Origin of the sequence: Micromonospora sp. FIMYZ51, assembly GCF_038246755.1 — a bacterium.
Classification (GTDB): Bacteria; Actinomycetota; Actinomycetes; order Mycobacteriales; family Micromonosporaceae; genus Micromonospora.
Genome location: NZ_CP134706.1, coordinates 2,378,156 through 2,435,826 on the forward strand (window position 1 = coordinate 2,378,156; position 57,671 = coordinate 2,435,826).

A 57,671-nucleotide genomic window follows, 5' to 3' on the forward strand; every position below is an offset into this window, starting at 1 on the left:
ACCGCGGAGACGAGGATCTCCACGATCCGGGTCTGCTTCTCCTCGATGATGCTCTGCGCGATCTGCACGCCGAAGGTCTGTGAGGTGATGAAGAAGACGAAGGCGAAGGCGAACGGCACGAGGAAGGCAAGCGCCGGGTCCACCGCGTCGGGATCCAGCAGCTGGACCGGCGGCGCACTGCTCAGCGCGGAGACCACCTCGCGGGGAGCCTCGGTCATGGCGAGCACGGCCGGGCCGGTGACGACCGCGGCGTCCACGTCGCCGTCGCGGACCGACTGCTCCGCGGCGGCGTCGTCGGGCACCGTACGCACCTCCAGACCCGCCTCGCGCAGCGGACCGGCCATCGCCTCGGTCGCCGCCACGCTTGGCGGCCCGCCGGCCAGCAGCGGCGGCAGGATGGTCGCCGCCGCAGCGATCAGCAGGAAGACCAGGGTGCTGATCAGGAAGGTACGGTCGCGCAACTTGACCCGGATCTCCCGGGCGGCGACCAGGCGGGTGGCCTCGAAGGTGTTCACTGGGTGACCTCTCGGAAGATCTCGGCGAGGGAGGGGCGGACCGGGCGGAACGCGCGCACCGGGCCGCGTTCCAGTGCCGCCCGCAGCACCGGCTGCTCGTCGGCGCCGGGGGCCAGATCGAACACGGCGCGGGCGCCGTCGAGGTCGACCAGACTCACCCCGGGCTGGTCCCGCAGCCAGCCGGCGTCGGTCTCCACGACCAGTTCGAACCGGGGCGTGGTGTACGCGGCGCGCAACTCCTCGCGGCTGCCGGCGGCGCGGATCGCGCCGTCCGCGATGATCACGAGGTCGTCGCAGAGCCGCTCGACGACGTCCAGCTGGTGGCTGGAGAAGAGCACCGGGGCACCGGCGGCGGCCCGCTCGCGCAGCACCGTGACGATCGTGTCCACGGCCAGCGGGTCCAGGCCGGAGAAGGGTTCGTCGAGCACCAGCACCTCGGGGTCGTGCACCAGCGCGGCGGCGATCTGGGCGCGCTGCTGGTTGCCCAGCGACAGCGTCTCCAGCAGGTCGCCGCCCCGTTCGGCCAGCCCGACCCGCTCCAGCAGCGCGTCGGTGGCACGTTGGGCGTGCCCAGCGGCCATCCCGTGCAGCCGGCCGAGGTAGGTCACCTGGTCGCGTACGGTCATTTTGGGGTAGAGGCCGCGTTCCTCGGGCATGTAGCCGAACCGCTGCCGAACCTCCCGGCTCAGCGGCGTTCCGCGCCACGTCACCTGGCCCGCGTCCGGTGCGAGCACACCGAGGACGATGCGCATGGTGGTGGTCTTGCCGGCGCCGTTGCCGCCGACGAAGCCGGTCATCCGTCCGGCAGTGACGTCGAAGGTGACGTCTTTGAGTACCTGACGGTCGCCGAAGCTGCGGTCGACGCCGTCGAGGCGGAGCACGCTGGTCATGGTGAGAACGCTAGGGCGTCGATGGCCGACTGCCGTCCGCCCGCCGACGGAGATCGTCATTCCGCCGCTGGGCGGAGGTCGCTCACCCGCCGGGCCGGACCACCCCGTGTTCGTACGCGAAGACCACCGCCTGCACCCGGTCCCGCAGGCCCAGCTTGGCCAGTACCCGGCTGACGTGTGATTTGACGGTCGCCTCGCCGAGGTGCAGCGCGCCGGCGATCTCGGCGTTGCTGGCACCCCCGGCGACCAGCACCAGCACCTCCCGTTCCCGGGGCGTGAGGTCGCGCAGCGCCGCCTGCGCCGAGGCGCCGACGACACCGGCGTCGCCGGGCCGGGCGAAGGTGGCGATCACCCGCCGGGTGAGTTCCGGGGCGAGCAGGCCGTCACCCCTGGCCAGCACCCGGATCGCCTCGATCAGGGTCTCGGGCGTGCCGTTCTTGAGCAGGAAGCCGCTGGCTCCGGCGCGCAGCGCGGCGAACAGGTAGTCGTCCCGGTCGAAGGTGGTGAGGATCAGCACCGCCGGGCCGCCCGGGGTGTCGGTGTCGGCGCTGATCCGCCGGGTCGCCTCCAGGCCGTTGACTCCGGGCATCTCCACGTCCATCAGCACCACGTCCGGGCGTAGCGCCCGCGCCATGCCGACCGCCCGTTCGCCGTCGGCGGCCTCGCCCACCACCTCGATGTCGTCCTCCACCTCAAGGATGACCCGGAAGCCGGTGCGGACCAGATGCTGGTCGTCGGCGAGCAACACCCGGATCGGCCGGCCGGCGTCGGCAACCGCGTCCGTGCTCATGCCGGCGTTCCCGTCGGAACCGGCAACGGCAAACGGACCCGCACCCGCCAACCACCGCCGGTACGCGGACCGGCCTCGAACTCGCCGCCGTGTGCGGCGACCCGTTCCCGCATCCCGATCAGGCCCAGCCCGTCGGCGTTCGTCGGGCGGGTGGCCCGGCCGTCGTCGGTCACCTCGACCTCCACCTCGTATGCCAGATAGCGGATCCGTACGTCGAGCGTTCTCGCCCCGGTGGCGTGCTTCAGCGCGTTCGTGGTGGCCTCCTGGACCACCCGGTACACCGCCTGGGAGAGCGACCCGGGCAGCGGCCTCGGCTCCCCGTACCTGCCCAGGGTGGCGTGCAGTCCCGCCTCGCGCGCCCGCTCCAGCACGGCGTCGACCTGGTCGACTCCGGCGGCCTGACCGGTGCCCTCACCGGCACCGTCGGTGTCGCGGGCGCGCAGCACGCCGAGCATCCGGCGCAGCTCGTCGACGGCCGTACGGGCGGTCTCCTCGATCGCGGTGAGCGCCATCCGGGCCTTCCCCGGATCCTTGTCGAAGACGCGGCGACAGGCCGACGCCTGCACGCCCATCACCGACACGTGGTGGGCGACCACGTCGTGCAACTCGCGGGCGATCCGGACCCGCTCACCGATCACCGCGTGCTCCCGGATCTGGGCCTGCGACCGCAGCAGCTGCTCCGTGTGCCGGGCCAACTCGTGCTGCCGTTGGGCGGCGATCCAGGCGGTCTCCCCGAAGGCGTACGCGAACCCGAAGAACAGCACGTTTATCAGTACCCCGGTGACGATCGCGGCGAGCATCGGCGGCACCGGCCCGACCGCCTCCGCGAACGCGTCCGCAGGGATCGTGTCGAAGCTTGTCGCGTAGGAGATGCCCAGCCAGACGAACATCGCGCCGATGATGCCGATCCGCAGCCGCCGGGCCAGCCGGCGATCCCGTCCCCAGGCGCCAAGCGTGTAGATGGCGGCGAACAACGCCCACTGGGACAGCTGCCACTCCGGCACGGCGCGGACCTGCGCGCCGATGAACGCGGCGGCGATGACCAGCGCGGTGGCGGCGGGGAAGCGGCGGCGCCAGATCAGCGGCAGCGGCACCGCGACGGTCCAGAGCAGCTGTTCGATGCCGGACGGCGGGGGCCCGAGCAGGAAGCTCCCGGTGCTTCTGGCCAGGGTGAGGCTGAGCAGGGCCAGGGCCGTCGCGGCCAGCCCGGCGTAGAGGTCCAGACGCTGCTGTTCGGGGGTGGGCCCCGGCCGTCGCCAGGCGTCCCCCGTTTCGGTGCTCACCCCGACCAGGATGCCACCATCCGCGGCGTCGACGTGGTCCGCGCTCGGCGGACCGTGGGGACAGACACCCTGGTCAGTCGAGACCGTGGCCGGCCATCGGCGGAAGCGGGCAGTGCAGCAGGCCGCAGATCGTACGCAGCAGTTCGACCTCGGGCACGCTCATCATCCCGTCGTGCCCGATCACCGCGACCACCGCCGCGACCAGCCGTTCCTTGTCGTCCGGCCGCAACCCGTCCAGCACCGGCCAGGCGGTCTCCAGGGCGAGCACACCGTTCTCCGGCGGCGCGTACGGCAGGCTGGTCCCGGGCAGCAGGGCGGCGATCCCGGCCTGGAAGGCCCGTTCGGCCTCGGTGCGGTCGGGGTTCCCGACCTGGGCGAGGATGGCCAGCAGGGCGGCTGCCGCCGACCGGGCGTCGGTGAGTTTGCGCCGGTCGGTGCGCCAGCGGGAGTCCGGCCGCAGCGACTCCTGGATCTCGGCCAGCAACAACCGGGAGAGGCAGTACTCGGTCACGTTTATCGCACCGTCGGCGTGGATCAGCGTGAACACGGCCGCGAGCAGCCCCTCCAACTGCTGACCCGGCCGCTCGCGCAACGCCGGGAAGGTCAGCTCGGCCAGCGGCAGCCGCAACTCGGCGGGCAACTCGGCCAGCTCGTCCGCCGCGCGCAGGGCACCGTCGGCCAGGTCGCGGCCGTGCTGCTGGGCCAGTGCGGCGTACTGGTGCTGCCGGACCTCCGGCTCGGCGCTGAGCAGCAGGCCGAGCAGCAGGGGTACGGCCGTCTCGCGGTTGCGGGCCCGGTCGAGCAGCGGGTCCGGGATGCGGTCGAGGATGGCCGCGGCATGGGTGTAGGCGGTCTCGGTGGGCGCGGCGACCCGGCCCAACACCTCCTCCGGCACCACCCGCACCCGGGCGTCGGGTCCGGGCCGGCCCGACGTGGGCTGGCGTGCCTGGCCCGACGTGGGCTGGTGTGTCTGGCCCGACGTGGGCTGGCGTGCCTGACCTGGCGTGGGCTGGCGTGCCTGACCCGACGTGGGCTGGTGTGTCTGGCCTGGCGCGCCGGCCGCGGGCCGGCCGGTCGGGGCCAGGCCGAGCGCGAGGTCTTCCTGCCGGCCCGAGGGCGGGGCCGCCGCCCACTGCCGCGACAGCCGTTGCAGCTCGGCCGGGTCGAAGGAGGGCTCCAGCACCCTGATCCGGTCGGCAAGCGGCGGATGGGTGGCGAACCAGGAGGTCCGGGCCGCCTCGCCGAAGAGCATGTGTCCGACCTCGTCGCGCTTCGGGGACTTCAGCTCGGAGCCGTCGGTCAGCCCGCCGATCTTCTTCAGCGCCCCGGCGATGCCCCGGGTCTGCCGGGTGTACTGCACGGCCGAGGCGTCGGCGAGGTACTCGCGTTGCCGGGACACCGACGCCTGGATGAGTCGCCCGGCGAGGACCCCGACGTAGCCGGCCACCAGCAGGGCCACCCCGACCAGCGCCAGCGGGTTCACGCCGCCGCCGCTGTTGTTGCGTTGCCGGCCACCGCCGCCGAGGACACCGGCGCGGGCCAGGCCGCGACCGACCACGGTCAGGAAGAGGATGCCGAAGAGCAGGCCCATCAGCCGGATGTTGAGCCGCATGTCGCCGTTCACCACGTGGGCGAACTCGTGGGCGATGACCCCCTGCAACTCGTCGCGGTTGAGCCGCTGCAACGCGCCCCGGGTGACCGCCACCGCCGCGTCGGAGGGGCCCCAACCGGCGGCGAAGGCGTTGATCGCCGCCTCGTTCGGCAGGACGTAGACCTCGGGCACGGGCACACCGGAGGCCAGCGCCATCTCCTCGACCACGTTGCGCAGCCGGCGCAGCTCCGGGTCGGTGGTGTTCGTGGGCACCGGCACGCCGCCCAACTCGCGCGCCACCTTCCCGCCGCCGCCGCGCAGTGCGAGCGTACGCACCAGCGCGGCCAGCCCGATCGCCGCGACCGTGCCCACGCTGACCACCGCGATCAGCCCGAGCAGCTGCTCCGGCGGGCCGGCGGTGGCGTTGAACGCGACGATCGCGGCGAGGTTCACCACCACCACGATGCCGATCACGGCCAGCACGAACAGCAGCACCAACCGGGTCGACAGCCGGCGGACCTGGCGCTGCCGTTCGAAGAAGTTCATCGGCGACTCAGAACGAGACCTGCGGGGCCTGACGCTGCGTCGGGTCGTCCGGCTGGAAGAGCGCCGCCGGCCCGAACGAGAACATCCCCGCGACCAGGCTGGACGGGAAGACCTCGCGCTTGTTGTTGTAGGCCATCACCGAGTCGTTGTACGCCTGGCGGGCGAAGGCGACCCGGTTCTCCGTCGAGGTCAGCTCCTCCGACAGCTGCATCATGTTCTGGTTGGCCTTCAGGTCCGGGTACGCCTCGGAAAGCGCGAAGAGCCGGCCCAGGGTGGCGGTGAGCGCGTTCTCCGCGCCGCTGAGCTGCTGCATCGCCGCCGGGTCACCGGGGGCCGCCGCCGCGCTGGCCTGCGCGTTGACGGCGGCGTTGCGGGCGGAGATCACCGCTTCAAGGGTTTCCCGCTCGTGCTTGAGGTAGCCCTTGGCGGTCTCGACCAGATTGGGGATGAGGTCGTGCCGCCGGATCAGCTGTACGTCGATCTGGGCGAAGGCGTTGCGATAGGCGTTGCGGGCCCGGACCAGCCCGTTGTAGATCGACACGCCGAAGCCGAGCACCGCCACGACGATCAGCACCAGACACAACAATCCGATGATCAGTTCCACGGCCGCTCCCTCGGTACGCGTCGGTCCTACCCCTGATCATCGTACGTTCGACCACCCACCCCCACCCCCACCCACCCGTCCCCCACCCCCTTCAGCGTTGATCATGAGGTTGGCGGCACTCGTTGATCTTCAAACTGCCGCCAACCTCATGATCAACGGGGTGGGGGTGGGGTGGGGGTGGGGGTGGGGTGGGGTGGGGTGGGGGTTAGGGGGTGGGGCGGGGGCTTTTAGGGCGCTGTCGATGATGTCCCAGATGGTGATTGCGACGATCACCACCACGCTGATCCGGGAGACCGTGTCGACGCCGCCGTCGCGCAGCCAGGCGAAGTGGGCCACGAAGTCGGGGTTGAAGAACCGGTCGGTGAGCAGCAGCCAGATCACCGGCACCGCGTACGCCAGGTTGAGTACGACGTTGACCAGGACCAGCCGTCCGGTCCACCGGCGGGCCCGGTACTTGGCGAGTTCCAGGACGATGGTGCCGAGCAGGACCGCGATCAGCACCGGCAGCCAGGAGGTCCAGAGCGCCGGATCGATGATCGGCAGCCGACCGTCGTCACCGACCACCGTCTGGAAGTGCTGCCACGGCAGGAACCCGATGAACAGCAGCAGCATGACGATCGAGGCGCAGGTGTCGGCGAGGTTGGTGTCGCGCCGGGCGGACGAGTCGGGGAGTCGGTCGACGGACCAGCGCGGCAGGTTCAGCGAGGTGCCGAGCCGTTCCAGCAGGGCGAAGACCGCCGTCACCCAGAACGCGATCTGTAGCGCGACGTTGATCGCCGTGGAGATGCCGGCGCCGATGGCGCCCCCCACGTTGTCGCTGGTGGTGGCCTGGACCACCCCGACCACGGTGCCGACGATGGCCGGAATGGTGCTGACCAGCACGATCAGCAGCCGTTGCCAGGCCAGGTAGTACTCCGGGCCGATGAGTTGGAGCCGGCGGTTGGCGTAGCTGGCGGCGAGTTGGGCCGGGTCGCCCAACTCGTTGAGCACGTCACGCTCGGCGGTGGCGGCGTCGACGCCGTCGGCGGTGCGGCCGTCGATCATGTCCGCGATCGAGGCGCGCAGCTCGGTGTCGATCTCGTCGCGTCGGTCGGCCGGTACCGAGCGCAGGGTGGCGGCGAGGTATCGGTCGGTCAGGGTGGTCGTCATCGGGGGGCTCCTTCGATCAGGGTGGCCAGGGAGGACTGGACGGTGGCGAGGTCGGCGAGCAGTCGCCCGAGCAGCTGCTCGCCGGCCTCGCTGGTGCGGTAGAACTTGCGCGGCCGGTTCTCTTCGGTGTTCCACTCGCTGCTCAGGAGCCCTTGCTCCTCCAGTCGCCGCAGCAGGGGATAGAGGGTGTTGGCGTCGACCGGAAAGCCGTGCCCGGTGAGCCGTTGCAGCAGTGCGTAGCCGTAGTCGGGCTGGCGGAGCGCGACCAGGCTGGCCACCACCACCGTTCCCCGGCGTAGCTCCTGAAGGTGTGTCCGCAGCACGTCGTCGCTGACCATGCGTCACACGATAGTGTGTGCCACACACTATCGTCCAGCCCGCAATAATGTCCGCTGGGCAACATGGTGTCGGTCGAGGCGTTTCGCGTCACAAAATAAAACTTTGCAGAGGCTGCATCTTTGGCTCTAGAGTTCGGCCGTGACCTTTGACGAGACGGCGACGCTGGGCCGGCGGGACCGCAAGAAGCGACAGACCCGGGCGGCCCTCGCCACCGCCGCGTTGCGCCTGGTCGCCGAGCGCGGGCTGGACCAGGTGACGGTCGAGGAGATCAGCGAGGCGGCCGACGTTTCCGCGCGGACCTTCTTCAACTACTTCCCGACCAAGGACGACGCTCTGGTGGGCAACGGCGAGGGCGACCGGGACGGCGTACTGCGTGCGCTCGCCGCCGTGCCGGCGGAAGCACCCGCACTGGAGGCGCTCCGGCGCGCCTTCGTCGAATTCGTCGACGAGGCGCAGGGCGACGCGGAGCTGTGGCTGCTCCGAATGCGGGTGGTCGCGCAGCACCCGGTGCTGCTGGCCCGCCTGGTTGCCGGCAACACCACCACCGAACGGGCCCTCGTCGAGGTGATCGCCGCGCGCAGCGGGTTGCCGAGCGACGACCCGTACCCCGCCCTGGTCGTGGCGGTCGCCGGGGCTGCCCTGCGTACCGCGATGATCCGCTGGACGGCCAGCGGCGGCGGCGGCTCCCTGGCCGCGCTGCTCGACGAGGCCTTCGCCGCCATCGCCGCCGGCCTGCCGGACCCGCGCACCCTGCCGGACCCGCGCACCCTGCCGGACCCGCGCACCCTGCCGGACCCGCGCACCGGCTGACGCCGGGCCGGCCCGCGCCGATCGAGCCGGCGCGGCACCCAGACCAGCATCGATTCCCCGCGCGACCGCGCGGGGACAGCGACCACGCGTGAGGAAGTAGCCCCATGACGAGTACGACCGAGCCGATCGCCGCGCCCGGGGCGGACGACGGCCGGATGTCCCGCCGCGAGATCCTTCAGGCCCTCTCGGGGCTGATGGTGGGCATGTTCGTGGCCATCCTCGCCTCGACCGTGGTGGCGAACGCCCTGCCCCGCATCATCGCCGACCTGAACGGCAGCCAGACCGTCTACACCTGGATCGTCACCTCCGAACTGCTGGCCATGACCGCCACCGTGCCGCTCTGGGGCAAGATGGCCGACCTCTACAGCAAGAAGCTGCTGATCCAGCTCTCGCTCGGCCTGTTCGTGCTCGGCTCGTTGATCGCCGGGCTCACCCCGAACGTCGAGGTGCTGCTGGTCAGCCGGGTGGTGCAGGGCATCGGTGCTGGCGGCATGACCGCGCTGGCGATGATCGTGATGGCGGCGATGATCCCGCCCCGCGAACTGGGCCGCTACGCCGGCATCTTCGGCGCCGTGTTCGGCGTCGGCACCATCGCCGGACCGCTGATCGGCGGCGTCCTGGTCGACACCTCGTGGCTGGGCTGGCGCTGGTGCTTCCTGATCGGCGTACCGTTCAGCTTCCTCTCCATCGTGCTGCTCCAGCGCACCCTGCACCTGCCGGTCATCCGCCGCAAGGTACGCATCGACTGGGCCGGTGCGGCACTGATCACCGCCGGTGTCTCCACCCTGCTGATCTGGTCGTCGCTGGCCGGACACAAGTTCGCCTGGGCCTCCGGCTGGACCGCCCTGATGGTCGGCGGCGGCCTGGCGATGCTGCTGGCGGCCATCTGGGTCGAGTCCCGGGCACCCGAGCCGATCATCCCGCTGAAGATCTTCCGTAGCCGCACGGTCACCCTGACCACCCTCGCCAGCATGCTGGTCGGCGTCGCCCTCTTCGGCGGGACGGTCTTCCTGTCCCAGTACTTCCAGACCTCGCTGGGCAAGTCGCCGACCGTCGCCGGCCTGATGAGCCTGCCGATGATCCTCGGCCTGCTGGTCTCCTCCACGGTCGCCGGTCAGCTCATCACGAAGTACGGCCGCTGGAAGGCGTACCTGGTGGCCGGGGCCGCGGTGATGGTGGTCGGGATGCTGCTGCTGTCGACAATCGACGTCGACACCCCGCTGCCGCTGCTGTTCACCTACATGGCGCTGCTCGGCATCGGGGTGGGCATGCTGATGCAGAACCTGGTGCTGGCGGCCCAGAACGACGTGCCCGCCCACGAGTTGGGGGCGGCCACCTCCGTACTCACCTTCTTCCGCAGCATGGGCGGCGCGATCGGCGTCAGCGCCCTCGGCGCGGTGCTCGCCAACCGGGTCACCAGCCTGATGACCGCGCAGCTCGGACCGGCCGCCGGGGCGACCGACGGTGGCACCAGCGAGGTGCCCGACCTCTCCGCCCTGCCCGAGCCGGTGCTGCTGATCGTGCGGGACGCGTACGCCACCGCCACCTCGGAACTGTTCCTGATCGGCGCGCCGATCGCGTTCCTCGCCCTGGTCGCGGTGCTGTTCATCCGGGAGAAGGAGCTGCACACCCTCAGCGGCGACGAGCGTGCCGAGAAGGAGGCGGCGGGCCTGACCGCCATGCACTGACCCATCCGACCGGGGCACCGGCACCGGCGCAGCCTGCGCCGGTGCCGGTGCTCGTTCCGGCGAATGGTCTCCCGCCCGGACGTTGCGGTGTCACGTCCTGACCTGCGGCCGGGCGGTGGGGGCGATCGGGTCGCGGCGGGCCGGGTTCGCGCCGGGCCGCCACATCGGCCGCAGCACGGGAGCACCGTCGGGCAGGGCCAGTGGCCGGCCGTGGTCGTGGAAGCCGTGCCGCAGGTAGAGCCGACGGCTGCGCTCGGTGGAGGCTTCGAGGTACGCCGGCAGCCCGGCGGCGTCCGCCTCGCGGAGGCGGTGACTGAGCATCGCGCCGCCGAGGCCGTGGCCGCGTCGCTCCGGCCGTACGCCCATCGACGCGAGGTAGAGGTGCGGTTCCCGGGGACGGTGGGCGGCGACCGTCTCGGCGACCGTCGCCAGCCGCCGGGCGACCGGGTCGTCGGTGGGGCTGACCTGCGCCGGCTGCGCGGCCGGGTCCGCCCCGGCGGCAGTGGCGCCCGGAGCTATCCACGCCGACACTCCGGCCAGGGTGCCGTCGGGAAGCTCGGCGACGGTGATCTGCTCGTCGCGTACGGCGACGTCCAGCATGGCCTGGAACATCGCCGGGGTGCGTGCGGCCCGCTCCGCCGGGTCGGGCAACACCCAGCAGAGCACCGCCTCGTCGACGAAGGCGGCGGTGCAGGCGGGCCCGAGGGCATCGAGATCAGCAGCTGCGGCGAGCCGTACGCGTACGGCGAGGGTGGGAGACACGATCGCTCCTCGGTCGGTGACTGTCACCTCCGATGCTGGCCAGCCGGCGGGCGGCCGGGGAGTACTTTCGTCACGACAATCGGGGTGACGAAAGGGGCCGGGATGACAGGCTCCCGATGCGTCGAGTGCGACGGCGGACTGCCGTCCGGCCCCGGCCGGGGGCGGCCCCGACGGTACTGCTCACGTGGCTGCCAGGCACGGGCGTACCGCCGCCGCCGGGACCAGGGACGGGCCGCGCCGTCGCGGCGTCCACTCGGCACGCGGGCCGGTGACGGCGTCGCCACCCGCGACGATCTGGTACGCATCGCGGTCCGACTGGCCGACGCCGAGGGTCTCGACGCGGTGTCGGTGCGCACCCTGGCCCACCGCGCCGGGCTCACCCCGGACGCGGTCTACCGTTGGGTACGCAACCGGGACGACCTGCTCGGGGCGATGGTCGAGCAGGTGCTGGACAGCGGCCCGATGCCCGACGGGGAACGTGGGACGCCGCGTGAGCGGCTCGTCCGGCTGGCCCGCGCGGAGTGGTCGTTGTACCGGCGGCACCCGTGGTTGTTGGCCGTCCTCGCGACCACCCGGCCGCCGATCGGCCCGGCGGTGCTGACGCTCATCGACGGCACCATCGCGGCGCTCACCGACGCCGGGTACGACCTGCCGGACGCGCTCGCCGGCTACCTCACGTTGAGTGGCTACGTGCAGGGCATGGCGCTGCTGCACGTGACCGAGCGGGCCGAGCGGGCGGCCGGCGCCACCGCCTGGGACACCTGGTGGGCCGGCACCTTCGCGCTGCTGGAACGCACCGGGCGTACCCGGGAGCGCGGCTGGCTGGCCGCCGCGCGGCCGGTGCCGACGGCCAACCCGGATCCGCAGTTGGCGCAGTGGTTCGAGTTCGGCCTGGCCCGCCTGATCGACGGCCTGCTGCCGCCGTGATGTCCGCCGCGACGGGGGCGGGTTGTTGCGGGGCGGGGGTGGGGGAGGGAGGGTGTGGAGGGTGGGGGTGCCGGCGGAGATCGGGGCGTACCGGGTGCAGCGGCTGCTCGGGGTGGGATCGTTCGCGACGGTCTGGCTGGCCCACGACCCGGTGCTGCGGGCCCACGTGGCGATCAAGGTGCTGGCCGAGAACTGGCACCACGACGTACGGGTGCGGGAACGGTTCCTGGACGAGGCGCGGCTGCTGCGCCGGATCGACGACGACCGGCTGGTCCGGGTGCGCCAGGTGGGCGAGTTGGCCGACGGGCGCCCGTACACGGTGCTGGACTGGGCCGACGGGGGCAGCCTGCGGGAACGGCTGGCCGCCGGAATGCTGCCGGTGGCCACCGCGCTGGACGTGCTCGTCGAGGTCGCCGCCGGGGTGGCCGTGCTGCACCGGCACCGGGTGGTGCACCGTGACCTCACGCCCGGCAACATCCTGTTCGGCTCCGGTCCGGACGGTGACCGGGTACTCATCGCCGATCTCGGCCTGGCCAAGGCGCTCGCCGCCGCCTCGGGGCTCACCATGCGGGCCGGCACCCCCGGCTACATGGCCCCCGAACAGGACGATCCGCTTGCGGTCGTGGATGAGCGTGCCGACGTGTACGCCCTCGGCCGGCTCGGCCTGCGGCTGCTCGGCAGTACCCCGGCCGACCCTGCCCGTGCGGGCGGCGATCCGCCAACAGCAGGGCAGCGTGAGGCGGGGCAGCGTGAGGTGGGGCAGCGGGAGACGGGCCTGCGGACGGGCGTACCGGCGGCGGTGGCTCAGGTGCTGCGCCGGGCCGGCGCCACCGACCCGGCCGACCGTTACCCGGACGCCGCCGCCTTCCGGGCCGCACTGCTCAGCGCCTGCGCACCGGCGGCACCACCCGGCCCCCGCGCCGGGCCGCCGCGTACCGAGCTGCCGGTAGGCCCCGCCGACCGGCGGCGGGCCGGCACTTGGCTACCGGCCGGGTCCGGGCGGCTGCGGTGGTTGCTCGGCGTCGGGTCGGTGCTGGTGCTGGTGCTGACCGGCGGCGTGGTCGCGGCCGACTCGGGGCCGGTGGCCACCATCGCCACGAGCGGCCCGGTGAGCGTGGTGCTGCCGGCCGGCTGGCGGGCGGCCGGCACCGGCTGGGCCGGCCGGTACGACGAAGCCGGCCAGCTCGAACCCGCCCTGGTGATCTCACCGGAGCCGCGGAAATGGGCAAGCGATCCGAGGGTGCCGGGGGCCTTCCTGGGGCTGTCGGCCATCGCCGCGCGTCACACCGGTCCGGCCGGCTTCGTCGCCGAACAGCCGCACGCCGACTGCACGGCGGCCCCGGTACGGCAGGTGCGGCGCGGCGGCCTGGACTGGGTGATCGCCCGCTTCGACTGCCCGCACGACCGTCCGGTGCTGGTCGAGGCCGCCGCCCGGACCCCCGTCGGCCTGCTCTACGCGCAGGTGGTGCCTCCGCCCGACGTCGGTGACGAGTTCGTCGACGCACTGCTCGACGGGGTCCGGGTGCGCTAGCCGAGGGCGTCAGCGCACCACCACCGTGATCACGTGCGTACCGTCCGGCCGCGGGATGAACACGTCCACCGTGCCGGTCCGGACGAACCGCAGGTCGACGACACCCGCCTCGTAGTTGTGGTCGACCAGCTCCGGCCGGTCCACCGTGATCTCGCCCGGCCCGATGCCCTGGATCCGTAGCACCCCGCCGGTGGCGAAACAGAGCGACGACGGCAGCGGCCCGCCGGTGGCCAGCGCCAGGTCGTACCGGATCGCGCCGAAACAGGCGCTGGAGGCCGTGGCGGAGACCCGGGGGATCGTCGGTGGCGGCCGGCCGGTCGTCGCGCTCGGTGCGGGTGGTGGCCGGCTCGTCTCGACCGGCCGAGGGGCCGGGGGTGTGGCGGGCGGCGTGGGCGAGGAGACGGCGGACGGCGACGAGGGCGGTGGCGAGGAGGTCGCGGGCGCAGACGTGGCGAGTGAGGACGGTACGGGTGGGCGTACCGGCAGCGGCGCGACGGGCTCGTCCGCGCAACCGGCGGCGAGCGCGACGACCAGGACCAACGCGGCCCGTTGCCGGCCACCGGCCGCTGACGACCGGCCGGCTTGCCCGCCCCGGCGTGGCCGACGCCCGCGTCGCCGGCCGGACCCACCCGGGTTCGCGGCGAGGTCAGTCATCGCCGTCGGTGAGTCGCCGCCGAACCTGCCGGCGGGCCTCGTGGATCCGGGATTTCACCGTGCCCTCGGGTACGTCGAGCAGGTCGGCGATCTCGCGATAACCCAGGCCGAGCACGTCGCGCAGGGTGAGCGCCTCGGCCGCTTCGGCGCGGATCGCGTCGAGGGCCTCCAGCAGGTCCAGCCGGGTGCCGGCGACCACGCTGGTCCGGCGCGGATCGGGCGGGTCCGGCAGCGGTACGCCACCGGCCTCCACCAGCCACCGGCGGCGCAGCGACCGGTACGTGGAGCGGGCCCGGTTGGCCGTCAACTGGTACAGCCAGGTGTGGAAGGAGGAGCGTGCCTCGAACCGGTGGATGCCGCGCGCCACCGCGAGCAGCGCGTCCTGGCACGCCTCCTCCGCGTCCTGGCGGTTGGGCAGCAACCGGCCGCACAGTCGCAGCACCTCGGGTCGGATCGCCGCCAGCAGCGCGTCCCGGGCGTCGCGGTCGCCGCGCGCCGCAGCGGTAGCCAGGTCCTCGATCCCGTCCGTGAGGGTCATCGCGCCCGTCCCGTGCTCGCCTGGTGTGCGGTGCAGCCCAGGTTACGCCGACCACGCCAGCGACGCCTACCGGTCACTCTGCGTGATTTGGCGGGCGCGCGGCAGTCGATGTCCGCGCGGCGCGCTGAGGCCGGTTCGGCGGCGGGATAGGGTGGGCCGACCGACTCGATCATCCGACCCGGGGGGCCTCCGCATGGGCGATTCGTTCGCGCATCTGCACGTGCACACGGAGTACTCGATGCTCGACGGAGCGGCCCGGCTGAAGGACCTGTTCGCCGAGGTCAAGCGGCAGGGGATGCCGGCGGTCGCGATGACCGACCACGGCAACATGCACGGCGCGAACGATTTCTACAAGCAGGCCATGGCCGCCGGGGTGACGCCGATCCTGGGCATCGAGGCGTACGTGGCGCCGGAGTCGCGGTTCCACAAGTCTCGGGTGCGGTGGGGCCGCCCGGAGCAGAAGAGCGACGACGTCTCCGGTAGCGGCGGTTACACCCACAAGACGATCTGGGCGCGCAACAAGACCGGCCTGCACAACCTCTTCACGCTCACCACGAAGGCGTACACCGAGGGCTACTTCGTGAAGTGGCCCCGGATGGACGCCGAACTCCTCGCCGAGTACGCCGACGGGCTGATGGCCACCACCGGCTGCCCCTCCGGTGAGGTGCAGACCCGGCTGCGGCTCGGCCACGAGGCGCAGGCCCTCGAAGCGGCGGCGAGATACCAGGACATCTTCGGCAAGGAGAACTACTTCCTGGAGTTGATGGACCACGGCCTGGACATCGAGAAGCAGGTCCGCGACGGGCTGCTGGAGATCGGCCGCAAGCTGAACATCCCGCCGGTGGTCACCAACGACTCGCACTACACCCACGAGGCCCAGTCCGAGGCGCACGACGTGCTGCTCTGCGTGCAGACCGGCAGCAACGTCGCCGACCCGAACCGGTTCAAGTTCGGCGGCAGCGGCTACTACATCAAGTCCGCCGACGAGATGCGCGGCGTGGACAACTCGGACGTCTGGCTGGAGGGCTGCCGCAACACGCTGCTGGTCGCCGAGAAGGTCGACCCGGCCGGGATGTTCGAGTTCCACAACCTGATGCCGCGCTTCCCGGTGCCCGAGGGCGAGACCGAGGAATCCTGGTTCCGCAAGGAGACCTTCGCCGGGCTGGCCCGCCGGTTCCCGAACGGGATCCCCGAGGGGCACGTGGTGCAGGTCGAGTACGAGCTGGGCGTCATCATCCAGATGGGGTTCCCGTCGTACTTCCTCGTGGTCGCCGACTTCATCCAGTGGGCCAAGAGCCAGGGCATCGCCGTCGGTCCGGGCCGCGGCTCGGCGGCCGGCTCGCTTGTCGCGTACGCGCTCGGCATCACCGACCTGGACCCGATCCCGCACGGGCTGATCTTCGAGCGGTTCCTCAACCCCGAGCGGGTCTCCATGCCGGATGTCGACATCGACTTCGACGAGCGTCGGCGCGGTGAGGTGATCAAGTACGTCACCGACAAGTGGGGCGAGGACAAGGTCGCGCAGATCGCCACCTTCGGCACCATCAAGGCGAAGGCCGCGATCAAGGACTCGGCCCGGGTGCTCGGCTACCCGTACGCGGTAGGTGACCGGATCACCAAGGCCATGCCGCCGGCCGTGATGGGCAAGGACATCCCCCTCGAAGGCATCTTCGACCCGAAGCACCCCCGCTACGCCGAGGCCGGCGAGATCCGGGGCATGTACGAGTCGGAAGCCGACGTCAAGAAGGTCATCGACACCGCCCGGGGCATCGAGGGGCTGATCCGGCAGACCGGCGTGCACGCCGCCGGGGTGATCATGTCCGCCGAGCCGATCATCGAGCACATCCCGCTGATGCGCCGGGACTCCGACGGGGTGATCATCACCCAGTTCGACTACCCGACGTGCGAGTCGCTCGGGCTGTTGAAGATGGACTTCCTCGGCCTGCGCAACCTGACCATCATCGACGACGCGGTGAAGAACATCGGCCTCAACCACGGCAAGGAACTGGACCTGCTGGGGTTGCCGCTTGACGACAAGGGTGCCTACGAGCTGCTGGCTCGGGGCGACACCCTGGGCGTGTTCCAGCTCGATGGCGGGCCGATGCGTTCGCTGCTGCGGATGATGAAGCCGGACAACTTCGAGGACATCTCCGCCGTGCTGGCGCTGTACCGGCCCGGTCCGATGGGCGTGGATTCGCACACCAACTACGCGCTGCGCAAGAACGGCCTCCAGGAGATCACCCCGATCCACCCGGAGCTGGAAGAGCCGCTGCGCGAGATCCTGGCCCCCACCTACGGCCTGATCGTCTACCAGGAGCAGGTGCAGCGCGCCGCGCAGATCCTCGCCGGGTACACGCTCGGTCAGGCCGACCTGCTGCGCCGGGCGATGGGCAAGAAGAAGAAGGAGATCCTGGACAAGGAGTTCATCCCGTTCCGGGACGGCTGCCGCGAGCGCGGCTACTCCGACGAGGCGATCCAGAAGGTCTGGGACGTCCTGGTCCCGTTCGCCGGGTACGCCTTCAACAAGGCGCACTCCGCCGCGTACGGCCTGGTGTCGTACTGGACGGCGTACCTCAAGGCGCACTACCCGGCCGAGTACATGGCGGCGCTGCTCACCTCCGTCGGCGACGACAAGGACAAGATGGCGCTCTACCTGTCGGAGTGCCGCCGGATGGGCATCCAGGTGCTGCCGCCGGACGTGAACACCTCGGCCGGGCCGTTCACCCCGGTCGGCAAGGAGATCCGCTTCGGTCTCGGCGCGATCCGCAACGTCGGCGCCAACGTGGTGAGCGCGATCATGCGGTGCCGCGAGGAGAAGGGCGAGTACGCCGACTTCTACGACTTCCTGTCCAAGGTGGACGCGGTGGTCTGCAACAAGAAGACCATCGAATCGCTGATCAAGGCCGGTGCGTTCGACGCGCTGGGCCACCCGCGCAAGGGTCTGCTCGCCGTGCACGCCGACGCCATCGACGCGTACGCCGACGTCAAGCGCAAGGAGGCCGTCGGCCAGTACGACCTGTTCGGCGCGGGCTTCGGCGACACCGAGACCGCGACCACCACCACGGTGATGCCGACAATCACCGAGGGGGAGTGGGACAAGCGCGACAAGCTCGCCTTCGAGCGGGAGATGCTCGGCCTGTACGTCTCCGACCATCCGCTGTTCGGCCTGGAACACATCCTCGGCCCGGCGGCCGACTGCACCATCGCCGCCCTCTCCGAGGAGGGCACCGTGCCCGACGGGGCGGTGGTCACCCTCGCCGGCATCCTCTCCGGAGTGCAGCGGCGGGTCACCAAGCAGGGCCGGGCGTGGGCCTCGGCCACCCTGGAGGACCTCGCCGGTGGGGTGGAGACGTTGTTCTTCCCGAACACCTACGAGGTGATCGGCCAGTACATCGCCGAGGACGCCATCGTGGTGGTCAAGGGGCGGGTGGACCGGCGGGACGACATCCCCCGCATCATGGCGATGGACATGTCCATGCCCGACGTCAGCGCCAGCGCGACAAACAAACCGGTCACGCTCACCATCCCGGTGACCCGCTGCACCCCGCCGCTTGTGGAACGGCTCAAGGAGACCCTGGTCCTGCACCCCGGCGACGCCGAGGTGCACGTCAAGCTCCTCAACGGCAGCCGTAGCACCACCTGGCGGCTCGGTCCGGTCCGGGTGGCCGCCACCACCGCGCTGATGGCCGACCTGAAGAGCGTCCTGGGCCCGGCCAACGTCAGCTGACCCGTACTTTCATCGACACGTCCTGGGTGGAGATGGGCCAGGGGGTGGGGATTGGACCTGGGGGGTGCACCGGCGGGAGGTTAGCGTCGCTGGGCATGGAGTGGGAACAGGCACAGAAGCTGTGGCACCCGCAGCCCGGCTGGCTGGACAGTGCCAGCTACGGACTGCCGCCCGACCCGGCCTGGGACGCCGTGCAGACGGCGCTCGCCGACTGGCGCGCGGGCCGGGGAGTGTGGAAGGACTGGAGCGCGGCGGCGGATCGGACGCGGGCCGCCTTCGCCCGGCTGGTCGGCGTACCAACGGCCGACGTGGCGATCGGCTCCACCGTCTCCCAGATGCTGGCGCCGGTGGCCGCCGCGCTGCCGGCCGGTGCCCGGGTCCTCGTCCCTGAGGTCGAGTTCACCTCGAACCTCTTCCCGTGGCTGGTGCAGGAGGCGCGGGGCGTCGAGGTCCGCACCGTACCGCTGGACAAGCTCGTCGACTCGATCGACGCCGACACCGACCTGGTGGCGTTCAGTCTGGTGCAGTCCGCCGACGGCACCCTGGCCGCGTACGACGACATCGTCGCGGCGGCACGGGCGCACGACGCGCTCGTCGCCGTCGATGCCACCCAGGCGTGCGGTTGGCTGCCGTTCGACGCCTCCCGGGCCGACGTCGTGGTGGCCGGCGGCTACAAATGGCTGATGGCGCCCCGGGGCACCGCCTGCGCCTACCTCGACCCCGCGCTGCGCGAGCGGCTACGCCCGGACGCCGCCGGTTGGTGTGCCGGCCAGGACCCGCACGCCTCCTACTACGGGCCACCGCTGCGGCTGGCCGACGACGCCCGCCGGTTCGACATCTCGCCCGCCTGGCTCAACTGGGTCGGCGCGGCCCCGGCCCTGGAACTGCTGCTGGAGATCGGGGTGCCGGCGGTGCACGCGCACGACGTGGCGTTGGCCAACCGGTTCCTGGCCGGGCTGGGGCGACCGCCCGGCAACAGCGCGATCGTCAGCGTGGAGGTGCCCGGCGCGCAGGAGAAGCTCGAACGGGCGGGCGTCCGTGCGGCGGTCCGGGCCGGCCGGGTCCGGGCCTCCTTCCACCTCTACACCACCGAAGCAGACGTCGACCTCGCCCTCAACGCCCTGACCGGATGAAAGGAAGGGGCCCTTGTTAACGCCTCGGGTAGAGGAAGGGCCCCTTCTTAACGCGGTGTAGGCGTAGGCGTACCCGTCACTTGCCGGTGCCGGTGACGATGCCCGGGTTGATGCAGAGCCCCGGCGCGCTGCCGTTCTTCTCGGAGATCTCCAGGCAGCGGGTCACCTTGTCCACCTTGGCGTTGGTCTCGGTGATCTGCTTCTGGATCTCGGCGTTGCGCCGGTCCTGTTCGAGGTTGCGGGTCTGGGCGAGCTTGTCCTGGAATGCCTTGATGTTGCCCTCGGTCTTGTCGTCGTGGTTGACCCGGGTGATGGTGACCGACAGGATGTCCACGTCGTCGGCGAGCCGGCCATCGGCGCTGGTCTTGATGCTCTCCGCGAAGGGCTTGAGGTCGACGTTCAGGTTGCCGGTCTTCGCGTCGATGCGCTCCAGCGGGTTGTAGGAGGAGAAGGCGTCGTTCACCGCGCTGTCGAGCTGTACGCCGACCCGCTGGCCCCGGAAGCTGTCGAAGTCGCCCTTGTAGTCCATGAACTGCTTCGGCGCGTTCTCGGGCCGGACCTGCCACTCGACCAGCACCTCGACACAGGCGTCGGCGAGGGTGCCGGTACGCACCCGTACGCAGTTGTTGTCGCCGATGTGGTCGTACTTCTGCCGTCCGGCGTCCCACTCGCCGACCCGCTGCCAGGGCGCGACCCACTTCAGGCCGGAGCCAGTCACCTCACCGGTGGGCTTACCGAAGCTGGTGACGATCCCGACCGAGCGGATGGGCACCGAATGCGCGCTGGATACGACCGTGAGCAGGAGCGTCGCTGCCACGGCGGCGATCGCCGTGAGGACCGCGCCCTGCCGCACACTGCGTTGCGTACCGAACAGGGTGACGGCGACCGCGACGGCCGCGATGACGGCGGTGGCGATCGCCAGGATGAAGCCGAAGGGCATGGTTGCCGAACCTTCCAGGGGATGACCTGCTGAGTTGATCATCAACATAGTCGCCCCTGACAAGAGCCCCAGCATCAAGAAGACAGCTCGCACCACCCCGGCTCCCCGAAAGTGCAAGATCGCGGGGGGAGGGAATGGGGTGGGGGAGAGGGCTGGCCGGCACCCTTGTCGGGTGCCGGCCAGCGAGTGTTCGTCTGTGGTCAGCTGTTCCAGTGCTCGGCGACCAGGTCAGCGGCCTGCTGCTCCCACTGGGCGTACAGGAACGGGTGCGCCGAGACCTGCACCGTCTGGGCGGCCTCGGTCAGCGGCATCTGCTGCCAGCCGTCGACCTGCTGCAGACCCTTCAGGAACGCGGTGGTCGAGTACTGCGGATCGGTGATCTGCTCGACCGTGCCCCAACCACTGGACGGGCGCTGCTGGAACAGGCCCTGCGAGTCGTGGTCGTTGCGGTCACCGAGGTGACCCAGGTTCTCCAGCTTCGACTCCTGCAACGCGGTCGCGATCGACACCACCGCGGCCCGCTCGTCCATACCGGCCTTCTTCGTCGCGGCGATGATCTCCTTGACGTTGCGGGTCTGCTCGTCGTTCAGCTCGATTCGCGACTGCTCACCCTGCACACCATGCGGGATCAGCTTGCCGGTGTCCGGCTTGCCGGCCTGCACCGCGGCGGCGACCGGACCACCAGTGGTGGTCGGGGTGTCGGTGGTGGCGTGGTTCAGCGGACCGGCGGCCAGACCGCCGGCAACAGCCAGACCAGCAATACCCAGCACGCTCTTACGCAGCATCGTGTTCATGACAAAGCTCCATTCGGGGGTTGGCGCACACACCGACGACATGGGGGCATCGGGCGCACGCAAGCACCGTCCGGCGCTCAAAGGCGAAAAAGGGGGGATCCAGCGCGCGGGGCCAGGGCCACGTCGCGGCGCCGGAGCCAGATACAACGACCGACGGGTGGCGGTGATTCCGGGGGATGGGAGATCACGCCGAGGCCCCGTGGGCCCTGCTCGGTCGGCTACCCGATACAACGCCGCCCGGTGGCCCGGCATTCCATGTGGGCCCGGCCCGGTTGGCGGCGGTGGGCCGACCGGTGAGCGGCGTCACATTCGATACGGAACGGTTCCGTATCGCTAATGGCGAGCCTAGGCTCAGCGGTGATTACGGACGGAACCGTATCGAAAATAGAGGGTGCCGGAAATGTCACCGAATGAGAACACGGGACATCCGAGGAGGTGGGCGATCCTCGGAGTGCTGGTGATCAGCCTGCTCGTGGTCGTCCTGGACAACACGATTCTCAACGTCGCGCTGCGTACCCTCGCCGACCCGGTACGCGGTCTCGGAGCCAGCCAGGGCGAACTGGAGTGGTCCATCAACTCGTACACCCTGGTCTTCGCCGGGCTGCTGTTCACCTTCGGCGTGCTCGGCGACCGGGCCGGGCGGCGCCGGATGCTGCTGATCGGGCTGGTGCTCTTCGGTCTGGCGTCGCTGCTCTCGGCGTACGCGCAGAGCCCGGCCCAGCTGATCGCGGCCCGCGCGTTGATGGGGGTCGGTGGCGCGGCCATCATGCCGGCCACCCTGTCGATCATCTCCAACGTCTTCGACCCGCGCGAACGCGGTCGGGCCATCGGGGTCTGGGCCGGCGCGGTCGGGTTGGCGGTGGCGATCGGCCCCGTCCTCGGCGGCCTGCTGCTGGAGCACTTCTGGTGGGGCTCGGTCTTCCTGATCAACGTGCCGGTCGTCGCGCTCGGCGTGCTCCTGGTGGCGCTGCTGGTGCCCGAGTCGCGGGACCCGGAGCCCGGTCGGGTCGACGTGTTCGGCGTACTGCTCTCGGTGGTCGGCCTGGTCGCCCTGACGTACGGGATCATCGACGGCGGCGAGCACGGCTTCGGCCGGCCGCTGGTCTGGGTGGCCATCCTCGGCGGCGTCGCGGTGCTGACCTGGTTCATCGAGTACGAGCGGCGCAGCAGCCACCCCTCCCTGGACGTACGACTGTTCCGGGTGCCCCGCTTCGCCGCGCCGGTGGCGATGATCGGGCTGGTCTTCTTCGCCGCCATGGGCGTGATGTTCTTCAGCTCGTTCTACCTGCAACTGGTGCGCGGCTACAGCCCGCTGGAGACCGGCCTGGTCTTCCTGCCCTTCGCGGTCGCCCAACTCGCCTTCGCCCCGCGCAGCGCCACCATGGTGCGCAGGTACGGAGCCCGGGCGGTCTCGGTGGTGGGGCTGATCCTGACCGCAGTGTCGCTGGGCGCGTTCGCCCTCGTCGACGCGGCCACACCCATCTGGGTGGTGCTTGTCGTCTTCTTCCTCCAGGGCACCGGGATGGCCAACATCATGCCGCCGGCCACCGAGTCGATCATGTCCGCGCTGCCCCGGGAGAAGGCCGGTGTCGGTTCGGCGGTGAGCAACACCATCCGGCAGGTGGCCGCCGCGCTCGGGGTCGCGGTGATCGGCTCGGTGCTGGCGGCCGGCTACCGGGCCGGCATCGACCCGACCCTGGCGGACCTGCCACCGGCGGCACGCGGGGCGGCCGGCGAGTCGATCTCCGGCGCGTACGCCGCAGCCGGTCAGCTCGGGCCGGCGGCGCCGGAGTTGGTCGCGGCGGCCAACGACGCCTTCGTCTCGGCGATGCACTGGTCGGCGGCGCTGGCCGCGCTGGTCGCGGCGGCCGGCATCCTGGTGGCGCTGCGCTGGCTGCCGGGCCGGTCCGGTGCCGGCGTGCCGGCACCCGCCGGCGAGCCCGAGTTGGCCGGTGCGTCCTGACATCGGCGAGAATGGCGCAATGACTGGCACGACGGATGCTCCGCGGTCGCCCGGCCGGCCGCGGAGCACCCGCGCCGCCGAGGCGATCATCGGGGCCACGCTGGACCTGCTCGCCGAGGGCAGCACGATCGGGGAGATCTCGATCGAGGCGATCGCCGCGCGGGCCGGGGTCGGCAAGGCCACCATCTACCGCCGCTGGCCCGGCAAGGACGCCCTGCTGCACGACGCCCTGCGTACGCTCAAGGGCGATCCACCGCAGCCGGCCGGCCGCTCCGTGCGGGAGGACCTGATCCTGCTGGTCGGTGCGGTCGGGCACCACATCGACCCGCGCGCGGCGAAGATCATGCCGTGCCTGATGCCCGAGGTGCAGCGCAGCCCCGACCACTACGTGCTCTACCAGAACATCATCGAGCCCCGCCGCGCGGCGATGCGGGAGGTGCTGCGCCGAGGCATCCGCACCGGAGAACTCCGGGCCGACCTCGACGTCGAGGTGGCCATGGCGATGCTCACCGGACCGATGCTCATCCAGCGGCTGATGAACTGGAATCCCGACCTCGACGCGGCGAGCCTGCCCGAAAAGGTCGTCGATGGGGTCCTGGCGGGCATCCGCGCCCGCTGACCGGTGGCGCCGCGCTCAAGCCCGGCTTTGCCCGCTCGGCGTCCGGCCGGCCGGCTTTGCCCGCGCGGGTCCGATTCGGCCGTAGACTACGGGCGTCTCGAGCCCTGGGGTGGCTCGCCACACTCACCGGAGGTCCGTCGTGTCGACGCCTGTCACCACCCTGGCTCTCGGACCGGACTGGCTCTCCCCGGAACACCTGATCTCGACGTTCGGCCTGCTCGGCATCCTGGCCATCGTCTTCGCCGAGTCCGGCCTGCTGATCGGCTTCTTCCTGCCGGGTGACTCGCTGCTGTTCACCGCCGGGCTGCTCGTCGCCGACGGACGCTACATCACCTATCCGCTGTGGTTGGTGTGCCTGCTCATCACCATCGCCGCGATCACCGGCGACCAGGTGGGCTACCTGTTCGGCCGCAAGGTCGGCCCGGCGCTGTTCCGCCGCCCGAACTCGCGGCTGTTCAAACAGGAGAACCTGCTCAAGGCGCACGACTTCTTCGAGAAGTACGGCGCCCGCTCGGTCGTGCTGGCCCGGTTCGTGCCGATCGTGCGGACGTTCACCCCGATCGTCGCCGGGGTCAGCCGGATGAACTACCGCACCTTCGTCACCTACAACATCGTCGGCGGCATCCTCTGGGGCACCGGCGTGACGGTCCTCGGCTACTTCCTCGGTCAGGTCCCGTTCGTCAAGACGAACATCGAGTTCATCCTGATCGCCATCGTGGCGATCTCGGTGCTGCCGATCGCCGTGGAGCTGCTCCGGGCGCAGATCGCCGCCAAGCGGGGCGTGACCCCGCAGGAGCGCGCGGCGGCCGAGGCGGCGATCCGCGAGACCCGCGAGCACTACGGCAAGCCCTGAGCGACCCCGCCAGCGCTGAGCGACCCCGCCGGCGCTGAGCGACCCCGCCGGCGCTGAGCGACCCCGCCGGCGCTGAGCGAGCCCGGCAGCGAGCGCGGTCAGGTCAGCTGTCGGCGGTACGGAGCCGGTGCAGGCGCAGCGCGAGCTGTACCTCCAGGGCGCGGTCCGGGCGTTGCCAGTCCGCGCCGAGCAGCTGCCCGACCCGTTCCAGCCGCTGAGTCACCGTGTTCACGTGCACGTGCAGCTGCTCGGCGGCCCGGGCCAGGCTGCCGCCCACCCCGAAGTACGCCTCAAGCGTCCGGACCAGGGCAGTGCCGCGCCGGGCGTCGTACTCGATCACCGGACCCAGGGTGGCGGTGAGGAAGCGGCGTACGTCCGCCTCCCCGCCGTCGGAGACGGTGCCCAACAGCAGCCCGACGAAGCCCAGCTCGGCGCTGCTCGCCCCCTGCCCGGCCCGGCCCAGCGCGCCAAGCGCGGTCAGGCAGCGGTCGGCCTCCCGGAACGCGGCGGCCAGCGACTCGGGCCCGGTGGATGGTCCGCTCGCCCCGGCCGTCACCGGCCGGCCGGTGACCCGCGCCAGGTCCCGGGCCACCGCGCGGGCGCTGGCACCGGCGTCCTGCCCGGGCAGCATCAGCACCACCCGGCCGTCGCGCGCAGCGGCCAGCCCGCCCCGGGCCGAGGCGTACGTGGTGGCCCAGGAGAGCACCCGCTGGCGGGCCGAACCGGTTGCCGCGATGGCGTCCTCGCCGACGGCCACCAGCACGTGCGGGGCGTCCAGGTCGACGCCGAGGCGGCGGGCCCGACCGTGCAGGGCGTCGGTGTCCCGCAGCGGCCGGGCGATGAGGTCGTCGAGCAACTCGCCCCGGACCCGGCCCTCCGCCTCGGCGACGGTCCGCCGGAACAGCAGCAGCAACGCGGTCACCAGGGCAGCCCGTTCCAGGATCCGTTGGTCGGCGTCGGCCAACTCGCCCTCGGGGTGCAACACCAGCACGCCCAGGTTCTCCGCGCCGGCCACCACGGCGGCGTACCAGAGCGGCCCCCGGCGTACGCTGCGCCCCTCGGTCCGGGACGCGGCCACCGCCTCGACGATGTCCGCCCGGTCCGGCTCGTCGATCTCGCCGACCCGGGCCAGTCGCCGGCCCTCGGCATCCAACGCCAGCAGCGACCCGCCCAGCACGTCGGTCACCGCCGCCGTCACGTCCTCCACCCCACCGCCGCGCAGCACCAGCGCGGTCATCCGGTCGTGCGCCGCCGCGGCCCGCTCCACCGAGCTGCTGTGCGCCCGGATGGTGGTGTTTGCGGCGGACAACTCCTCCAGCGCCGCCCGGGTCTCGGCCAGCAGCCGGGCGGTGTCGATCGCCACGGCGGCGTGGGCGGCCAGCGAGAGCAGCAGCGCCACCTCCTCGCGGGCGAACGGCCGGGCCGAACGGTTCGCCGCGTAGAGCACGCCGATGCTCGTGGAACCGAGCCGCAGCGGCACCCCGAGGATGGCCACCAGCCCTTCCTCGCCCACCCCGGCGTCGATCTCCCGGGTGTGGTGGAACCGCTCGTCCTCCGGGTAGTTCGCGGTCACGTACGGCGCGCCCGACTGGGCCACCAGGCCACCGAGCCCGGCACCCATGGGCAGCCGCAGCCGTTGGAACCGGGCCGACACCGAGCCGTCGGTGACCCGCATGTATGTGTCGCCGCGCTCGGCGTCGTTGAGGGTCATGTAGGCGACGTCGGCGCCGAGCAGGTGCCGGGCCCGGTGCACGATCGCCCGCAGCACCTCGTCCAGGTCCCGCAGCCCGGCCAGGTCGCTCACCGTGTCGTACAGGCCGGACAGTTCGCTCTCCCGGCGGCGCCGCCGCTCCAGCAGCGCGCGGACCCGCAGCGCCACGGTCTTGGCCCGCTCCAGCTCGGCGATCCGGTCGGCACTCAGCCCGGCGGAGCGGGCGGCGACCAGCGGACCCTCGAACTCGACCGCAGCGGCCTCCCGGGCGAGCAGTTCCAGGAACTCCACCGGCGAGGACATGACCGACATTGTGCGGGGGGACACTAGTTCGCCGTCCAGCCCCCGTCGAGTGCGATCGAGGCGCCGGTGAGGAACGCGGCGGGCGGCGAGCAGAGGTACGCCACCAGCTCCGCCACCTCCTCGGGCTCGATCAGCCGCTTGATCGCCGCCCGGGCCAGCATGATCTTCTCGATCACCTCGGTCTCCGGGATGCCGTGGGTGGCCGCCTGGTCGGCGATCTGGCTCTCCACCAGCGCGGTACGCACATAGGCCGGGTTGATGCAGTTGGCGGTGACGCCGTGCGCCGCGCCCTCCAGCGCCACCACCTTGGAGAGTCCCTCCAGCGCGTGCTTGGCCGAGACGTACGCGGCCTTGTAGGGCGAGGCGCGCAGCCCGTGCACCGAGGAGATGTTGACGATCCGGCCCCAGCCGCGCGCGTACATGTGCGGCAGCGCCCGCCGGACGAGCAGGAACGGTGCCTCGACCATCACCCGCTGGATGTACTCGAAGCGTTCGACCGGAAACTCCGGCACCGGGGCGACGTGTTGCAGGCCGGCGTTGTTGACCACGATGTCCACGTCGGTGTCGAGTCGCTCGACCGCTGCCGGGTCGGCCAGGTCCACTCCCTCGGCCCGGCCGCCGGCCTCGGCGGCGACCAGCTTGGCCGCCGCCACGTTGCGGTCGACCACAAGCACACTCGCGCCGGCCGCGGCCAGCCGCAGGGCGCAGGCCCGGCCGATGCCGCTGCCGCCGCCGCTGACCAGGGCGGTACGACCGGCGAGGTCGACGTTCACGACGTGGGGGACCGCCACGGGTTCTGCCGTCATGGCGCATGAAACTACGAGCTGTGTGGCCGGGCGCACATGGGGTCGCGGCACATACTCCCACCACACTCTGTGGTCGGTACGGACACCACACGGCTGTGGGCGTGTCCCGGGACGCGGCGGTGTCCTCGGCTCGGTAGGGTGTCGAACACATGTGCTGCCCGGGGCGGCGGGGAGGAGGGGCGCGTGCGGGTGCTCGGCGTCGACCCGGGGCTGACCAGGTGTGGGGTCGGTGTGGTCGAGGGGGTGCCCGGGCGACCGTGCACGCTTGTGGCCTACTACGTGGTGTACACCGATCCGGCCGACGAGTTGCCGGCGCGCCTGCTGCATCTGGACCGCTCCCTCACCGACCTGGTCGCCGAGCACCGGCCGGACAGCGTGGCCGTGGAGCGGGTGTTCAGCCAGCACAACGTGCGTACGGTGATGGGCACCGCGCAGGCCAGCGGGATCGCCGTGCTCGCCGGGGCACGCGCCGGACTGCCGGTGCAGACGTACACCCCGAGTGAGGTGAAGGCGGCGGTGACCGGCTCCGGCCAGGCCGACAAGGCGCAGATGACCGCGATGGTCACCCGGCTGTTGCGGCTGGCCGAGCCGCCCCGCCCGGCCGACGCCGCGGACGCCCTGGCCCTGGCCATCTGCCACGTGTGGCGCGGTGGCACGCGCTCGAAGCTGGCCGCCGCGGCCGACCGGGTACGACGAGGAGGAACGAGATGATCGCCAGTGTGCGTGGCGTGGTGACCGCGACCGGTCCGGACCACGCGGTGATCGAGGTCGGCGGGGTCGGGCTGGCCGTGCAGTGCGCCCCCGGCACCATCGCCGAGCTGCGGGTGGGCCAGTCCGCACGGCTGGCCACCAGCCTCGTCGTCCGGGAGGATTCGCTCACCCTCTACGGCTTCGCCGACGACGACGCCAAGGCGCTCTTCGAGTTGTTGCAGACCGCCAGCGGGGTCGGCCCCCGGCTGGCCCAGGCGGTCCTCGCCGTGCACACCCCGGACGCCGTACGCAAGGCGATCGCCAACGCCGACACCGCGGCGCTGACCCGGGTGCCCGGGATCGGCAAGAAGGGTGCCGAGCGGCTGGTGCTGGAGCTGCGCGACCGGATCGGCCCGGTCCCCGTCGGTGCCGACGGCGCGGCCGGGGTCACCGGCGGCGCCTGGCCCGAGCAGGTCCGCCAGGCGCTGATCGGGCTCGGCTGGACGGCCGGGCAGGCCGACCAGGCGGTGGCCGCCGTGGCGGAGACCGTCGACGGTCCCACCCCGCCGGTGCCGGTGCTGCTCAAGCAGGCCATCCGGCTGCTGGGTCGGACCCGATGACCGCCTCCGAGAGCAACCTGGTCTCGGCGTACGTCAGCGACGCGGAGCGGGACGCGGAGGTAAGCGTCCGGCCGAAGCGACTTGACGAGTTCATCGCCCAGCACCGGGTCCGCGACCAGCTCGACCTGCTGCTGAAGGGTGCGATGCGGCGCGGCTCGCCACCCGACCACATTCTGCTCTCCGGGCCGCCCGGCTTGGGTAAGCCGGTCTCCGTGGATGCCCTGGTGCTGCTGGAGGACGGCACTCGACGGCGTCTCGGTGACATCGTCGTGGGAGATCGTGTCATCAGCCGGACCGGTGCGGGGGCGACTGTCGCCGCCGTGCACGAGCAGGGCGAGCTGGACTGTGTCCGGATCCGGACGGCCAGCGGACGGGAGGTGGTGGCCGCCCCGGATCACCCCTTCTGGACGCCGGAGGGGTGGGTCAAGGCAGGTGATCTGACCGACCGGGATTTCGTCGCGAACGTTCTGACACCGGAACTCGTCGCCGACGGCACCGAGAGCACCGCGGAGTACCGGCTCGCCGGGTACCTCGTCGGCGACGGTTGCACGACCAACCAGGTGACCTTCACCGGTGGTGACGATGACGTGCTGGCCGATTTCCGGTCCACCTGCGATCACCTCGGGTACGGCCACACCACCCGGCCGAACAGTGCCCGGAGCTCGCTGATCCGCATCTCGGGGCTGCTGCCCTGGCTCTCCGAACACGGTCTGCTCGGCAAGAACGCCTGGTCCAAGCGGGTCCCGGCGTTCGTGTTCCGGGGTGACACCTGGCAGGTGTCGGCCTTCCTCGGTGCCTACTTCGCCTGTGACGGCACGGTGAGTCGCCGAGGCAGCGACCGGTACGACGTGGTGGTCGAGTACTACAGCGTGTCCCGGGAACTTCTCGCCGACGTGCAACACCTGCTGCTCCGGCTGGGCGTGCAGTCGCGCTTGAAGCTCAAGCGGGGCCGCTACCAGGGCAGGCCGCACGAGTCGTGGCGGCTCAGCATCACCAGCCAGGACGATGTGGCCAGGTTCGTGCAGCGAGTCACGGTGCTCGGTGAGCGGGGCCGGAGGCTGGCGGAGTGGGCGCCGCGCCGGGATCGGTTCGAGGAACGGCTGGCGGCTGACCGAGTGGTCTCCGTGGAGCCGGTCGGCCTGCACGAGTGCCGGTGTCTGACAGTCAACGGTGACCACACATTCACCGTGAACGACCTGGTCGTGCACAACACCACCCTGGCCAATATCGTCGCCGCCGAGCTGGGCACCGGCATCCGGGTGACAAGTGGCCCGGCCATCGAACGCTCCGGTGACCTGGCCGCGATCCTGACCAGCCTCGCCGAGGGCGACGTGCTCTTCATCGACGAGATCCACCGGATCGCCCGGCCGGCGGAGGAGCTGCTCTACAGCGCGATGGAGGACTTCCGGGTCGACGTGGTGGTCGGCAAGGGGCCGGGTGCCACCGCCATCCCGTTGGATGTCGAGCCGTTCACCCTGGTCGGTGCCACCACCCGCTCCGGCCTGCTGACCGGCCCGATGCGGGACCGCTTCGGGTTCGTCGCCCACCTGGACTTCTACGCCCCCGACGAGTTGGAGGTGCTGCTGCGCCGCTCGGCGGGCATCCTCGGCGTACCGATCACCGATGAGGGGGCGGCGGAGATCGCCGGCCGGTCCCGGGGCACGCCCCGGATCGCCAACCGCCTGCTCCGCCGGGTGCGGGACTTCGCCGAGGTACGCGCCGACGGGGTGGTCACCGTGGAGACCGCCCGCGCGGCGCTGACCGTGTACGACGTGGACGCGCTCGGGCTCGACCGGCTCGACCGGGCGGTGCTGACCGCGCTTGTCGACTCCTTCCGGGGCGGCCCGGTCGGCCTTTCCACTCTGGCGGTGGCGGTGGGGGAGCAGCCGGACACGGTGGAGGAGGTCTGCGAGCCATTCCTGGTGCGGGCCGGTCTGCTGGCCCGTACGCCGCGCGGCCGGGTGGCCATGGAGGCCGGCTGGCGGCACCTGGGGCGTACGCCGCCGAATGGTACATTTGGCACTGAAGCACCTTCCGCGCCCGATCTCTTCTCGATGGACACCGATGAGCCGTGATCTGTTCGTGATCTGTGCGGCGTTCGGCGTTCCCAGATAGAGCGACTAGACTCGCCGCGGTCTGTACAGGATGTGAAAATCCGCCTCCGCTCCGGCGCTCACATGCCGGCGGAGGCCAATGGGAAGGTCGACAACCGTGCTCTACCAGGCAGCAGAAGGCGGCGGAGCGGGGAGCTTCACCCCGATCCTCATGATCGCGCTGCTCTTCGGCGTCATGTACTTCATGATGATCCGTCCGCAGCAGAAGCGCCGCCGCGAGGCCGAGGCGATGCAGTCCGGTCTCTCCGCTGGCGACGAGGTGGTCACCATCGGCGGGCTGTACGGCACGGTCACCGGTGTCGAGGACGACAGCGTCCTGCTCGAGGTCGCCCCCGGAGTGCAGACCCGCTACGCCCGCCCGGCGATCGCCCGGGTGGTCACCAAGGCGGAGCGCCCCGTCGAGCCGGCGGCCGAGGAAACCGACGCCGTCAAGGAGTAAGCCCCACACCCACCCGGTTCGCTCGGACCGGGTGGGATCGCCCGTACGCGTCCCCGGCGGGCGAACGCCGACGCGAGGCGAGCTTCGGATCCCGCGCCGACGTGGTGAGACAACTGGATAGAAGGACCGCCGCGCCCGCGGCGGCGCGACCGTACAGGGAGACAGGACAGCCGTGGCACCACCTCAGGGACAGATGCGCCCGGGACGGCAGTTGGCCGTCCTCGCGGGCATCCTCGTCGTCCTCTATATCTTGGTGTTCTTCTCGGGCGGCGCCAGTGGCGGCTGGAAGGACCGGCTCGAACCCCGTCTCGGTCTCGACCTCGTCGGCGGCACCCGGCTGACGCTGGAGGCGACAAACACCATCGACGGTCGGGCCCCGACGTCGGACAACCTGGAGCGGGCCCGCCAGATCATCGAGAGCCGGGTCAACGCGTACGGTGTGGCCGAGGCCGAGGTGGTCACCGAGGGCGACCGCAACATCGTCGTCTCCCTGCCCGGCGAGAACCGTGACCTCAGCGAGGTGGGCAGCGCCGCTGAGCTGCGGTTCCGTAAGGTCCTGAAGATCGTCGACGGCAGCGGCGCGATCCCGTCGCCGGCGCCGAGCCCGAGCGGCACCGCCGAGCCGACGCCGTCGGGCACCCCGTCCGGCACCGCGAGCCCCGCCCCGGACGCCGAGGCCAGCGCCTCGCCGTCGGCGGGTGGCCAGGGCGGCGGTGCGCCGACGCCCAGCCCGAGCGCGACGCCGAGCGCCGCCCCGTCGCCGACGGCAAGCGAGCAGCCGGTGCCGCAGAGCATCGAGGAGCAGCGCCGGGCCGTCGAGCAGAAGGTCGGCGCGGAGGCCTGGGCCGCCGCGAACGGCTTGCAGGCGCCTGCCGATCTGAGCGCCGACCCGACGCTGGCCGAGAAGCTCAAGCCCTTCGGCGAGCTGACCGGCCGCGAGGTGGCGGTGCTGCCGGCGCAGATGCAGTTCAACGTGCCGACCATCAGCTGTGTGCAGCTCGACGACCGGCCCCCGGCCTCCATCTCCAACCCGGAGGAGCAGGTCGTCGCCTGCGAGGGCGGGTACGCGAAGAACCTGCTGGACCAGGCGAAGGTGCTCGGCACCGACGTCTCGGACGCCAACGCGGTGCGCGACCAGACCAGCCAGTGGGTGGTGAGCCTCAACTTCACCAGCTCCGGCCAGGACAAGTGGACCGCGCTGACCCGGGAGGCGTTCAACAACGAGGGCCAGGCGTGTGACGCCTCGGCGCTCGGCGACGAGGGCAAGTGCCGGGTCGCGGTGGTGCTGGACAACGAGATCATCTCGTCGCCGCAGATCCAGGGCGTGCTCACCGGCAACTCGCAGATCACCGGCAACTTCAGCAACGCCGAGGCCAGCGAGCTGGCCGGTTACCTGAGCTACGGCGCCCTGCCGGTCACCTTCGAGGCGCAGGAGTCGCAGAACGTCACCGCCACCCTGGGTGAGAGCCACCTGCGCGCGGGTCTGCTCGCGGCCGGCATCGGCATGCTGCTGGTCATCATCTACTCGTTCTTCTACTACCGGCTGCTCGGCTCGGTGATCTTCGCGAGCCTGGTGCTCTCCGCCCTGCTGCTCTTCGGTGCCCTGGTGGTACTCGGCCGGCAGATCGGTTTCACGCTCACCCTCGCCGGCATCGCCGGCATCATCGTGTCGCTCGGTGTGGCGGCGGACTCGTTCGTCATCTACTTCGAACGACTCAAGGACGAGATCCGCGAGGGTCGCAGCCCGCGCAGCGCGGTCTCCCGGGCCTGGGTCCGGGCCCGCCGGACGATCATCTCGGCGAACCTGATCACGATCATGTCGGCCCTGGTGCTCTACATCGTCTCGGTCGGCACGGTGAAGGGCTTCGCCTTCGCCCTCGGTCTGGCCACCGTGCTGGACCTGGTCGTGGTCTTCCTCTTCCGGCACCCGATGATGACCATGCTCGCCCGCAGTCGGGCATTCCTGTCCCCGCGGGTCAGCGGTCTCGGCCGGGTGTTGCCGCCCCGGTCGGAGTCGGCGCAGTCCCGCAACCCGCGTGTCAAGGAGGCCTGAGATGGCCGCTGCTGAGAATTCTCTGGCGAGCCGGCTCTACCGGGGCGAGGCCGGCCTCAACATCGTCGGCCGGCGCAAGATGTGGTTCACCGTGGCCGCCGTGCTGGTGATGCTCGCGCTGGGCAGCATCCTGATCAAGGGGTTCAGCCTGGGCATCGAGTTCGCCGGCGGCAACTCGTTCCAGATCCCCACAAGCGTCGGCACGATGCAGGACGCGGAGGCCACCGCGGACCGGGTGTTGAGCGCCGAGGGCGCCCACGTGGTCACCGCGCAGCAGGTCGGCGGTGGCGGCGGCGAGTTCTACGAGCTGCGCACCACCCAGCTCGACGCCCCGCAGGCCGAGGCGGCCCGGCTCGCGATGGCCGAGCAGTTCGGCATCGACCCGGCGCAGATCAGCGCCAACCGGGTAAGCGAGGCGTGGGGCAGTCAGGTGACCAACCGGGCTCTGCTCGGTCTGGTCATCTTCCTCGGCGTGGTGACCACCTACCTGATCTTCCGGTTCGAGTGGCAGATGGCCGTCGCGGCGCTCTTCGCCCTGGTGATGAACCTGGTCTTCACCGCCGGCCTCTACTCGATCGTCGGGTTCGAGGTGACCCCGTCGACGATCATCGGTTTCCTCACCATTCTGGGCTTCGCGCTCTACGACGTGGTGGTGGTCTTCGACAAGGTCCAGGAGAACACCAGAGGAATCACCGCGAACAACAACCAGACCTACGGTGAGGCGGCCAACCTGGCCGTCAACCAGAGCCTGATGCGTTCGGTGAACACCTCGGTGGTGGCCCTGCTCCCGGTCGGCGGCATCCTGTTCATCGGGGCCGGCCTGCTCGGCGCGGGCACCCTGAAGGACCTCGGCCTGGTGCTCTTCGTCGGTATGGCGATGGCGTTCCTCACCTCGATCCTGCTGGCCACCCCGCTGCTTACGGTGCTGAAGGACCAGGACCCGCGGATCCAGGCCCACAACAAGCGGGTGGAGGCCCGGCGCGGCGCGGTGGCCCGCGGCGAGGTGCCGGCCACCCGGGCCGGCAAGTCCGCCGCCCCCGCCCGGCCGAGCAGCCGGACGAGGAGGAGGCGGCGGAGGAGCCGGTGTCGGCGGAGAGCGGTGCCCTGGCCGGTGCCGCCGCGCCCAAGGTGGGTGCCCGTCCGGCCGGCAAGCGCTCCGGCGCGGCCCGGGGCGGACGTCCCCGTGGCGGCGGCAACCGGCCCGGCGGCGGAAAGCGTCGCTGAGGCACACCGGGTGACGACCCGGTAGGAACGGACCCGACGGCGTCCGGCATGCTGTGCGAGCAGCGCGCCGGACGCCGTCGACATGTGGAAGGGGAGCGGAACCGCCGTGACGGAGACCCACAGCACCGGGGTACGCGGAGACAGCGGCCCGGAGGTGGCCCGGCTGGTCGCCAGCCGGGTGCTCGACGTGCCCGATTTCCCGAAACCCGGCGTCATGTTCAAGGACCTGATGCCGCTCTTCGCCGACGGGGACGTCTTCCGGGACGTGATCGACGGGATCGTCGCGTACCACGGACGGGACTCGTTCGACACAGTGGTCGGCATCGAGGCGCGTGGCTTCGTGATCGCTGCGGCCATCGCGTACGCCACCGGGGTCGGTGTGGTGCCGGTCCGCAAGGCCGGCAAGCTGCCCCGGCCCGCCTACGCCGCCTCCTACGCCCTGGAGTACGGCGAGGCGACCCTGGAGGTGCACCAGGACGCCTTCACGGCCGGGCACCGGGTGTTGGTGGTCGACGACGTGCTCGCCACCGGTGGCACCGCCGCGGCGACCCTGGATCTGGTGGAGCGGGCCGGTGGCACGGTGGCCGGTTTCACCGTGCTGCTGGAGCTGTCCTTCCTCGGTGGGCGGGACCGACTGGCACCGCGTCCGGTCCATGCCCTGTTGACCGTTTGAGACGACGCCGCCACGGGGCGGAGCCGGCACGGTCCGTCCGGCGGAGCGGCAGCGCACCTCCGGTGCGGGTAGCATTGCCCATTGCTGAGACGGACGGTCGCCCGTCCGAGCGGCGCGAGACCCAGGCCGGCCGGCGGACGGTCGGTTTCATTCCGGCGAGCGGTGAGGAGGCCGGTGTCCCACGATGTCGCCCCTCCGGTGGAGGGCACGGTGCACCCGACAGGCGACGCGGACGGCTCGGTGACCGATCGCAACAGCGCCGCCCCGGCGCCGGGCGGCGGATCCGGCACGGTCCGGCCCAGCAGCGATCTGGCACGTACGGCCGTCGGTGCCGACGTCGCTGCCGCCGAGACCACCGGTGACCCCTCGCCGAGCAGTGGCTTCGGCCTGTCCAACGCGCCCACCGGCCGCCGGGTTCGGGCGCGGCTGGCGCGGTTCAACGCCCCATGGCAGTCGTCGCAGGTCAGTGAGGTGCTGGAGCCGCTGATCGCGTCACACCGGGAGAATCACCCCAAGGCCGACGCGCGGCTGTTGCAGCGCGCCTTCGACACCTCGGCGCGTTGGCACTCCGGTCAGTACCGCAAGTCCGGGGACCCCTACATCACCCATCCGCTGGCGGTGGCGACAATCCTGGCCAACCTGGGCATGGACACCACCACCCTGGTCGCCGCGCTGCTGCACGACACCATCGAGGACACCGAGTACACCCTGGACCAGATGCGCGCGGACTTCGGTGGCGAGGTGGCCCTGCTGGTCGACGGCGTCACCAAGCTGGACAAGGTCAAGCTCGGTGACGCGGCCAAGGCCGAGACGATCCGCAAGATGGTGGTGGCCATGGCCAAGGACCCCCGGGTCCTGGTGATCAAGCTGGCCGACCGGCTGCACAACATGCGTACGCTCTCCTTCCTGCCGGCGCCGAAGCGGGAACAGAAGGCCAAGGAGACGCTGGAGATCCTCGCTCCGCTGGCCCACCGCCTCGGTATGAACACCATCAAGTGGGAGCTGGAGGATCTGGCCTTCGGCACGCTGTTCCCGAAGCGGTTCGAGGAGATCAACCGGCTGATCGGGGAGCACCAGCCGCAGCGGGAGGCGCTGCTGCGGCAGGTGACGCAGAAGGTGCAGACGGACCTGAAGGCCGCCAAGATCAAGGCGGAGACCACCGGTCGGCCGAAGCACCTCTACTCGATCTACCAGAAGATGATCGTGCGGGGCCGCGACTTCAACGACATCTACGACCTGGTGGGTGTGCGGATCCTGGTCGACACGGTGCGGGACTGCTACGCGGCGCTTGGGGTGATCCACGCGAACTGGCAGCCGGTACCGGGCCGGTTCAAGGACTACATCGCCATGCCCAAGTTCAACATGTACCAGTCGTTGCACACCACGGTGATCGGGCCGACCGGCAAGCCGGTGGAGATGCAGATCCGCACGTACGCGATGCACCGCACGGCGGAGTTCGGCATCGCGGCGCACTGGAAGTACAAGGAGCACAAGGGCACCCAGATCGTCGGTCCGCCGGCGCACATCGACGAGATGACCTGGCTGCGGCAGTTGCTGGACTGGCAGCGGGAGGCGGCGGACCCGAGCGAGTTCCTGGACGCGCTGCGCTTCGACCTGTCCAGCCAGGAGGTGTACGTCTTCACCCCGAAGGGCGACGTCATCCCGCTGCCGACCGGGTCGACGCCGGTGGACTTCGCGTACGCGGTGCACACCGAGGTCGGGCACAAGTGCATCGGTGCGCGGGTGAACGGCAAGCTGGTGCCGCTGGAGTCGACGCTCTCCAACGGCGACGTGATCGAGATCTTCACCTCGAAGTCCGACACCGCCGGCCCGACGCAGGACTGGCTGGGTTTCGTCAAGAGCCCCCGGGCGCGGACGAAGATCCGGCAGTACTTCAACAAGGAACGCCGCGAGGAGGCGATCGAGGAGGGCAAGGACGCGATCGTCAAGGCGATGCGCAAGCAGGGCATGCCGTTGCAGCGGATGCTCACCTCCGACAACCTGATGGCGATCGCCCGTGACCTGCACCTGGCCGACGTGGCGTCGCTCTACGCGGCGGTCGGCGACAGCCAGGTCTCCGCCCAGTCCGTGGTGCAGAAGCTGATGGCCACCTACGGCGGCGAGGAGGGCGCGGCCGAGGACATCGCCGAGACCGCCGTGGCCACCCGGCCGCCGCGCAGCCGGGCCAACAGCCACGACCCGGGTGTGGTGGTCCGTGGGGTCAGCGACGTGTGGATCAAGCTGGCCCGCTGCTGCACCCCGGTCCCGCCGGACTCGGTCTTCGGCTTCGTGACCCGCTCCGGCGGCGTGAGCGTGCACCGCGACGACTGCGCCAACGCCGAGGATCTGCGCGCCCAGGGCGAACGGGTGGTCGAGGTGAACTGGAAGCTCACCTCCGCCTCGACCTTCCTGGTCGCGATCCAGGTGGAGGCCCTCGACCGGCACAAGCTGCTCGCGGACGTCACCCGGGTGCTCTCCGACGAACGGGTGAACATCCTCTCCGCCACCGTCACCACCACCCGTGACCGGGTGGCGGTGAGCCGGTTCAGCTTCGAGATGGCCGACCCGAAGCACCTGGGTCACCTGCTGGCCGCCGTCCGCAAGGTGGACGGCGTCTTCGACGCCTACCGCGTAACCTCCGGCTCCTGAACGCAGAGCGGCCCGGACCGCAGAGGCCCTGAGCGCGGTAGCGCCCGCCGGCTGGGCCGGCGGGCGCTACGTGCGGTACGGGGTGCTAGGCGTCGGTCATGGTGAGGTCGGTGATGACGACCTCCTTCTTCGGGTGACCGCCACCGGCCTGCTGCGCGAACGCGCCGTCGTCGCCGGCCTTGGCGACCTCCTCGACGATGTCCATGCCGCCGGTGATCGTGCCGAGCACCGTGTAGTTCGGGTCCAGCGGCGAGTCGCCGTAGACGATGAAGAACTGGCTGCCGGTGCTGGCGGGCTGACCCGAGTTGGCCATCGCGATGACACCCGCCGGGTACGGCGGTCGCATCTCGGTCGGCAGGTTCTCCTCGGCCATCCGGTAGCTCGGGCCACCGGTGCCGTCGCTGTCCCGCCAGCCCTTGCCGGTCGCGCTCGGGTCACCGCACTGGAGCACCTTGATGCCCTCGGTCACCAGGCGGTGGCACTTGGTGTTGTCGAAGAAGTTCTGCTCGGCGAGGTGGACGAAGCTGCCCGCCGTGCAGGGCACCGCCGACCGGTTGATCCGGGCGGTGATCGGGCCGAGGTTGGTGTTGATCGTCATGGTCTGGGTGCCGACCCGGCTCTGCTGGGCGTCCGGCATGCCGACGTCCTTGGTCGTCGGGGTCCGCTCACCCGCCGGGATCTCGACCCAGTCGCACTGCACGGTGTCCGCGTTCTGGGCGGCGTTGTCGGTGCCGCTGTCGTCGCCGATCAGGTTGCTGGCCAGCCAGGCTGTGCCGGCGACCACCAGCAGCAGGACCACGCCGGCCCCCACCACCGCCTGGGTCTGGCGGCGCTTGCGGGCCCGGGCAGCCCGCTCGGCCATCTCCTTCTCGAGCCGGGCGCGGGCCGCCGCGCGCTGCCGCTCTCTGGTGGACGTCACGCCTCGATCCTCCTGGACGTTATGTGGATGCCGCTGCTGTGTGCTGGGATCCGCTGGTCAGCTGGCGCTCGCGCTGGCCTCGGGCGCGCCGGAAGCCGCAGGGCTCGGCGTACCCGAGGGGGTGGAGTCGGCGGGCGATGCCGGATCCAGCACCGGCTCACCGACGGTCAGGCTCTGGATGACCACGTCGTCCTTCTCCGGCTTGACCTTCTCCCCAGCCCCATTGTCCACGGTCGGCAGGGCGCCGATCTTTTCCACGACGTCGAGTCCCTCGGTGACCCGACCGATGATCGGGTACTGGGCTTCCTCGGTCGGGGTGTGGTCCTTGAAGAAGATCAGGAACTGGCTGCCGTTGGCGCCCGGCGGGTTCGAGATCATCGCGACCGTGCCCTTCGGGTACGTCGGCGGCGCGTCCGGGGCCGGGCTGGCCTCCGGCGACGCTTCCGGCGCGGTGGGCAGGTTCTCGCTGTAGAACGAGTACGTCGGGCCGCCCAGCCCGGTGCCGCTCGGGTCGCCGCAGCGCAGCGCGCCCTCGGGCCGGATCTCGTGGCACTTCGTGTTGTCGTAGAACGACTGGCTCGCCAGGTGGGCGATGCTCGCGGCGGCGCACGGGGCATCCGCCAGGTTCAGCTCGATGGAGATCGGCGAGCCCTGGTTGGTGACCACGGTCATCGGCCGGGTGCCGGTGACCGGCAGCCCGCTGGTGGCCGGCTGGCCGACGTCCTTGAGGTTGCTGTTGCCCTCGGTGTTCTGCGGGGTCCAGAGGCAGACCTCGTCGGCGGCGCTGGTGTCCGTCGGCTCGGAGTCGAACGCGCCGAGCGCCCAGGCTGAACCGGCCACGACCAGCACGAGGATCAGGACAGTGCCGACGCCGGCGCGGATCTGCCGACGACGTTTGGCGGCGGCGGCCCGGCGGGCCAGTTGCCGGTCGAGCTTGGCCCGCGCCAGTTTGCGCTGCCGGTCCCTGCTGGAAGCCACCCGTGCTCCCCTTCCTCTACCCTTGGTCGTCAGCCGGTGGTCGCGTACCCGTCGGGCGGCAGGTGCGCCACGCCACACGCCCGCCAGAGTGTACGGGTACCGGCTGGGAAAGTGGTGTACGAGGTCGCAGTCGATGTGTATCGGGGTGCGTCAGTGTCCTCTGGTGCCGCTGGGACGGATGCGCGATCCAGCGCTTCGGGTGCCGGTTAGGCTGCGGCGGAGACGACAGTACCGACGGAAAGGGGAGCAGACGTGCTCGTGACCGGCTTTCCCGCGGACGCCTTCGGCACCAACTGCTACGTGGTCGCCGCCGGGCCGGGGGAACAGTGCGTGGTGGTCGATCCCGGCATCGGGGTGATCGACCGGCTCGACGCGCTGCTCGCCGAGCACCGCCTGCATCCGGCCGCGGTGCTGCTCACCCACGGGCACCTCGACCACACCTTCTCCGTGGCACCGGTCTGCGGGGCGCGCGGGATCACCGCGTACGTGCACCCGGACGACCTTGAGCTGCTGGCCGACCCGACCAAGGGGCTGTCGGCGGATCTGACCCAGATGTTCGGTGGCCGGCTGCCCTACGCCGAGCCGGAGGACGTGGCCGAGCTGGCCGACGGTACGACGCTCACCCTCGCCGGGTTGGAGATCACCGTCGACCACGCACCCGGCCATACCGGCGGGTCGGTGCTGTTCCGGCTGCCCGGCGCCGGCTCGCCCTGGGAGGCGGAGCAGATCTGCCTCTCCGGTGACGTGCTCTTCGCCGGCTCGATCGGCCGCACCGACCTGCCGGGCGGCAGCCTGCCGACGATGATCAACAGCCTCCGGGACAAGATCCTTCCGCTGGCCGACGACACCGTCGTACTGCCCGGCCACGGCCCCGCGACCACCATCGGCCGCGAGCGCGCCACCAACCCGTACCTCGCCGAGGTGGTCGGGCTGGGCGGCGGGCGACCGACGGCCCCCACCCGTGGCCTGTAACGGCCGCACCCACGCTCTCCCGCGCCGTGCGTGCGGGTTTCCGATCGGAGCATCATGAGCAAGCCCACGCCCATCTCCGGCTTCCCGGAGTGGACGCCCGCCCAGCGGATGATCGAGCAGTTCGTCCTCGACCGGATCCGCGCCACCTTCGAGTTGTACGGCTTCGCGCCGCTGGAGACCCGGGCCGTCGAACCGCTCGACCAGCTGCTGCGCAAGGGGGAGACCTCCAAGGAGGTCTACGTGATCCGGCGCCTGCACGGCGACCCGGAGGGCCCGGCCGGCGACGACACCCTCGGACTGCACTTCGACCTCACCGTGCCGTTCGCCCGTTACGTGCTGGAGAACGCCGGCAAGCTGCACTTCCCGTTCCGCCGCTACCAGATCCAGAAGGTCTGGCGGGGGGAACGCCCCCAGGAGGGTCGGTACCGGGAGTTCCTCCAGGCCGACATCGACATCGTCGACCGGGACACCCTCGCCGGACACCACGAGGCGGAGATGCCGCTGGTGATCGGCGATGCGCTGCGCTCGCTGCCGATCCCGCCGGTGCGCATCCAGGTCAACAACCGCAAGATCTGCGAGGGCTTCTACCGGGGCATCGGGCTGACCGACCCGGAGGCGGCGCTGCGCGCCGTGGACAAGCTCGACAGGATCGGTCCGGCCGGCGTGACGGAGCTGCTGACCACCACGGCCGGGGCGAACGAGGCGCAGGCCAAGGCGGTGCTGACGCTTGCCGAGATCTCCGCGCCGGACGCCTCCTTCGCCGACGCGGTGCGCGCACTCGGGGTGAGCCACCCGCTGCTCGACGAGGGCCTTGAGGAACTGGTCCGGGTGGTGGAGACCGCCGCCGCGCACGCGCCCGGTCTCTGCGTGGCCGACCTGCGGATCGCCCGTGGCCTGGACTACTACACCGGCACCGTCTACGAGACCCAGATGATCGGGTACGAGCGGTTCGGCTCGGTCTGTTCCGGCGGCCGGTACGACAATCTGGCCAGTGCCGGGAACGTCCGCTTCCCCGGGGTCGGCATCTCGATCGGGGTGACCCGGCTGCTCGGCCTGCTCTTCGGTGCCAAGGCCCTGTCGATTTCCCGGGAGGTGCCCACCTGCGTGCTGGTGGCGGTGACAGCCGAGGAGTTGCGGGAGGCCAGCAACCGGATCGCTGCCGACCTGCGCTCCCGGGGTATCCCGACCGAGGTGTCGCCGAGCGCGGCGAAGTTCGGCAAGCAGATCCGGTACGCCGAGCGGCGCGGCATCCCCTACGTCTGGTTCCCCGGCGCCGACGGCGCCGCCGACGAGGTGAAGGACATCCGCTCCGGCACCCAGTTGCCCGCCACCCCCGACACCTGGCTCCCCCACCCCCGACCTAAAACCCCAGGTGAACTAACCCCACCCCACCCCACCCCCACCCCCACCCCCACCCCCACCCCTCACCCTCACCCTCACCCCCACCCTCGCCCTCGCCTCACCCCCACCTCGCTCCCGCGATCTTGCACTTTCGGTCGGCGTTACGGGCGATAAGTCCCGGTTTGCGGCGACAGAAAGTGCAAGATCGCGAGGGGTGGGGTGGGTGGGGTGGGGTGGGGGTGGGGAGGGGGCGGGGGTTACTACCAGGCGAAGCCGGCGGGGTAGGAGACGGTGGCCAGGACCTGCTGGCCGGTGGCGTTGGGGTGGAAGTAGTCCCAGCCGGAGAGCTGGGCGAGGGTGAACGGGTAGCCGAAGACGGCGTTGCCGTCGTACTTGCAGTTCGACCCGTAGGCGGCGCAGGCCGCCGCGAGCTGGCCGTTGAAGTCGATCACCCGTTGCCGGACGCGGTTGCGCCGGTCGACGTCGGCCTGCGCGGTGGAGGTCGGACTGGCCAGGAGGGACTGGCAGATGCCAAAGAGCGACCAGGCCGTACGGGCGCTGCTGCTGCCCTTGCCGACCGACCAGAGGCGGTGCACGTCCGGGATGCTGATCACGTAGACCTTGGCGTTCGGCAGGCCGGACTTGAGCCGGTTCAGCGCGGAGTCGATGTTGGACCGGAAGGTGGCCGTCGAGGTCATCGTCGACTCGGAACTGGTGCAGGCGTCGTTCGCACCGATCAGGATCGTCACGTAGCCGACCCCCTGGCTGACTGCGGTGCCGGCCTGGCCGTACAGGTCGGCGGACTTCGCCCCGGTGCGGGCGGCGTTGTGGTTGCGGCCGTTGATTGCCGAGTTGACCCGGCGGATGCGCAGGTAGTGGCTGTTCACGGCGGAGTCGTCGCCGGTGCTGAACGAGCGGCTGGTGCAGTCGACGTACCACCCGCAGGCGTTGAAGCCCCGGGTGATGGAGTCGCCGAGACTCGCCATCGAGGTCGGTGGTGGGCCGGGGTTGGCGCTGGCGGGGCTGGTCGCCAGCAGCAGGAGTGCGGTGACGCTGGCGAGGGTGGCCAGCGTGCGTCGGGCGAGGGTCATCGTGGCCTCCGGTTCGCGGTTGCCGGGCCGTACGGCGGTGACCTGAGGGTATAGATGACCTTCTGTATCCACAATGTTGCGGGGCGGTTACGTGTGGCCGAGGGGTGAATACGGGCAAACAGGGGTCTTGCCTACGATCTTAAATATGTGAATACTTTCCATCGCTTGGCCGTTTCCGCAGGTGGCCGAGTTGCCCCCTGCCCTGTCGCCATGACAGGGTCCTCAACCCCCATCCAGGAGGCTGTTACATGCGACCCACAAGGTCAATGCTGCGCCGCGTCGTCACCGTCGCCGCCGCCGGAACCCTGGTGGCCGGCGCGCTGGCCGGCGCGCCGGCTCAGGCGGCGCCCGCGTCCGCCTCACCCGACGCCGCGTCCGCCCTCGCCGATCGACTCGGCGACCGCGCCGCCGGTGCGTACGCCGACGCCGCCGGCAAGATGGTCGTCGCGGTGACCGACAGCGTGGCGGCCCGCCAGGTGGCCGCCGCCGGTGCCACCCCGAAGATCGTCAAGCGCGGTGCCGCCGAGCTGAACCGGGCCACCGCCGAACTGGACCGTTCCGCCGCGATCCCCGGTACCGCCTGGTGGGTCGATTCGGCCACCAACCAGGTCGTCGTCTCCGTGGACAGCACCGTCACCGGCGCGAAGCTGGAGCGGGTGAAGGCCGCTGCGGCGCGGACCAACGGGGCGGTACGCATCGAAGCCGAGGCCGGTGTGCTGAGCACCCGGATCTCCGGCGGCCAGGCCATCTACGCGCAGGGCGGCGGGCGCTGCTCGCTCGGCTTCAACGTGCGCGCCGGCAGCACGTACTACTTCATCACCGCCGGGCACTGCACCAACATCGCCGCGAACTGGTACAGCAACTCGGGGCAGACTTCGCTGCTGGGTTCGCGTGCCGGCAGCGTCTTCCCGGGCAGCGACTACGGCATCGTCCGGTACAGCAACCAGAGCACCGTGCAGCCGGGCAACGTCTCGCTGTACAACGGCAGCTTCCGCGACATCACCGCTTCCGGTAACGCCTATGTCGGCCAGTCGGCGCAGCGCTCCGGCAGCACCACCGGCGTACGCAGCGGCTCGGTGACCGCCCTCAACGCCACTGTCAACTACGCCGAGGGTCAGGTTCGTGGCCTGATCCGGACCAACATCTGCGCCCAGCCGGGTGACAGCGGCGGCTCGCTGTTCAGCGGCACCATCGCCCTCGGCCTGACCTCCGGCGGCAGCGGCAACTGCTCGACCGGCGGCACCACCTACTTCCAGCCGGTCGGGCCGGTGCTGAGCCGGTACGGCGTAAGCGTCTACTGACCCTAGCGCTAGCCTTCTCCTCCGCCAGCGGGCCGCCGGATTCCTCCTCCGGCGGCCCGCCCACGTCTGCGGCCATTCCGTGTCCGGGCGGTCAGTCAGTGTCCGGGCGGTCAGCCGTGTCCGGCCGGTCAGCCGTGTCCGGGCGGCCATTCCGTGTCCGGGCGGCCATTCCGTGTCCGGCTGGTCAGTCCGTGTCCGGGCGGTCAGTGGCGGCCAAGCGGTCGGTCAGTCGGCGGCCAGGCGGGCATCGGTGAGCACCACGAGGTCGCTCGGCCGCTCGCACTGCACCCGCAGCGTCACGTCGTCGGCATCCTCGACGTCGACGGAGAGCGGTGCCCCGGTGCCCGAGGCAGCGACCGGGTCACCCCGCCTCGGCCGGTTGATCGTGCCGTCGGGCTGCTTGATGGAGACAAAGACCTCCAGGTACGCCTTGGCTGGTCGACTCGGCGCCGCAGAATGGTGCCGCACCTGAGCGGTAAGGCGGAAATACCGTCGTCCCAGTTCGTAGACCACCGCGCGGAACTTGTCCTGACTCGTGTTCTCCGGGCAACGGATGATGATCGAGTTTTCGTACCCGGGCTGACCGGCGAGTTCCCGAGGCAGTTCGGCGAGGTTGGTACGACCGCCCAGCACGGTCATACCTCTGAGGTCCTCCTCCGCCGCGTCGGCCGGGCTGTTCGTAGCGGCCGTGCCCCGGGTCGCGGTGGTGCCGGTCGTCCAGTCACCGCCGTCGGTCGGTGCGGACCTCGTCGGATCGTTCGACGTGCTGCCCGGCCAGGTCACGTCGAAGTAGTCGCGGGCAAGACCGGTGCCGGCGAACAGGACACTGAGCGCGGCCAGCGCCCCGGCGGTGCGCCGTCCGCGTCCGCGTCCGCGCCCCGACCCGTCGTCCGGCCCGCCGCGTTGCCGCTCCGCCACCTGCGGGTCGTCGGTTGCCGCCACGTCGTTCCCCCGGAGGCCTTTGCTGCGTGGACGGTGACAACTTCTATCACCGGCGGCCCATTATTACGACGTTCCGCGAGCGCGCTGTCGTGAATGTGATAGTCGTCGAACATCATCTCTGCAATAAACGCCACTGTCCGCGACATTCTCCGCTTGAGCGCAGGAGGTGGCTCCCGTGAGCCAACCGTACGGTGGCGACCAGTCACGCGACCCCGGCCTGGCCCCGCCCAACCCACCGGCGAGCGGTCCGGCCAGCGCGAGCCCCGCGTCCGCCCGCCGAGGCGCGGCGCCCGGTCACCGGATTGCCCTGGTGGCCCTCGCGGTCGCGGCCCTGGCGCTGCTGCTGGCGTTCGGCACCACGCTGGTCGCCTGGCGTGCGCTCGACCAGGCCCGGGACGCGAAGGCGATCGCCCTCAACGAACAGCGGCCGCCGGAGCCTTCCCCGCCACCTGCGACCATCCCGGCACCCGGCGACGACGTCGAGTCGCCCTCGATGTCGGCGGACGTGCCACTCCCGTCCGGTGAGGCGCCGGTGCTCAACGAGCAGACCGAGTACAAGCCGAAGTACGCGAAGCAGCCACTGGTCTTCAAGGCCAGCTGCTCGACCTCTGGAGTGATGTACGCCGACCTGGATGAGCCGCGGGCCCTCAACGACAGAGCCGGTGCCGAGATCCAGTTCAGACAGAGCTGCGGTACCGAGCCCACGACCTTCCTGCTGATGAACGATGTGGACGGTAGCGAGGCGGCCACACCCGGCATGGAGCCCAAGGAGTGCGCCGAGAAGATCCGCAGCGAGCTGATTCCCAAGGGTGATCCGATTCCGGTCCGGAAGAACGCCACCCTGTGCCTGACCACCGACTACCAGGCGGCGCGGGACCGTGGCGAGCCGTGGCGGATCATCCTGCTCCAGGTGGTCGGCATGGCCATCGACGGTACGACGTCGGTCGAGGTGTCGGCCTGGGACATCCCGGACTAGGTCTGTGCCAGCGCCGGACATCGCGTACGGTCGACCGGTGGTCGTACGACTCCTGGCGCGGCTGCGTCCACCGGTTGTCGTGGGCGGGCAGGTGTTTGCCTGGTTGCTGCTCGCACTGGACGCGCGCCGCGAATGGAGTGCGTACTGGTTTGTCGTGCTTCTCCTGTTGCTCGGTGTGCTTGCGGCGATCCCAGCGGCACTGGTCGGCTCGCCGGAACTCCGGCTGGTCGCCCTGCTCACCCACACCATCGGTGCCGGGATCGTCGCGCTGGCCCTGTATGACACGGCGGACAAGCGGGCCCTGTGGGCGTACGCCCTGACCGCCCTGGCGGCGGTGGCCCTGCCGGCCAGCCGGCCGGCGCGCGGTCGGACGACCATGATCGGTATGGGGTTGGCCTTCGTGCTCACCATCGGCGTATCGGCTCCTGCGCTGGCCTGGGGTGGTAGACAGCCCGAGGCGGTGGTGTGCGTGCGGCCGGGAGGTTCCGTTGACCAGCTGATCCGCGAGAGACACCACTTCGATCCCGATCACCTCATTGCCGGCTTCGGATCCGACGGGCCGCATACCTCGTGCCTGGAGGTGCTCTTCGACCCCGGTGCCACCGCTGGCGACGCCGACGACGTCGCACGCCGCTACTCCGAAGACCCGAGGGTCGTGTCCGTGCGCCGGACGTCCTGACGGACAGGATGAGCTAACGGGATGTTAAGAAGGGGCCCTTCCTCTACCGGAGGCGTTAACAGGGGGCCCTTCCTTACACCCCGGCGGCGGGGGCGGGCAGAATGCGGGAGCACAGACGTTCAGTAGACGAGGGGGACGCACGTCGTGATCCGTACCCATGACGCCGGCAGCCTGCGCGCGACGGATGCCGGCACCACGGTGACGCTTGCCGGATGGGTGGCCCGCCGGCGCGACCACGGCGGTGTCATCTTCGTCGATCTGCGTGACGGCTCCGGCGTGGTGCAGGTGGTCTTCCGCGAGGAGGACGCGCACGCGCTGCGCAACGAATACTGCGTCAAGGTCGTCGGTGAGGTCACCCGGCGGCCCGGGGGCAACGAGAACCCGGAGCTGCCCACCGGCGAGATCGAGGTGACCGCGACCGAACTGGACGTCCTCTCCGAGGCGGCACCGCTGCCGCTGCCGGTGGACGACCAGGTGGTGGCCGGTGACGACGTACGGCTCAAGTACCGCTACCTCGACCTGCGGCGCAGCGGCCCGGCCCGGGCGATGCGGCTGCGCTCGCGGGCCAACCAGCTCGCCCGCACCGTGCTGCACGAGCGGGACTTCCTGGAGATCGAGACTCCGACGCTGACCCGGTCCACCCCGGAGGGCGCCCGCGACTTCCTGGTTCCGGTGAGGTTGCAGCCCGGCAGCTGGTACGCGTTGCCGCAGTCGCCGCAGCTGTTCAAGCAGCTGCTGATGGTCGGCGGGATGGAGCGCTACTACCAGATCGCCCGCTGCTACCGCGACGAGGACTTCCGGGCCGACCGGCAGCCCGAGTTCACTCAGCTCGACATCGAGATGTCCTTCGTCACCGAGGACGACGTGATCGACCTGGGCGAGGCGATCGTCGCCGCCCTCTGGTCCGACCTGGCCGGTCACGAGATCCCCCGCCCGATCCCGCGGATCACCTGGCACGACGCGATGGCGCGGTACGGCTCGGACAAGCCGGACCTGCGCTACGGCGTGGAGCTGACCGAGCTGACCGACTACCTGCGCGGCACCCAGTTCCGGGTCTTCGCCGGTGCGATCGACGCGGGCGGCTACGTCGGCGCGGTGGTCATGCCCGGCGGGGCGGCGCAGACCCGCAAGGAACTGGACGGCTGGCAGGACTGGGCCAAGGCGCGCGGTGCCAAGGGCCTGGCGTACGTGGTGCTCGACGCGGAGACCGGCGAGGCGCGCGGGCCGGTGGCGAAGAACCTCTCGGCCGAGCACCTGGCCGGGCTGGCCGACGCGGTCGGCGCCAAGCCGGGCGACGCGATCTTCTTTGCCGCCAGCGCGCAGACCCGGGAGGCGCAGGAGCTGCTCGGTGCGGCCCGGATCGAGATTGCGCGGCGGGCTGGTCTGGTCGACGAGGGTGCCTGGGCGTTCTGCTGGGTGGTCGACGCGCCGATGTTCGAACGGACCGACGAGGGCGGCTGGACCGCCGTGCACCACCCGTTCACGTCGCCGAACGCCGAGTGGGTCGACCGGTTCGAGGAGGCACCGGACCGGGCCCTGGCGTACGCGTACGACATCGTCTGCAACGGCAACGAGATCGGCGGCGGCTCGATCCGTATCCACCGCCGTGACGTCCAGCAGCGGGTCTTTCACCTGCTCGGCATCACGCCTGAGGAGGCGCAGGACAAGTTCGGCTTCCTGTTGGAGGCGTTCAGCTACGGCCCGCCGCCGCACGGCGGCATCGCCTTCGGCTGGGACCGGGTCTGCATGCTGCTCGCCGGCGCCGACTCGATCCGTGAGGTGATCGCCTTCCCGAAGACCCGGGGCGGCTTCGACCCGCTTACCGGCGCACCCACCCCGATCACCACCCAGCAGCGTGCCGAAGCCGGCATCGACGCCAAGCCCAAGCCCCAGCCGACCCCGTCCCACCAGGGCACCGCCGGCCCCGCCGCCCCGGTAGCCGACCCCACCTGATCCCGACCTTCCTCGTTGACCATGAAGTTGTCGTCCGGCCGCCCGGCGTGGCGTGGCGACAACGTCATGGTCGACGGGACGTAGGGGGTGGGGCGTGCGGGTGCTGGTGGTGGGGGGTAGCGGGTTTCTGGGCCGGGAGGTCTGTCGGCAGGCCGTCGCCACGGGACGGCCGGTGGTGGGGACGTGTCATTCCGGTGCGGTCGGAGTGCCGGGCGCCGAGGTCCGGCGGGTGGACGTCACCGACCGGGACGCGGTGCGTGCGCTGGTGGCGGAGGTACGCCCGGACACCGTGATCAACACCTCCTACCGGTACGAGTGCTGGGCGGTCACCGCCGACGGGGCGGCAAACGTCGCCTTCGCCGCCGCCGAGGCCGGTGCCCGGCTGGTGCACGTCTCCAGCGATGCGCTGCACGCCGGGCGTCCCGAGCCGTACGCGGACGACGACCCGCCCAGCCCGGTCTTCGCGTACGGTGCGGCGAAGGCCGCCGCGGAAACGGCGGTACGCGCGATCGACCCGTCGGCGGTGCTGGTGCGTACCTCGCTGATCCTGGGGGAGGGCAGTCCGCAGCTCCGACTCTGCCGGGAGGCGCTGGCCGGACGGGGTGTCCTCTTCGCTGACGAGTTGCGTTGTCCGGTCGACGTCACCGATCTGGCCGCCGCCGTGCTCGAACTGGCCGCCTCGGATTACGCCGGCCCGCTCAACGTGGCCGGCCCGGACGCGGTGAGCCGGGCGGAACTGGGTCTGCTGGTGGCCCGGCAAGCGGGCCTCGATCCGGGTGCCCTGACCACCACCACCGCCACCGCACTCGGTCTGGTCCGCCCCGCCGAGGTCCGCCTCGACAGCACCCGCGCCACCACCCTGCTGAATACCGGCCTACGCGGCATAACCGAACTACTCTCCCCCAACCCGTAACGCCCGCCCCCGCCCCACCCACCACCTCGCCGATCTTGCACTTTGTGTCGCGGCAGATGCCACAACAGCGACAATTTGCCGACCAAAACTGCAAGATCGCGAGGCCAGGTACGTCGACAGCACCGGCGGGCCGGTCGCCGGTCAGTCGAGGCGGACCGAGGTGAGGGCGAGCGAGTCGGTGTAACCGAGTCGCCGGTAGAGCCGGAGCGCACCGGTGTTGGCCAGGTAGACGCCGAGTGCCACCAGGTCGTACCGGGCCGACAGGGTCCGGGTCAGCCCGGTGGTGAGCGCCGCGCCCAGGCCGCGACCGCGATGCTCGGGCGCGACGGTCAGCCCGGCGAGAAAACCGATGTCACCACGGGTGCAGTCGGCACCGCAGGCGATCAGCTGGTCGCCGTCCCGGATGCCGTACCAGTCGACCACCCGGGGGCTGCCGGGTCGTACGGTGCTGGCCGGGTACGACCGCTCGATCAACGCGGTGAGTGCCGGGTGGTCGGTTTCGTCCAGCCGGACCACCCGCTCCTCGCCGGGCTGTGGCGGCGGTGCCGTGCTGGTCCAGAGAAATTCCCAGTCCTCGTACGCGGCCCCGGCCAGCCGGTCGTCGAGCGTCGCGGGGTCAAACCGGGGCAGGTGCACCCACCGCCCGGTATCGACCAGCCGATCCCTGGTCAGCGCGGTGACCAGCTCGACCGCCCGGTTCGGCGCCCCGAGCGCACCGCCCACCGGCCCCGGGAAGGTGGCCGGCAGCAACCAGCAGAGGGCGTCGTCGCGTCGCCAGCCCCGGACCGGTTGCTCGGGCGGCAGCGAGTGCCGGACGAACGGGTGGTGCTGCGCGGCGGCCAGGATGGCGTCCCGCCCATCCACGGCCTCCTCGGCGACGATCATGAAGCCAGCCTAGTCGGGCGGGCCCAGGGCCTGGGAATCCACGGTGGAGATTGACGAGCGGACCGTTCGGGTACATCCCGCGCCGACCTACTGGAACCCCCACCGGAGGAACGACATGCTCGCCATCGCCGCCGCCGTGGTCTTCGGCTTCGCACTGCTGCTGGACCTGCTGGACACCAAGCTCGGAGCGCCGGACCTGTTCAACTGGAACACCCTCGTACTGATCGGCCTGCTGCTGCTCTCGCTCTACCTGGCCGGCGTGGGCCGGGGCCCGGGCGGTGGCGGTGGGCGCTGGTACCGGGGTCGCCGCCCGGGACGTGGCTGACCGAAAGGGATCATCCCGGGCTCGGCTGGCGGCGCGATTCCGGCGCTGCCCGCCGAGCCCGGTACTGTTCTCCTGATGGAGTCTGATGCCCTCTTCACCCTCGGTGAGCCCGCCGCAGCGCCCAGTGCGGTGGCGGGTTCCGATGGCGTCGGTGGCTTCACTCCGGTCGGGCCGGACGCGCCGTTGCCCGTCCGGATGCGCCCGGCGAACCTGGATGAACTGGTCGGTCAGGAACACCTGCTCACCCCCGGGGCGCCGCTGCGTCAACTCGTCGCCGGCAATGCGCCCATGTCGGTAATCCTCTGGGGCCCGCCCGGCAGCGGGAAGACCACGATCGCCCACCTGGTGGCCGGGGCCACCGACCGGCGCTTCGTCGCCATGTCGGCGCTGTCGGCCGGGGTGAAGGACGTCCGGGCCGTGATCGACACCGCCCGGCGGCAACGGCGTTCCGGTGGCCCACCCACGGTGCTCTTCATCGACGAGGTGCACCGGTTCAGCAAGACCCAGCAGGATTCGCTGCTCGCGGCGGTGGAGGACCGCACCGTCACGCTGCTCGCCGCCACCACCGAAAATCCGTACTTCTCGGTCATCTCTCCGTTGCTGTCCCGGTGCGTGCTGCTCACCCTCCAGCCGCTCGACGATGCGGCGGTGCGGGGCCTGCTGCGCCGTGCGATGACCGACGAGCGGGGTCTGGCCGGGCGGCTGACCCTCGACACCGAGGCCGAGGATCATCTGGTCCGGCTGGCCGGTGGCGACGTCCGCAAGGCGCTCACCGCGCTGGAGGCCGCCGCCGGTTCGGCAATCGCGCTCGGCGCCGGGCGGATCGACCTGGCCACCGCCGAACGGGCGGTGGACACCGCGGCCGTCCGCTACGACCGCGCGGGTGACGCCCACTACGACGTGACAAGTGCGTTCATCAAGAGCATGCGAGGCTCGGACGTGGACGCCGCGCTGCACTGGCTGGCCCGGATGCTGGTCGCCGGGGAGGACGCCCGGTTCATCGCGCGCCGCCTGGTCATCTTCGCCAGTGAGGACGTCGGCATGGCCGACCCGGGCGCCCTCGGTGTGGCCACCGCCGCCGCGCACGCGGTCGAGTACGTCGGGCTGCCCGAGGCGCAGCTCAACCTCGCCCAGGCCGTGATCCATCTGGCCACCGCGCCCAAGTCGAACTCGGCCACCACGGCGATCGGGGCCGCGATCGCCGACGTACGGGCCGGTCGGGGCGGCCCGGTGCCCCGTGGCCTGCGGGACGCGCACTACGCCGGTGCCCGCGGGCTCGGCCACGGCACCGGGTACCGCTATCCGCACGACGACCAGCGGGGCGTGCTCAGCCAGCAGTACGCACCGGACGAGTTGGTCGGCGTCGACTACTACCGGCCGAGTCAGCACGGCGCGGAGCGAGCGGTGGCCACCCGGCTGCCGTTGCTGCGTGGGATCGTCCGCGGCTTGCCGACCCCCGCGCACCGGGAAGCAGCTACGGCGAACGGCCGGGGGCCGACACCGTCCGTAGCCGACGGTGGCCGGCTGACGGCCACCGAGGTCGACGTGACCGATCAGGTCGGTGACAGCGCCGACGGAAAGGGTCAACAGTGAGATCGCCTGGTTCGGAGCGACCGGAGGACGGCTCGGACGAGCGGCGGGGCAAGCGCAGCCGTTGGGGCCGGGGCAGGTCCGAGGCCCCCCGGGAGGAACCGGGCGGCGGCGAGGACCTCGGCTGGATCGACGACCTGCGCTCGGCCAAGCAGCAGCGCGGCGATCTCGGGCCCGAGGGTGCGGCAGCACCGCAACCGCCGCCCGGCCCCGGACCGGGTCTCGCGGGGCCGCCCGGTCCGGAGCACGCCGGTCCGCCGGGGCCTCCGGGTCCGGCAGCTGCGGGCCGTCCGGTGCCGGCGCCGCCGGGCACCGGTCCTATGCCGCCCGTGCCGCCCGGTGCTCGTGCGCCGGGTGCGCCGGCCGGTCCCGGGCCACAAACGGCACCCGGCGGAGCCGTTCCGCCCACCGGCCCCGGCGGCCCGCGCCCGCCGGGTGGACCGATGACACCCGGTGGTCGGGTGCCGGGCGGCCACGGTGCCGCCGTCCCGCCGGGGGTCCCGGTGGCGCCGTCCCGCCGGGGGTCCCGGTGGCGGGCGGGCACCGGTGAATCCCGGCGCTGCGGTCCCGCCTGCCGGCGCCCGTGCGCCGATGCCGCCCAGCCGTACCGCACCGGGCGAGCCCAGCGCTGGCCCGCCGACCGGGCCGGCACCGCGTCGGGGAGTCGCCGAACCGCCCCGCGCCCGGCCCGATGGTCCGTGGCCGGGTGCCGCGGATCCGCGTACTCCCGCTGGGCCGCCGAACCCCGGTGGCCCCCGGCCACCCGCCGGGCCGGTGCCCGCCGCCGCCCAGCAGCAGCCACCCGCGGCCCCGCCGTATCCCGGGCCGCCACCGGCCGGCCCCGGCAGCGCACGCCGCGACGGCGCGCCGAACACCCCACCCGGCGGCTGGCCGGCGGCCGACGCCGTGCCGCCCGCCCGACGTTCCCGCCCCGGCCCGCCGACCGGGCCGGTCTCCGGTGCGCCCGTCGGACCTGTCTCCGGGGCACCCGCCGGCCCGGTGCCCGGCCGCCCCGGACCCGCAGAATCGGCCGGCTCCGTGTCGGGCCCGCCGGCACCGCGCCAGATTCCCGGTTGGCCGTCCGAGGGCGGGCCCGCCGGGCCCCGTCGGGCGACGCCCGACGGGGTCGACCCGGCCCGCGTCCCGGCGAACTCCGGGCCAGCGGGTGGGCCGGCCGGTCGCGCCGAACCGCCGGTCGGCCGCCGGGGCCGACGGGTCACCGCCGAGCCCGCGCCCGGCACGGACCCGGTGGACCGGGGTCCCGGTCGTCCGGTACCGGGTACGGCGACCACGCCCGGCCCCTCCGACGGGCCGCCCGGTGGCCGGCGTGCCGGCCGCCGCCGCGCTCCCGAGCAGGAGCCGCCGGTGGTGCCGCTCTCCGGCAACGCGCCGCCGATCCCGGGGTGCCGTCCGGCGGTGCCGCTGCCCTGCCCGACGCCGCTGCGGCACGCCGTGACCGTCGGGCCGCCCCGGCGGAGCCGGCACCACCCGCGCGTGGCGGCCGGGCCAGCGCCGAGGTACCGGCGCCTGGTGGCCGGGCCGGCACCGAGGTACCGGCGCGTGGCCGGACCGAGCCGCAGGCAGCGATGCCCGATGTCCGGACCGAGCCGCAGACGCCGGTCGTCGGGCACCGGACGGCGGACGCGCCGAATCCGCTGGGCCGGGGCCGCCGTGCTGGCGACGCGGAAGAGCGGCCGACCCACGAGCGGCGGACCGCTGCCGAGCAACCGCCGCCGGGACCGCCCCGGACCGGTGGCGACAACCGGACGACCGTGCCCCGACCCGGCCGCGCCGGTCGCCCCGAGCGGCCGGCCGACTGGCTGCGCCAGGCTGGGCGTACCCATCACACCGACCCGGCACTGCCGACGATCGCACGGCGGGCCAGCCCACCCGGAGTGCCGGTGGGACACCCGGGCGGTACGCCGCCGGGTGGCACGCCGGTGGTCGGTGAGCGCGGTACCGAGCCGCCCGTCGGCGCTGCGGCCGGCCCGCCGCCCGCCGCCGCCCCGCCGAATCGTCCGCCCGGTGCCGGACGCGCCGCCGAGCCCGGCCCGGGTCGTCCGGGTGCCGTCGCGCCGCGCCGCGCCGACGAGCCGCCCACCGGCCGAGGTCGGCCGGTGCCGGAGGCCGGAGCACCAGGTGCCGGGCCGGGGATGAACGAGCCGCCGGTCGGGCGTCCCGGATCGGAGACACCCGGTGGCCGTGGCCGGGCAGCCGCCGGCCCCGAGGGTGCGCCGCCCGGCCCGCCGCGCGGCGCTGCCCGGCCCGACGGGATGCCGCCGGGACCGGCGAGACCAGCACGTGCCGAGGGCCGCCGCGCGGTGCCGCCCGACCCGACGCTCCGGTCGGCGGCACCGGCCGCCCGGGTGGCATGCCCTCGGTCCCCGCCCGGGGTGCGGCCCGCACCGGGGCTGACCCGGCTCGGCCGGACGCCGGTCCGGCCCGGCCGGGCGCTGTCCCGCCGGCCGGTCCGGTGCCGGGCCGACCGGCCGGCGTCGCGGGGAGCGGGCCGAACCGACCGGCTCACCGGTGGTGGCCCGCGCGGCCACCCCGGTGACGCGGCCCGACGAGAGGCTGGCCGGGCGGGTGGCTCCGCCGCACCGCAACCCCGAGTCCGGCGACGGACCACCGGTACCCCCGCCGTCGCGTCCCGGCGAGAATCCGGCCGTGGCCCGGGCCGCCGCCGTGGCCGTCGTCGACCCAAGCGGACAGCGGCCCGGTCCGGAACCGTCGCTGCGGCGGCCCACCGAGGCGGAACAGCCGGACGTCGACCGGTCCGCAAACGAATCGTCCGACACCGGCCCGGAACCACGCCGCCTGGCGGTCGGCCAGCCTCGGGTACGGGCCCTCGTCCTGGCGCTGGTGAGCGTGCTCCTGCTCGGTGCGGTGCCGGCGTTCTTCGGCGTACAGGCGATGAACCGGGACCCGGTCTTCGTCTCGCTCGACGAACTGGAGGTGCCGACCTGGGCCGAGGTCGACCCGGTCGACGACGTCAGCGGCAGCCGCTGGTGTCTGCTCGACTGCCGGCTGCGGGAGCGCACCGTCAACTCCGAGCGGCCACCGGAGGAGACCGCCGAGGCGTACGAAGCCGCGCTGACCCGCGACGGTTGGCAGCCGTGGACCCCGGCCTACTGCCCGGAACAGGAGGAGAAGGGGAGCTACACCTGCTGGCGGCGGGACGAGTTGACCCTTGACCTCTGGGTCCGGGCACCCGCCTGCGTACCACCGCCGGTGGACGGCGAGCCGGCGGTGGTGCCGGAGCCGGACCCGTCGACCGCGGCGGAGGAGTGCCCCGGCTCGTTGGTCTCGGTGAAGGTGCGTAACGCGATCGACGACGAGCGGACCCGGCCCCAACCGACCACCGACCCGTCACTGACCGGTGTGGACCCCTACCCCACGCTGGGCGAGGATCCGCTTGGCGAGTTGACCCCGTCACCACCGTCCTGAGCCGATCGTCATCACGGACGGTAGGGTCTGCTTCTGGTGGCCCGGTGCGCTGATCCGGGTTGCCGGGGTTGTCGTGGGCGAGACGGTCGTGCGTCTCGGGGCCGTCGTGGTCCCGAGATACCTGGTTGAGGAGGACAGGCGTGGGCTTTTTGGAGGTCGCGGCGTTGGTCGCGGCGATCGCGTTCGCGATGCTGGTGCTGATCCTGACGCTGCCCATCCTGCGGCTGCGGCACACCGTGGACGCCACCACCCGGATGATCAACGACCTCAACGACCGGACCGGCCCGCTGCTCGGTGACGTGAACGCCACCGTCCGCAACGTAAACGTCACGCTGGAGCAGGTGCAGACGTCCCTCGATGGCGTGAACCTGCAACTGGCCAAGGTCGACACGATGACCAGCCACGCGCAGAACATCAGCGCCAACGTCGCCAACCTGGTCACCGTGATCTCGGCTGCGGCGGCCAATCCGCTGGTCAAGGTGGCCGCGTTCGGCTACGGCGTGCGCAAGGCCGCCTCCGCCCGCCGGCACGCGGAGACCGAGCGCGAGGTCCGCGACACCATCAAGGCTCAGCGGCGCGCCGCCCGGCGCGGGAACCGCTGACCGGCGACGAAGGCGGAGGTACGAGCATGAGGCGCCTGTTCTGGCTGGGCATCGGACTGGCCGTCGGCGTGGTGGTGGTCCGCAAGGCGACCCGGGCCGCGCACGCGTACACCCCGGCCGGCATCGCGGACAACCTCTCGCAATCCGCTGGCAGTCTGGTCGAGGAGTTGCGTAGCTTCGTGGCGGACGTGCGCGTCGCGATGGTCGAGCGGGAGCAGCAGATTCACGAGGCGTTCGCCCAGGGCGAGGCGTTCGACGACCAGTTCGCCGAGCTGCGGGACGACCCGCGGATCGGTGACCGAGAAATCTTTCCGGAGGAACACCAGCGATGAAGACGGCGGAGATCAAGCGGCGGTACCTCGCCCACTTCGAGGCGAACGGCCACGCCGTGGTGCCGTCCGCTCCGCTGCCCGCCATCAGCGACCCGAACCTGCTGTTCGTCAACGCCGGTATGGTGCAGTTCGTCCCCTACTTCCTGGGCCAGCAGACGCCGCCGTACCCGCGTGCGGTGAGCGTGCAGAAGTGCATCCGGACGCCGGACATCGACGAGGTCGGCAAGACCAGCCGGCACGGCACGTTCTTCCAGATGAACGGCAACTTCTCCTTCGGTGACTACTTCAAGGCCGGGGCGATCCCGTTCGCCTGGGACCTGGTGACCAAGCCGGTCGAGCAGGGCGGCTTCGGGCTGGACCCGGAGCGGATCTGGGCGACGGTCTACCTGGACGACGACGAGGCGTACGACATCTGGCTGCGTACCGGCGTGCCGGCCGAGCGGATCGTGCGTCGGGGCAAGAAGGACAACTTCTGGTCGATGGGCATCCCGGGTCCG

Annotated in this window: 49 protein-coding genes and 4 pseudogenes (2 of these 53 running past the window's edge); 33 read left to right on the forward strand and 20 right to left on the reverse strand. The window is 71.7% G+C overall.

What is annotated here, in order from left to right; all coding sequences use genetic code 11:
• The 8 genes from QQG74_RS11610 to QQG74_RS11645 form a co-directional block, all read right to left on the reverse strand.
• A protein-coding gene (locus QQG74_RS11610; protein ID WP_341720298.1) for an ABC transporter permease crosses the window boundary here: on the reverse strand, positions 1 to 515 show its beginning. It extends 547 nt beyond the left edge of the window; the window shows 515 of its 1,062 coding nt (coding positions 1–515); the start codon lies at positions 513 to 515; the stop codon falls past the left edge of the window.
• Entirely contained in the window at positions 512 to 1,405 is an 894-nt protein-coding gene (locus tag QQG74_RS11615; protein ID WP_341720299.1) for an ATP-binding cassette domain-containing protein, read from the reverse strand. Before QQG74_RS11615 ends, QQG74_RS11610 begins: the two co-directional genes overlap by 4 nt.
• Before the next feature lie 82 nt (positions 1,406 to 1,487).
• Complete coding sequence (locus QQG74_RS11620; protein ID WP_341720300.1) at positions 1,488 to 2,195, reverse strand: response regulator transcription factor; 708 nt, start codon at positions 2,193 to 2,195, stop codon at positions 1,488 to 1,490.
• Entirely contained in the window at positions 2,192 to 3,478 is a 1,287-nt protein-coding gene (locus tag QQG74_RS11625) for a sensor histidine kinase (protein ID WP_341720301.1), read from the reverse strand. The genes QQG74_RS11620 and QQG74_RS11625 overlap by 4 nt, the downstream gene beginning before the upstream one ends.
• 73 nt (positions 3,479 to 3,551) lie before the next feature.
• Positions 3,552 to 5,615, reverse strand: a complete 2,064-nt coding sequence (locus tag QQG74_RS11630; protein ID WP_341720302.1) for a M48 family metalloprotease — start codon at positions 5,613 to 5,615, stop codon at positions 3,552 to 3,554.
• A 7-nt stretch (positions 5,616 to 5,622) separates the two neighbouring features.
• Complete coding sequence (locus QQG74_RS11635) at positions 5,623 to 6,219, reverse strand: LemA family protein (protein WP_341720303.1); 597 nt, start codon at positions 6,217 to 6,219, stop codon at positions 5,623 to 5,625.
• Positions 6,220 to 6,348: 129 nt separating this feature from the next.
• Positions 6,349 to 7,368 (reverse strand): permease prefix domain 1-containing protein, encoded by a 1,020-nt coding sequence (locus tag QQG74_RS11640; protein WP_341720304.1) that lies wholly within the window; start codon positions 7,366 to 7,368, stop codon positions 6,349 to 6,351.
• The gene (locus tag QQG74_RS11645) at positions 7,365 to 7,706 is read right to left on the reverse strand and encodes a PadR family transcriptional regulator (RefSeq protein ID WP_341720305.1); all 342 of its coding nucleotides are present in this window, start codon (positions 7,704 to 7,706) and stop codon (positions 7,365 to 7,367) included. The genes QQG74_RS11640 and QQG74_RS11645 overlap by 4 nt, the downstream gene beginning before the upstream one ends.
• A gap of 139 nt (positions 7,707 to 7,845) precedes the next feature.
• Between QQG74_RS11645 and QQG74_RS11650 the strand changes: the two genes are divergently transcribed.
• Complete coding sequence (locus QQG74_RS11650; protein ID WP_341720306.1) at positions 7,846 to 8,517, forward strand: TetR family transcriptional regulator; 672 nt, start codon at positions 7,846 to 7,848, stop codon at positions 8,515 to 8,517.
• 104 nt (positions 8,518 to 8,621) lie between these two features.
• On the forward strand, positions 8,622 to 10,205 hold the full coding sequence (locus tag QQG74_RS11655; protein WP_341720307.1) for an MDR family MFS transporter: 1,584 nt from the start codon (positions 8,622 to 8,624) through the stop codon (positions 10,203 to 10,205).
• A 90-nt stretch (positions 10,206 to 10,295) separates the two neighbouring features.
• Here QQG74_RS11655 and QQG74_RS11660 read toward each other — a convergent pair whose 3' ends face one another.
• Positions 10,296 to 10,967: a GNAT family N-acetyltransferase gene (locus tag QQG74_RS11660; RefSeq protein WP_341720308.1), complete on the reverse strand. Its 672-nt coding sequence runs from the start codon at positions 10,965 to 10,967 to the stop codon at positions 10,296 to 10,298.
• A 102-nt stretch (positions 10,968 to 11,069) separates the two neighbouring features.
• Here QQG74_RS11660 and QQG74_RS11665 point away from each other — a divergent pair, with 102 nt between their 5' ends.
• On the forward strand, positions 11,070 to 11,894 hold the full coding sequence (locus tag QQG74_RS11665) for a TetR/AcrR family transcriptional regulator (RefSeq protein WP_341720309.1): 825 nt from the start codon (positions 11,070 to 11,072) through the stop codon (positions 11,892 to 11,894).
• Positions 11,895 to 11,955: 61 nt separating this feature from the next.
• Positions 11,956 to 13,425 (forward strand): serine/threonine-protein kinase, encoded by a 1,470-nt coding sequence (locus tag QQG74_RS11670; protein ID WP_341720310.1) that lies wholly within the window; start codon positions 11,956 to 11,958, stop codon positions 13,423 to 13,425.
• A gap of 9 nt (positions 13,426 to 13,434) precedes the next feature.
• Here the strand turns inward: QQG74_RS11670 and QQG74_RS11675 are convergent, their stop codons facing one another.
• The gene (locus QQG74_RS11675) at positions 13,435 to 14,079 is read right to left on the reverse strand and encodes a hypothetical protein (RefSeq protein ID WP_341720311.1); all 645 of its coding nucleotides are present in this window, start codon (positions 14,077 to 14,079) and stop codon (positions 13,435 to 13,437) included.
• Complete coding sequence (locus QQG74_RS11680) at positions 14,072 to 14,617, reverse strand: RNA polymerase sigma factor (RefSeq protein ID WP_341720312.1); 546 nt, start codon at positions 14,615 to 14,617, stop codon at positions 14,072 to 14,074. Before QQG74_RS11680 ends, QQG74_RS11675 begins: the two co-directional genes overlap by 8 nt.
• Before the next feature lie 193 nt (positions 14,618 to 14,810).
• Here QQG74_RS11680 and dnaE point away from each other — a divergent pair, with 193 nt between their 5' ends.
• Complete coding sequence (gene dnaE, locus QQG74_RS11685) at positions 14,811 to 18,344, forward strand: DNA polymerase III subunit alpha (RefSeq protein WP_341720313.1); 3,534 nt, start codon at positions 14,811 to 14,813, stop codon at positions 18,342 to 18,344.
• A gap of 95 nt (positions 18,345 to 18,439) precedes the next feature.
• Complete coding sequence (locus QQG74_RS11690) at positions 18,440 to 19,477, forward strand: aminotransferase class V-fold PLP-dependent enzyme (RefSeq protein ID WP_341720314.1); 1,038 nt, start codon at positions 18,440 to 18,442, stop codon at positions 19,475 to 19,477.
• A gap of 76 nt (positions 19,478 to 19,553) precedes the next feature.
• Here the strand turns inward: QQG74_RS11690 and QQG74_RS11695 are convergent, their stop codons facing one another.
• The gene (locus QQG74_RS11695; protein WP_341720315.1) at positions 19,554 to 20,417 is read right to left on the reverse strand and encodes an SPFH domain-containing protein; all 864 of its coding nucleotides are present in this window, start codon (positions 20,415 to 20,417) and stop codon (positions 19,554 to 19,556) included.
• A 200-nt stretch (positions 20,418 to 20,617) separates the two neighbouring features.
• Positions 20,618 to 21,211: a hypothetical protein gene (locus tag QQG74_RS11700; protein ID WP_341720316.1), complete on the reverse strand. Its 594-nt coding sequence runs from the start codon at positions 21,209 to 21,211 to the stop codon at positions 20,618 to 20,620.
• Positions 21,212 to 21,611: 400 nt separating this feature from the next.
• On the opposite strand from QQG74_RS11700, the gene QQG74_RS11705 reads away from it, so the two are divergent.
• The 3 genes from QQG74_RS11705 (at position 21,612) to QQG74_RS11715 (ending at position 24,646) form a co-directional block, all read left to right on the forward strand.
• Entirely contained in the window at positions 21,612 to 23,174 is a 1,563-nt protein-coding gene (locus QQG74_RS11705; protein ID WP_341720317.1) for an MFS transporter, read from the forward strand.
• 19 nt (positions 23,175 to 23,193) lie between these two features.
• Positions 23,194 to 23,793, forward strand: a complete 600-nt coding sequence (locus QQG74_RS11710) for a TetR/AcrR family transcriptional regulator (RefSeq protein WP_341720318.1) — start codon at positions 23,194 to 23,196, stop codon at positions 23,791 to 23,793.
• Positions 23,794 to 23,932: 139 nt separating this feature from the next.
• The gene (locus QQG74_RS11715) at positions 23,933 to 24,646 is read left to right on the forward strand and encodes a VTT domain-containing protein (protein ID WP_341720319.1); all 714 of its coding nucleotides are present in this window, start codon (positions 23,933 to 23,935) and stop codon (positions 24,644 to 24,646) included.
• A 103-nt stretch (positions 24,647 to 24,749) separates the two neighbouring features.
• Here the strand turns inward: QQG74_RS11715 and QQG74_RS11720 are convergent, their stop codons facing one another.
• Positions 24,750 to 26,669, reverse strand: a complete 1,920-nt coding sequence (locus QQG74_RS11720) for a helix-turn-helix domain-containing protein (protein WP_341720320.1) — start codon at positions 26,667 to 26,669, stop codon at positions 24,750 to 24,752.
• A gap of 14 nt (positions 26,670 to 26,683) precedes the next feature.
• On the reverse strand, positions 26,684 to 27,466 hold the full coding sequence (locus QQG74_RS11725) for a 3-hydroxybutyrate dehydrogenase (protein WP_341720321.1): 783 nt from the start codon (positions 27,464 to 27,466) through the stop codon (positions 26,684 to 26,686).
• A 183-nt stretch (positions 27,467 to 27,649) separates the two neighbouring features.
• Here QQG74_RS11725 and ruvC point away from each other — a divergent pair, with 183 nt between their 5' ends.
• The 10 genes and pseudogenes from ruvC to QQG74_RS11775 all read left to right on the forward strand — a co-directional run bounded on the left by ruvC (position 27,650) and on the right by QQG74_RS11775 (position 37,928).
• Positions 27,650 to 28,177: a crossover junction endodeoxyribonuclease RuvC gene (ruvC, locus tag QQG74_RS11730; protein WP_341720322.1), complete on the forward strand. Its 528-nt coding sequence runs from the start codon at positions 27,650 to 27,652 to the stop codon at positions 28,175 to 28,177.
• Entirely contained in the window at positions 28,174 to 28,776 is a 603-nt protein-coding gene (ruvA, locus tag QQG74_RS11735) for a Holliday junction branch migration protein RuvA (protein ID WP_341720323.1), read from the forward strand. The genes ruvC and ruvA overlap by 4 nt, the downstream gene beginning before the upstream one ends.
• Positions 28,773 to 29,060, forward strand: a pseudogene (locus QQG74_RS11740) (hypothetical protein); the annotation flags it as partial. The gene ruvA and the pseudogene QQG74_RS11740, both read left to right, overlap by 4 nt.
• Before the next feature lie 96 nt (positions 29,061 to 29,156).
• Positions 29,157 to 29,795, forward strand: a pseudogene (locus QQG74_RS11745) (LAGLIDADG family homing endonuclease); the annotation flags it as partial.
• Positions 29,796 to 30,851 carry a Holliday junction branch migration DNA helicase RuvB gene (gene ruvB / locus QQG74_RS11750; RefSeq protein WP_341721208.1) on the forward strand — a complete coding sequence of 352 codons (1,056 nt, stop codon included), beginning with the start codon at positions 29,796 to 29,798 and terminating at the stop codon, positions 30,849 to 30,851.
• A gap of 136 nt (positions 30,852 to 30,987) precedes the next feature.
• The gene (gene yajC, locus QQG74_RS11755; RefSeq protein WP_341721209.1) at positions 30,988 to 31,329 is read left to right on the forward strand and encodes a preprotein translocase subunit YajC; all 342 of its coding nucleotides are present in this window, start codon (positions 30,988 to 30,990) and stop codon (positions 31,327 to 31,329) included.
• Between the two features lie 172 nt (positions 31,330 to 31,501).
• Positions 31,502 to 33,382 carry a protein translocase subunit SecD gene (gene secD / locus QQG74_RS11760; RefSeq protein ID WP_341720324.1) on the forward strand — a complete coding sequence of 627 codons (1,881 nt, stop codon included), beginning with the start codon at positions 31,502 to 31,504 and terminating at the stop codon, positions 33,380 to 33,382.
• A 1-nt stretch (position 33,383) separates the two neighbouring features.
• Positions 33,384 to 34,606 (forward strand): annotated as a pseudogene (gene secF, locus QQG74_RS11765) (protein translocase subunit SecF).
• Positions 34,607 to 34,712: 106 nt separating this feature from the next.
• Complete coding sequence (locus QQG74_RS11770; RefSeq protein ID WP_341720325.1) at positions 34,713 to 35,279, forward strand: adenine phosphoribosyltransferase; 567 nt, start codon at positions 34,713 to 34,715, stop codon at positions 35,277 to 35,279.
• A gap of 198 nt (positions 35,280 to 35,477) precedes the next feature.
• Positions 35,478 to 37,928, forward strand: a complete 2,451-nt coding sequence (locus tag QQG74_RS11775) for a bifunctional (p)ppGpp synthetase/guanosine-3',5'-bis(diphosphate) 3'-pyrophosphohydrolase (RefSeq protein WP_341721210.1) — start codon at positions 35,478 to 35,480, stop codon at positions 37,926 to 37,928.
• Positions 37,929 to 38,013: 85 nt separating this feature from the next.
• Here QQG74_RS11775 and QQG74_RS11780 read toward each other — a convergent pair whose 3' ends face one another.
• The gene (locus QQG74_RS11780) at positions 38,014 to 38,847 is read right to left on the reverse strand and encodes a peptidylprolyl isomerase (protein ID WP_341720326.1); all 834 of its coding nucleotides are present in this window, start codon (positions 38,845 to 38,847) and stop codon (positions 38,014 to 38,016) included.
• A gap of 57 nt (positions 38,848 to 38,904) precedes the next feature.
• A complete protein-coding gene (locus tag QQG74_RS11785; protein WP_341720327.1) occupies positions 38,905 to 39,825 on the reverse strand; it encodes a peptidylprolyl isomerase in 921 nt (306 codons plus the stop codon).
• Positions 39,826 to 40,077: 252 nt separating this feature from the next.
• Here QQG74_RS11785 and QQG74_RS11790 point away from each other — a divergent pair, with 252 nt between their 5' ends.
• Both QQG74_RS11790 and hisS read left to right on the forward strand, forming a co-directional pair.
• Complete coding sequence (locus QQG74_RS11790) at positions 40,078 to 40,797, forward strand: MBL fold metallo-hydrolase (RefSeq protein WP_341720328.1); 720 nt, start codon at positions 40,078 to 40,080, stop codon at positions 40,795 to 40,797.
• 54 nt (positions 40,798 to 40,851) lie between these two features.
• Positions 40,852 to 42,178, forward strand: a pseudogene (gene hisS / locus QQG74_RS11795) (histidine--tRNA ligase).
• Between the two features lie 220 nt (positions 42,179 to 42,398).
• On the opposite strand, the gene QQG74_RS11800 reads toward hisS, so the two are convergent.
• Complete coding sequence (locus tag QQG74_RS11800; RefSeq protein ID WP_341720329.1) at positions 42,399 to 43,229, reverse strand: SGNH/GDSL hydrolase family protein; 831 nt, start codon at positions 43,227 to 43,229, stop codon at positions 42,399 to 42,401.
• A gap of 248 nt (positions 43,230 to 43,477) precedes the next feature.
• On the opposite strand from QQG74_RS11800, the gene QQG74_RS11805 reads away from it, so the two are divergent.
• Positions 43,478 to 44,530, forward strand: coding sequence for a S1 family peptidase (locus QQG74_RS11805; protein WP_341720330.1), 1,053 nt, complete (start codon positions 43,478 to 43,480; stop codon positions 44,528 to 44,530).
• A gap of 225 nt (positions 44,531 to 44,755) precedes the next feature.
• Here the strand turns inward: QQG74_RS11805 and QQG74_RS11810 are convergent, their stop codons facing one another.
• Entirely contained in the window at positions 44,756 to 45,472 is a 717-nt protein-coding gene (locus QQG74_RS11810) for a hypothetical protein (RefSeq protein ID WP_341720331.1), read from the reverse strand.
• Positions 45,473 to 45,647: 175 nt separating this feature from the next.
• On the opposite strand from QQG74_RS11810, the gene QQG74_RS11815 reads away from it, so the two are divergent.
• From QQG74_RS11815 to QQG74_RS11830, 4 genes are all read left to right on the forward strand, one after another.
• The gene (locus tag QQG74_RS11815) at positions 45,648 to 46,448 is read left to right on the forward strand and encodes a hypothetical protein (protein ID WP_341720332.1); all 801 of its coding nucleotides are present in this window, start codon (positions 45,648 to 45,650) and stop codon (positions 46,446 to 46,448) included.
• A gap of 37 nt (positions 46,449 to 46,485) precedes the next feature.
• The gene (locus QQG74_RS11820) at positions 46,486 to 47,127 is read left to right on the forward strand and encodes a hypothetical protein (RefSeq protein ID WP_341720333.1); all 642 of its coding nucleotides are present in this window, start codon (positions 46,486 to 46,488) and stop codon (positions 47,125 to 47,127) included.
• A 144-nt stretch (positions 47,128 to 47,271) separates the two neighbouring features.
• Positions 47,272 to 49,080: an aspartate--tRNA ligase gene (gene aspS, locus QQG74_RS11825; protein WP_341720334.1), complete on the forward strand. Its 1,809-nt coding sequence runs from the start codon at positions 47,272 to 47,274 to the stop codon at positions 49,078 to 49,080.
• A gap of 94 nt (positions 49,081 to 49,174) precedes the next feature.
• The gene (locus QQG74_RS11830; protein ID WP_341720335.1) at positions 49,175 to 49,993 is read left to right on the forward strand and encodes a sugar nucleotide-binding protein; all 819 of its coding nucleotides are present in this window, start codon (positions 49,175 to 49,177) and stop codon (positions 49,991 to 49,993) included.
• Positions 49,994 to 50,134: 141 nt separating this feature from the next.
• Here the strand turns inward: QQG74_RS11830 and QQG74_RS11835 are convergent, their stop codons facing one another.
• Positions 50,135 to 50,878 (reverse strand): GNAT family N-acetyltransferase, encoded by a 744-nt coding sequence (locus tag QQG74_RS11835; RefSeq protein WP_341720336.1) that lies wholly within the window; start codon positions 50,876 to 50,878, stop codon positions 50,135 to 50,137.
• Positions 50,879 to 50,993: 115 nt separating this feature from the next.
• Here QQG74_RS11835 and QQG74_RS11840 point away from each other — a divergent pair, with 115 nt between their 5' ends.
• The 7 genes from QQG74_RS11840 to alaS all read left to right on the forward strand — a co-directional run.
• The gene (locus tag QQG74_RS11840; RefSeq protein WP_093404409.1) at positions 50,994 to 51,203 is read left to right on the forward strand and encodes a hypothetical protein; all 210 of its coding nucleotides are present in this window, start codon (positions 50,994 to 50,996) and stop codon (positions 51,201 to 51,203) included.
• A gap of 75 nt (positions 51,204 to 51,278) precedes the next feature.
• On the forward strand, positions 51,279 to 52,796 hold the full coding sequence (locus QQG74_RS11845; RefSeq protein WP_341720337.1) for a replication-associated recombination protein A: 1,518 nt from the start codon (positions 51,279 to 51,281) through the stop codon (positions 52,794 to 52,796).
• A 1,944-nt stretch (positions 52,797 to 54,740) separates the two neighbouring features.
• Positions 54,741 to 54,950 carry a hypothetical protein gene (locus QQG74_RS11850; protein ID WP_341720338.1) on the forward strand — a complete coding sequence of 70 codons (210 nt, stop codon included), beginning with the start codon at positions 54,741 to 54,743 and terminating at the stop codon, positions 54,948 to 54,950.
• A 576-nt stretch (positions 54,951 to 55,526) separates the two neighbouring features.
• Positions 55,527 to 56,240 (forward strand): hypothetical protein, encoded by a 714-nt coding sequence (locus QQG74_RS11855; protein WP_341721211.1) that lies wholly within the window; start codon positions 55,527 to 55,529, stop codon positions 56,238 to 56,240.
• Positions 56,241 to 56,380: 140 nt separating this feature from the next.
• Positions 56,381 to 56,842 carry a DUF948 domain-containing protein gene (locus QQG74_RS11860; protein ID WP_341720339.1) on the forward strand — a complete coding sequence of 154 codons (462 nt, stop codon included), beginning with the start codon at positions 56,381 to 56,383 and terminating at the stop codon, positions 56,840 to 56,842.
• 26 nt (positions 56,843 to 56,868) lie between these two features.
• Positions 56,869 to 57,174, forward strand: coding sequence for a hypothetical protein (locus QQG74_RS11865; RefSeq protein ID WP_341720341.1), 306 nt, complete (start codon positions 56,869 to 56,871; stop codon positions 57,172 to 57,174).
• Positions 57,171 to 57,671 carry the 5' portion of an alanine--tRNA ligase gene (alaS, locus tag QQG74_RS11870; RefSeq protein ID WP_341720342.1) on the forward strand. It continues 2,178 nt past the right edge of the window, so the window shows 501 of its 2,679 coding nt (coding positions 1–501); it begins with the start codon at positions 57,171 to 57,173; its stop codon lies off the right edge, out of view. Before QQG74_RS11865 ends, alaS begins: the two co-directional genes overlap by 4 nt.

What these genes read in the sequence shown, in the direction of transcription:
- QQG74_RS11615 (WP_341720299.1), bottom strand. Translation starts at nt 1,405, where the DNA reads ATGACCAGCGTGCTCCGCCTCGACGGCGTCGACCGCAGCTTCGGCGAC.
- QQG74_RS11620 (WP_341720300.1), bottom strand. Translation starts at nt 2,195, where the DNA reads ATGAGCACGGACGCGGTTGCCGACGCCGGCCGGCCGATCCGGGTGTTG.
- QQG74_RS11630 (WP_341720302.1), bottom strand. Translation starts at nt 5,615, where the DNA reads ATGAACTTCTTCGAACGGCAGCGCCAGGTCCGCCGGCTGTCGACCCGG.
- QQG74_RS11640 (WP_341720304.1), bottom strand. Translation starts at nt 7,368, where the DNA reads ATGACGACCACCCTGACCGACCGATACCTCGCCGCCACCCTGCGCTCG.
- QQG74_RS11645 (WP_341720305.1), bottom strand. Translation starts at nt 7,706, where the DNA reads ATGGTCAGCGACGACGTGCTGCGGACACACCTTCAGGAGCTACGCCGG.
- QQG74_RS11655 (WP_341720307.1), top strand. Translation starts at nt 8,622, where the DNA reads ATGACGAGTACGACCGAGCCGATCGCCGCGCCCGGGGCGGACGACGGC.
- QQG74_RS11665 (WP_341720309.1), top strand. Translation starts at nt 11,070, where the DNA reads ATGACAGGCTCCCGATGCGTCGAGTGCGACGGCGGACTGCCGTCCGGC.
- QQG74_RS11675 (WP_341720311.1), bottom strand. Translation starts at nt 14,079, where the DNA reads ATGACTGACCTCGCCGCGAACCCGGGTGGGTCCGGCCGGCGACGCGGG.
- QQG74_RS11680 (WP_341720312.1), bottom strand. Translation starts at nt 14,617, where the DNA reads ATGACCCTCACGGACGGGATCGAGGACCTGGCTACCGCTGCGGCGCGC.
- dnaE (WP_341720313.1), top strand. Translation starts at nt 14,811, where the DNA reads ATGGGCGATTCGTTCGCGCATCTGCACGTGCACACGGAGTACTCGATG.
- QQG74_RS11690 (WP_341720314.1), top strand. Translation starts at nt 18,440, where the DNA reads ATGGAGTGGGAACAGGCACAGAAGCTGTGGCACCCGCAGCCCGGCTGG.
- QQG74_RS11695 (WP_341720315.1), bottom strand. Translation starts at nt 20,417, where the DNA reads ATGCCCTTCGGCTTCATCCTGGCGATCGCCACCGCCGTCATCGCGGCC.
- QQG74_RS11700 (WP_341720316.1), bottom strand. Translation starts at nt 21,211, where the DNA reads ATGAACACGATGCTGCGTAAGAGCGTGCTGGGTATTGCTGGTCTGGCT.
- QQG74_RS11705 (WP_341720317.1), top strand. Translation starts at nt 21,612, where the DNA reads ATGTCACCGAATGAGAACACGGGACATCCGAGGAGGTGGGCGATCCTC.
- QQG74_RS11710 (WP_341720318.1), top strand. Translation starts at nt 23,194, where the DNA reads ATGACTGGCACGACGGATGCTCCGCGGTCGCCCGGCCGGCCGCGGAGC.
- QQG74_RS11720 (WP_341720320.1), bottom strand. Translation starts at nt 26,669, where the DNA reads ATGTCGGTCATGTCCTCGCCGGTGGAGTTCCTGGAACTGCTCGCCCGG.
- QQG74_RS11725 (WP_341720321.1), bottom strand. Translation starts at nt 27,466, where the DNA reads ATGACGGCAGAACCCGTGGCGGTCCCCCACGTCGTGAACGTCGACCTC.
- ruvA (WP_341720323.1), top strand. Translation starts at nt 28,174, where the DNA reads ATGATCGCCAGTGTGCGTGGCGTGGTGACCGCGACCGGTCCGGACCAC.
- QQG74_RS11800 (WP_341720329.1), bottom strand. Translation starts at nt 43,229, where the DNA reads ATGACCCTCGCCCGACGCACGCTGGCCACCCTCGCCAGCGTCACCGCA.
- QQG74_RS11805 (WP_341720330.1), top strand. Translation starts at nt 43,478, where the DNA reads ATGCGACCCACAAGGTCAATGCTGCGCCGCGTCGTCACCGTCGCCGCC.
- QQG74_RS11835 (WP_341720336.1), bottom strand. Translation starts at nt 50,878, where the DNA reads ATGATCGTCGCCGAGGAGGCCGTGGATGGGCGGGACGCCATCCTGGCC.
- QQG74_RS11840 (WP_093404409.1), top strand. Translation starts at nt 50,994, where the DNA reads ATGCTCGCCATCGCCGCCGCCGTGGTCTTCGGCTTCGCACTGCTGCTG.
- QQG74_RS11845 (WP_341720337.1), top strand. Translation starts at nt 51,279, where the DNA reads ATGGAGTCTGATGCCCTCTTCACCCTCGGTGAGCCCGCCGCAGCGCCC.
- QQG74_RS11865 (WP_341720341.1), top strand. Translation starts at nt 56,869, where the DNA reads ATGAGGCGCCTGTTCTGGCTGGGCATCGGACTGGCCGTCGGCGTGGTG.